Below are 56,225 nucleotides of genomic sequence, written 5' to 3' on the forward strand. Positions count from 1 at the left end.
GCCTGTCGACGGCGATCCTGTTCCTCGTCGCCGGCATGATGGTCGCCCGCCGCGGCTCCGCGCGCATCAGCGACTTCGGCGGCGTCCAGAAGGTCGCGCCGGTCCTGTCGGGCGTCCTGCTGGTCGGCGGCCTGTCGAGCCTGTCCCTGCCCGGCCTGGCGCCGTTCGTGTCGGAGTTCCTCGTGCTCGCCGGCACGTTCACGCGCTCCATCCCGGCGGCCGCGTTCGCGACGCTCGGCATGGTGCTCGCGGCGGTCTACATCCTGCTGATGTACCAGCGCACGATGACCGGCCCGGTCACCGAGCACACGGCGCTGCTGCCGGACCTGTCCCGGCGCGAGGTCGGCGCGCTGTCGCCCGCGATCGTGCTGATCATCGGTCTGGGCTTCGTCCCGCAGCCGCTGCTCTCGGTCATCGACCCGGCCGTCGAGCCCGTGCTGTCCACGGTGGGCATCGGCGACCCGCCGCAGCGCGCGCCCATCGACCTGACCCACGACGAGACGGAAGGAGCCCACGAATGAGCAGTGCGCTCTCCGTCCTGCCCGGTGCGCTCACCGCGGCGGCGCCCGACATCCCCGCGATCTCGCTGGACTACGGGCGGCTGTCGCCGATCATCGCGGTCGGCGCCCTGGCCATGATCGGCCTCGTCATCGAGATCGTCGTGCCGCGTCGTGCGCGGTTCCTCACCCAGGCCGTCGTCGCCGTCGCCGGCTCGCTCGTGGCGCTCGGACTGACGGTCTGGGTCTACTTGGACCTGCCGGCCGTCGACGAGTCGCGCTGGCCCGCCCTGGGCGGCACCGAGGCCGAGGGCTCGATCTCGGTCGACGGCCCCGGCGTGCTGACGTGGGCGATGCTGCTGCTGTTCGCGGCGCTGTCGTTCCTGCTGTTCGCCGAGCGCAGCTTCGACCGCGGCGTGAGCGCGTTCGTGGGCCGCGCCGCCGACGCCCCCGGCTCGGCCGGCGAGGTCGAGGCGCTGCGCGAGCGCCTCGAGCACACCGAGGTCTTCCCGCTCGCCTCGTTCGCGCTGGCCGGCATGATGCTGTTCTCGGTGTCGAACGACCTCATCACGATGTTCGTCGCCCTCGAGGTGCTGTCGCTGCCGCTGTACGTACTGTGCGGCGTCGCGCGCCGCCGTCGCCTGCTCAGCCAGGAGGCGGCCATGAAGTACTTCCTGCTGGGCGCCTTCTCGTCGGCGTTCTTCCTGTACGGCGCCGCGCTCGCGTACGGCTACGCGGGCAGCCTCAACCTCGGCGAGATCGACACCGCCGTGTCGGCGCGCTCGGACGAGACGCACCTGCTGCTCGCCGCGATCGGCCTGCTGCTCGTGGGCCTGCTGTTCAAGGTCGGCGCCGTGCCGTTCCACAACTGGACGCCCGACGTCTACCAGGGCGCGCCGACGCCGGTCACCGCGTTCATGGCCGCGGCCACGAAGGCGGCGGCGTTCATCGCGATGCTGCGCGTGCTGTTCGTCGCGTTCGGCGGGGCGTCGTGGGACTGGCGTCCCGTGCTGTGGGTCGTCGCGGTCGCCACGATGCTGGTCGGCGCGGTCGTATCGATCAGCCAGACCGACGTCAAGCGCATGCTGGCCTACTCGTCGATCGCGCACGCCGGCTTCATCACGGTCGGCCTGTCCGGCGCCTACCTCGGCACGCAGGACGGCGACACGATCACCTCGGTCTCGTCGGTGCTGTTCTACCTGCTCGTCTACGGCATCGGCACGATCGGCGCCTTCGCGATCGTGACGGTCGTGCGCGACTCGGCGGGCGAGACCCCGCACCTGTCCAAGTGGGCCGGCCTGGGCAAGGAGTCGCCGTTCCTGGCCGGCTCCTTCGCGCTGTTCATGCTCTCGTTCGCGGGCATCCCGCTGACTGCCGGCTTCATCGGCAAGTGGGCCGTCTTCAGCGCGGCCTGGGCCGGTGGCGCGTGGGTCCTGGTGGTCCTGGGCGTGCTGTTCAGCGCCCTCGCCGCGTACTTCTACGTCCGCGTCATCGTGCTGATGTTCTTCACCGAGCCGGTGGGGGACGGGCCGACGGTGGCCCTGGCCGGTGTGCCGACTACCGTGGTCATTGCCCTGGCCGCGATCGCGACCATCGCACTCGGTCTCGTGCCGGGTCCGATCCTCGATCTGGCCCAGCACGCCGGCGTCTTCGTGCGCTAGCGGGGGCGTGTCGATCTCGGAAGGGAAGTGAAGCGTGGCCAGCGTCGGCTCGTTCGCGGATTCTGCGCTGGAGCAGCGTGTCAACGCCGGCGTCCAGCAGGTCGAGGACCTGCTCGCGCGGTCGGTGCACAGCCCCGAGCCGCTCGTCGCGGAGGCGTCCTCGCACCTGCTCCAGGCCGGTGGCAAGCGCTTCCGCCCCCTGCTCACGGTGCTGTGCGCCGAGTTCGGTGACCCGTCGGCCGCCGAGATCGTGCCGGCCGCCGTGGTGGTCGAGCTGACCCACCTCGCGACGCTCTACCACGACGACGTCATGGACGAGGCCGCGATGCGTCGCGGCGCCCCGAGCGCCAATGCGCGCTGGGACAACTCGGTGGCGATCCTCGTGGGCGACTTCCTGTTCGCGCGCGCCTCGTCGCTCGTGGCCGACCTCGGGCCCGAGGCGGTCCGGATCCAGGCCGACACGTTCGCCCGGCTCGTCCACGGCCAGCTGCGCGAGACGCTCGGCCCCGGTCCCGAGGACGACCCGCTGCAGCACTACCTCTCGGTCGTCGCCGACAAGACGGGCTCGCTCATCGCCACGGCGGCGCGGCTCGGCGCGATGATGTCCGGCGCCGGCGAGGACGTCGAGGCGACCCTGCTCGAGTTCGGCGAGCGCATCGGCGCGGCGTTCCAGCTGGCCGACGACATCATCGACATCGCGAGCGACTCCGGCGACTCCGGCAAGGTCCCGGGCACCGACCTGCGCGAGGGCGTGCCGACCCTGCCGACGCTGCTCGTGCAGGCCGAGCCGGTCGAGGGCGACGAGCGGCTGCAGCAGCTGCTCTCGGGTCCGATCGCCGACGAGGACGACGTCCAGTGGGCGATCCGCGCGCTGCGCGAGCACCCCGCGATGGACCGTGCCCGCGCCTACGTGCGCGCCGAGGCCGATGCCGCCCGCGCCCTGCTCGACAAGCTGCCCCAGGGCCCGGCCCGCGACGCCCTCGACGACATCTGCACCCGCGCCACCGAGCGCCTGGGCTGACCCTCCTCGCTGAGTTTCACGTTCGGCCACGTCCGCGCGGCGTGTCGCCGGCCGAACGTGCAACTCAGCGGGTGGGGCGTCAGATCGCCGTGGACTCCGCCGCGCACTCGTCGACGGCCCGGCGGGCGCGCCGGCGCGTGTTCATCGCGTCGAACGTGAAGATGACCAGCGCGGCCCAGACGATGAGGAAGCCGATCCAGCGGGCCGTGCCCATCGTCTCGTCGAAGATCGTCAGGCCGAAGATGAACTGCAGGATCGGGCCGAGGTACTGCAGGATGCCGATCGTCGTGAGCGACAGCCGGACCGCCGCGGCGCCGAACATCAGCAGCGGGATCGCCGTGACGATGCCGGTGCCGATCAGCAGGACCGTGTTCAGGGCGCCCTCGTGCCCGAACGTCAGCGTCCCCTGCACACCCAAGAGCACCAGGTACGCGATCGCGAACGGGGTCAGGATCGTGGTCTCGACCGAGAGCGCCTCGATCGTGCCGAGGTTCGCGCGCTTCTTGAGGAAGCCGTAGGTCGCGAAGCTCGTCGCCAGCAGCAGCGCGACCCACGGGGGCCGGCCGTAGTCGACCGTCAGCACGACCACCGCGAGGATGCCGAGCGCGACGGCCACCCACTGCAGCCGGCGCAGGTTCTCGCCCAGCACGAAGACGCCGAGCAGCACCGTCATGAGGGGGTTGATGAAGTAGCCCAGGCTCGTCTCGATGACGTGACCGTTCGTGACGCCCCAGATGAAGCCGCCCCAGTTGAGCGTGATGACGACCGACGCGAAGGCCAGCGGGACCATGAGCCGCCGCTGGCGGACGATGTCGCGGAACGCGCCCCACTTGTGGGTGATCGTCAGCAGGCCGAGGCAGAACACGAACGTCCACACGATGCGGTGGGCGAGGACCTCGTACGCCGACGCCGGCTCGAGGAGCGGCCAGTACAGGGGGAAGAATCCCCAGCACAGATAGGCGGCCACGCCGAAGAGCAGGCCGGCCCTGGAGTCGGTGTTCTGGGTCGTCACGTGCTAACTCAACACCCACGAGGGCCCCATTCATCCCGAGGGGTGTCCTAAGTTCGTCCCGTGTCCCTGCGCACCCGCTTCCTGTCGCTGCTCGCGCTGCGCTGGCTCGCCACGGGCCTGCTCATGCCGGTCTCGCTGCTGCTGCCGCTCGAGCGCGGCCTGACGGTCGCCGAGGTCGGCCTGGCGATGGCGGCGCAGGGCGTCGTCGTGATCGTGCTGGAGGTGCCGAGTGGCGCCCTCTCGGACGCTTGGGGCCGTCGTCCCGTCTTCGTCGCGTCGGCGCTTCTGGCGATCACGGCGTACGCGGTGACGTTCCTGGCGCAGTCGCTCGCCGCGTTCGCCGTCGCGTGGGCGATCAGCGGCGTCTTCCGTGCGCTCGACAGCGGGCCGCTCGAGTCGTGGTTCGTCGACGCCGAGAACGCCCGCGGGGCGGCGCACGAGGTGCCGCGCGGGCTCGCGGCGGCCGGGGGCGTCATCAGCGCGTCGATCGCCGCGGGCTCGCTGGCGTCGGCCGGGCTGCTGTGGCTGGCGCCGTGGGGGACCGAGGCGACGCTCGCCGCGCCGTACCTCGTCGCGATCGGCGTCGTGCTCGTGCAGGTGCTGTGCGCCTGGCTGCTCATGGATCCGGTCCGCGCCGAGGCCGCGCCGACGCTCGGCGCATGGCGCGAGACGCTCGTGACGGGCGTCAAGGTCGCGTTCGGGCGACGGCTGCGGCTGCTGAGCGCCGCGATGGCGCTCGTCGGTGTCAGCGTCGCGGCGCTCGAGCTGATGATGCCGGTCCGGCTCGAGGAGTTCGCCGCGGATGCGTCCGACGCCGCCTCGACGCTCGGCGTGGTCTCCTCGGTGGCGTGGGGGCTGGCGGCTCTCGGCGCGGCCGTGACGACCCGTGCGCTGCGCCTGGTGGGTCCCGCGTTCTTGGCGCCCGTGCTCTTCGTCGTCGAGGGACTGGGCCTGCTGGCGATGGCCGCCGCGGGCGGGGTCGGCGTTCTCGTCGCGGGGTACTGGCTGTGCTACCTCGTGCACACGTCGTCAGGAGCGATGTACAACTCGCTCGTGCACGACCGGGTCTCGGACGCCCAGCGCGGCACGGCGCTGTCGGTCGCCTCGATGGCGTTCCTCGGCGCCGGCGCCGCGGGCGGAGTGACGCTCGGCGCGCTGGCGGACGAGGCGGGCGCCTCGGCGTCCCTCGTCGTCGGCGGCACGCTCATGGTGCTCGCCGCCCTCATGGTCGTGGGCGCGGTGCGCCCGCGTCAGCGGTAGTTGGTGAACTGACGGGTTTCTCTTGGTTCGCCACGGTTGCTCTGGTGAATGCGGGCTGACCTGCGCAAACGTCGCCACGGTCGTTTGGTGAGCGTTGGCGACGGCGATCACTTATCGGTTGTCTTGCGGACTATCTGCGGACTGCCGCCCAATGAAAAGTGCCCCCGCGCTGCTGGAACAGCCGAGGGCGTGGACCCGATCAGTAGGAGATCGAATCGTGAGCAAGCGTACTGCTACATCCACGTGCCCGGAATGGTGCACGAATCACAACCGAGGCCAGGCTGCGTCGCACCCTGATGACGAGATGCACTGGGTCGACATTGATGCGTCGGCGTTCACCGCCCTGGATCTGGGGCTCGAGCCGGTGCTCGGGCTCTACCAGTACCTCGACGAGGAACGACCGTCGCTGGCCTTCTGGGGGCTCGAGGTCCCCGCGGAGGCCGACGTGGACGCAACGCGCCTCCGTGGGTTGGCCGCCGCTCTCACGCGGGTGGCCGACAAGGTGGACGAGATCACGGGCGTCATGACCGTGGGACAGATCAATCTCGATTGGACGTCGGACGATCGCGGCGTGTCGTCGTGGGGGTCTGACCGATGACTGCGGCATGGATGGAGTACCCGACAGGTCCGACCATGCAGCAGCTGCAGGCGATGGTCCTCGTCATGGGCTACCAGCTCGTCTTTCACGATGGCGGCCCGAAGGGAGCGACGAGCTTCGACAACGCGACTGTCAGTGTCCGACGCAATCTGACCGAAGCCGAGGCGCGAGTGACCTACCTTCACGAGCTCGTCCACACGTTCCGCGGGCCGGCTCATCTTGCGGACGAGGAAGCCGAGGAAGAGCAGGTCGAACTGCTCACTTCGCGTCTGCTCATCCCTCGCATGGAGAACGGGCTGACCGACCATCTCGTGAGGCGCCGATTCAAGGTCGACGCGGAGTGCGTGGAGGCTCGGCGGCGGCCACTGCGAGAGGACCGTATCGCCTGACCTGGGGAATCTGTCCCGGCCGCACCTCGGGTGAGTAGGTCCCACTCACCCGAGGTGCGGCCACCTGTCGGAAATTTCTGACACGGATGGCCCGCACGGCACAAGAACTGCGACCCACGCCGCGGGCAACGTACCCGCGATGTCAGAGCGCGTCACCCTGCTGCGAGACTCCGATGCGTGACCGACCCGATCCTTGTCACGGTCTCCCAAGCCGCGGACCTGCTCGCCTCTCGATTGCGTCCGTCCGCAACCTTGAGGCCGCTGGCCATCTTGAGCTCAGGTACATCGGCAAGGGCACTCGCAACTACCGACTCACGTACGACTCGCTGCGCCGCTACGCAGACAGCCTCCCCGCGGATCCGGTGGCGTCATGACGACGACGCATGACGTCCGGACTGAACCGGCCCTCTATCGTGTTCGGGACGCCGCCTACATCCTGGCTGTCTCCGAGTGGGAGGTGCGACGTCTCGCCGAGATCGGGTCTCTTCGCCGCCGCTACATCGGGTCCGGGCGGAAGTACTACCGGATCACGGCCGACTCCGTCGAGTCGTATCTCGAGTCGCTCCCGAGCGAGCGGGAGGCGTAAGAGCCGTGGACGTCTGCCCCATCTGCGCCGCCGCGACGGACAACCTGACGAAGCACCTGCACTGGCATGGGCACGCGCTGGAGTACGAGGTGATCGACGGAGTCCCGGTCGACTCGTGGGGACGCGAGATCCGCGGACGCAGACGCATGCCTTGGTAGCGTACGAAGTGGCCCGAATGTGACCAAAGTTGCCCATATGGGGCTGAAGTTGTCTCACCCGCGCGCTACATTGGCGATGCCGGTGACAAGAGGTCCAGGGGATCTCTTCCCTTCTTGGGGATAGCCGGCACTACTTTTGCCCCCATGGCGCGAAGATTGACCGCTCCGTCGGCTTGATGCTCGTCTCATACCAAGTGCACGTCTTCTTGTTCAGTACGCGATGCGTTGCCCACAAGCCATAGTCAGCCACCTGTAGACCCCACGACGTGCCAGCGTCCCAGACGCACAGCACGATCTTGCGATCGATCTGATTGCAGACGTCGTCCAGAGCCTGTCGCGCCTGCGTGCGTCGTTCGGCGGTGCCGAACGACGCCGCTACGACGTACAGAGTGTCACCGGGGTTGCTCACCTCGGGCGCGACGTACTTGAGGTGCTGGAACCAGGCCAGCTTGTACAGGTACATCTGACCTCGCTCCTTCACGTAGTCGTAGGCGTTGGCCTTGAGCAGGAACGTGGAGTCGAAGCGGGGCGCCTGTGCCGCGATCACATTGAACATCTCGGTGCGCGTGCGGTTGCTGTCATTGACCGCATGGAACCCGCTGCGCATCGACAGGCCGCGGCGCTCGAGGTCCGCTCGCAGCCTGAGACCCTCGAAGAGGTGTGCCCCATGATCCGATCCGAAGGTTGCTGTTCCGAACCCGAAGTAGTCCGTGGCGCCCGACTTTCCGGCCGCGTCATAGTCCAGGTTTCCCGACTCGTCGGCATAAACAAAGATGTCAGCCACAGTGAGTACGCCCTGTCACGCCGCGCCACCCCGGTCGTCGCTCCCGACGCTCATCGCTTGAGACTCTGGGCCTCTGCGCAGCTCCGTGCTTCTCGGCGTGGTTGCTGCGCGTTCCATAGCGACACGAGTAACAGAACGACCTCCCTCAGGCATGGATGGAATCTATCTCCGAATGCGGCGAACGTCATGCGAGCCCGTGGTTGGCGATGTATGAACCATTCTGGTGCCGAGGGGACCTCTCTCGCATAGTGTCGGTGCATGTGCAGGCCCTTCGCTGTCACGATCGCGACCCTTGCGTTGCTCGCGGGCTGCGGAGGAAGCGAAGCGCCCTTCTCTGAGCGCGACCCCGAGGGATACAAGGCTTGCAGCATGTTTGCCGAGACCCACGCGAGCAAGGACATGGAGGTGAAGATTGGCGGCCTGCTGACTTCGGGCGAGCAAGCGAGGAAGGCCGGCACGAAGGCGATCCGTGAAAGCGCGGAGGCGGTGTTCGACGAGGACGCGATGGACGCGCTCAAGGGAACTGAGAACGAGGGTAACGACTTCCCGATGGTCGACGCCGACAAGCTGAAGAAGGCATGTTCGAACGAGGGATTCGAGTTCTAACGATCCTGATAGCCGCATCGCAGGTGCCCACGCTCGCCCTTTCCGGTGTGCCCCCAACGTCGCGCCATGGGCTGATCGGTAACCCTAGGCTTCCCGGGACGCCAGCTTGATCGCTTGCTCTCGGGGCAGCCGTCCGCAGTCTGCGCGTGACGCCGGACCCCTCCGGAGATAGATTCCATCCATGCCTGAGGGAGGTCGTTCTGTTACTCGTGGTCGCGACGACAAGCGCACCAGCCAGCGCGAGAAGGATGCTGGGTCGGTCGGCTCTTTTGAGCCGGACGTCGACGCAGAGGGACACGGTGACGGCGCATGAAGCGCGAGATCGCCGGCGCACCTCAGCAGGGTCCAGGCGAGCGATACAACCCCCCTCCGAAGCACGCCTGCGAAGAGTCCAACTGGCAACTGCCGTTGGACCGAGAGAACCGCCTCCACTTCCACGCCAGGGTCTACAAGCGTCGGATCGTGCACTTCTCGATCGAGCACCAGCATCGGTGGGACGGGGAGTGGAAGTGTGTCGCAAGGATCGACTCGAAGGACTCGATTCACCTGCACCTCTGGGACCGGTGGGGCACAGTATTGGTAGACCACAAAGTGATCACAGAAATTCCACCCTCGCCAGAGGGTCAGCAAGTGGTCCACAATGGGTTCGAGCCAGCGGGTCAACTGCTGGAAGCGAAGTGGGAAGAGCATCTGAGGAGGTGGTCCGAGTGAGTAACACGCTAGCCGCAGCGCGGAAAGACTTCCTGTCGCGCATGACCGAGCTCACGGTCAATGGGCCACTGCTCGAGCCGTACCACCAGCACGAGTATTTCCTGCCTGTCTACTACGAAACAACGCTAGGCGAGATCAGCGACGCGATCCCTAGCGACTGCGATCAGGTTGTCATTGCGATGCTGCTCGAGGGTTCGCACGTGCGTTTCAGCTTCATGGGGAGTGAGGTCGAGGGCGAGGGGTTCTCAGGCCCGCTGGCCCTCCTTGAGGCCCATGGACCGGCCCAGGTGGACGTGGGCGACGAGGACATGGCGGACTTCAGCATCGGCGAACTGTCCGAGATGCTTGAAGAGCAGTCCGACTACTTGTCCGCGATCGGCGACGACGGCCCGACCATGGACGAGTTCCTCACGGGGATGGTCGCGTTCCGAGCCCGCCGTCGAGCACGCAACCGAAACAAGATCGACTGATCCTGTCGGGTCCTGTCACTACGGTCACACGCTTATGCAGGCAGGCGTCCTGTGGCGCGGCCTCACTGTGCGCGCTTAGCATCGCGGCGGCACGAGCGAGGTTGTCTGCCGAACCGAATGCGAGCGTGGGGCCGCGCGTCGCTATCTACTAGTTGCAGACGTTTTGGTCGATCGAGCGCACCAGCAGCCGAGCGTCTAGGAAGCTGTCGACTCCGCCCAGTTCAGCGATCGTGTCGGCCTCGCGGTTCCAGTCGTCAGGCTGAGCTTGCGGGCTGGGCAGGTCGCGCTCGCAGACCGTCTCGACGATGAGGTCGAATTCCTGACGTCCGATGTCGACTCCGCGCTTCGTGACGTCGAGGTAAACAGCATCAGATAGACCGGCACGCGACGCCTCCGCTGAGGCGTCGGGCGGCAGTTCGGTTCCCGCCTCGCTGCAGCCAGCAGCGAACGCCAGCAGGCATGTCATGGCCACCACTCTCATAGCGCGGAATCTACCTTCGGTGATGGGCGATCGGCGGATGTTGTCGGAGATCGTGCGTAGGCTGCGGATCAAACATCGCTCGAGGAGGACTGTCCAGTGACCAGACTCATGATTGGATCGGGTGTCTCGGCCATCGAGGTGGACTTTCCAGATGATGCTTCCGCGACGAGCTTTGCGGAGCGGATGGCAGAACGTTTCGCCGAGCAGAAGGCAATCTGGATCAGCACGGCGACGACGAGCGACGAGGAGGACGTGCCCGCGTCCATCCTCATCCGTGTCCCGCCCTCGGCTCTGGTGTCGTTCGAACTTGATGCCCTGCCGCCCGAAGGCCTCGTCGGCCGCCTCACCGAGCTCGAAGGCGGCGGGCGCCCGCCGGCGGGTGCTGCATAAGCAAGCCCGCCGGCGAGTCGTCGTCGTTCAGGTGGTCCGGGTCATGTTGCGGAAGGTCGCAGCGTCCCGACCGAGATCCAGTCGGACCCGCGCCAGACCGCGCTCCACGCCGCGCTCGACGCCACGCTCGATCGCATCGGCCACCGATTGGGGCATGCTCGCCGTGAGGTCCCCGCTGAATCCGCCGTCCGCGAAGCCCTGCATGCCGAGGCGGCGCCCGGTCTCGGCCCAGATGTCGATCGACCGCGAACGCTTCGACGGGTGCAGCGGGATGTACGCCTCGCCGCCCGTCTCCGGCTCAGCCCACACACGCCACGCGCCGGCAGGAGCAATCTGCGCCACGTGGTTCTCCCGCAGGCCACCGTTCGCGAAGAAGTCCCACACGCCGCCGTCGGCGTTGTTGATCGTCTGACGGCCACTGCCGCCCTTGTTGTTGCCCGTGTTCACGCGGTGCGTCTCGATCGTGACTGTCGCTCGGTCGCCGTCCAGGTTCTCCAGCAGGTCTCGGACGTACCTGATGGTCCCCGTCGCCGCATCCTGTGCCCGCAGTCGCACCTCGGCATCGCTGCCGTCGAGCTTCCGACGCTTGCCGTCCACGTCGTCGATCAGCGGCGTCGCTCGATCCAAGGCAGCAAGGACCGTCTGCACCTGCTCCGGCGTCAGGTTGTAGCGACGGGTGATGTCGTCGATCTGCAGCGCGGTCGGCTGGTAGTCGAGCAACTTGAGCTCCGTGTACACGCCGACGGGAACGCCCGCGAGTGCGGCGGCAAGCTGCTGAGTCGTCTCAATCTGGCCTGATGTAGCCTCGGCGGCGTCTCGTGCCCTCTCGCCTGCGGTGCGCCACTTGGCAGAGTTCTCGTCGACATAGTCGCCCAAGTACGCATAGGCGTCAGCCAGGTCTCGGACGTCGACACCAAGGCGCTTGGCCTCCGCGGCGTACTCCGGACCAGTCAGTCCGCGCAGTTCGCCGAGGCGGCGATTCACCTCCTGCATGGCCATCCCGCTACCCATTGCCGCGTCTGTGATCGTGCGGAGCTCGATGCCTAGGGTCTTGGCGGCCTCGAGCCCGGTCATGTCCACCGCTCCGAAGGACGTGCCGAACAGGCCCTCCTTGAGGGGCTTGTTCAGATCCTCGATCGCCATCGCGCGCGCGGCCTCGGTCATCTTGCCGGTTGCCCTGTCGTACGTTGCGATCAGCGCCTCGACCTCAGCCGCAGCGTCAGCGTGAGCGTCGCCGAAGCCCTTCACGAGTCCGATCGCGCCGCCGATCGCCGACCCCCACGGGCCGCCGACCGCGAAACCGACAGCCATCCCGGACAGCGCATCTGTCGCGATCCCGGCCGTGCGGTCGAACTCGCCGATGTCGTCCGACAGGGTCGAGAGGCCGATGCCGGCTGCCAGAGCGCCGCCGCGGAACAGGAGCGCCTTCTTCCGGGACGTCTCGAAGCCGAGGCCCAGCTCCGAGAGGTTCGACTGGAGGCTCGCGTACGACGTGAGTGCCCGGGTCACGGCCCAGGTGCCGCCACCAACGGCGGCCGTCAGTCCGAGCGCGCCCAGGGTTGCGTCCTTCGCTGGCTGCGGCAGGTCGTTGTACACCTCGACCAGCGACGACAGCTGCTGGACCATGTCGCGCAGAGGTCCGTTTGCACCCTCACCCGTCCCGATCATCGCCGTCTCGAGCGCGCCCGTGAACTGCTCGAAGTCGCCCTTGAGGTTGTCCATCTTCGTGGCGGCGGTTTCCGCGGCGAAGCCCTGATCGTCGACGGCCTTGACCCACTTGTTGATGCCGGCCTCGCCCTCTCGGTACAGAACGTTGGCGGCGCGGATCGCGTCTGACCCGAACAGCGTCTCCATCGCGGCGGACCGCTGCTCGGACGACATGCCCTTGAACGCCGACTGGAGACGACCGGCGTAGTCGGCCAGCCCGACGAACTCGCCACTGCTGTCGTACGCGGACAACCCGAGATCCTTCATCAGCTCGGCGGCTTCCTTCGAAGACGGGTTGAGGCGCTGCAGCATCGTCTTGAACGAGGTGCCGGCATCACTGCCGAGGAGCCCGGACTGAGCGAACGCCGCGAGGCCGCCGGTCGTCTCCTCGATCGACAGTCCCGTGTCCGACGCGATGATTCCGGCCTGATTGAGGGCCTGCCCGAAGTCGGAGATCTCGCCGTTCGCCTTGCCAGCGGCCGCCGCGAGCAGATCCGCGATGCGTGGGACGTCCTTGCCCCGGAGGCCGAACTGATTCATGGCCTGCGAGGCGTACGCCGCGGCCTCGCCAACCTCGATGTTCCCGGCGGCGGCCATGTCGAGAGCACCCTGCAGGCCGCCTCCGAGGATCTCCTTGGCGGTGACACCGGCGCGGGCCATCTCCTCGATCGCGGCAGCAGACTCGGTCGCGTTGAACTTCGTCTTGGCGCCCATGTCGACCGCCATGTCCCGAAGGGCCGCGATGTTGTCACGGGCGTCCTGGCCGGTCGACTCGACTGCTGACATCGCCTCGTCGAAGTCAGCGAAGGACTTCACGATCAGACCGCCGGCCGCAGTGGCGGCGGCCCCCACGAGGCCGAAGCCGTTCCCGATCTCGTTGAGTGCCTGGCGCTTCTGCTCCGACTTCTCGAGCTCCCTCGTGAAGTTCCGGACTCCGACTTGCGCCTTGCCGATGCCCGACATGAACCCGTCCACGCGGGCTCCGATCCTGATCCACAGATCCCTGTTGGTCACGTGCCTTCTCCGTTCAACATGCTCGCCAAGCGAGCGTTCGCGTTGCGCGCGAGAGCTCCCGCGCGCTCAAGAGCAGGCAGTTCGAGGCGGTCGCCCTCCATGAGGAGGTTCAGGCTGGCGACAGTGATGGACAGCAACCCGGCCTCGAGCTCGGGATAGTTGTCGATCGCCCTGGCCAGTTCGCGGCCGGCGATCTGGATGTCGCCAGTTCGCAGCGTGGCCGACAGCCGCGTCAGGTCAACGATGAGCGTCATCTGACGGCTGACCTCGGCATGGGTAACCCGGGCGCTCATCGAGGGCCCTCCACGCCCACGGAGGGCCCAACGCGGTGGATCGGCGAAAAGTTTGAACCCGCCGCACTCTTTTCGCCCCTCACCCGCGGTCCAGAGGTGTGCCCCGCCGGGGCCCTCCCCCTGCCGTCGTGCGCGCGCATGCCTCAGATGCTCAGTTCGCTCGACGATTGCCCGCCGGCGCGGGCAGCGTTGCGGGCGACGGATCCCATCTGCTCGACCTCGCGCGGCATCGCGACACTGAACAGGAAGCCGCCAAGAATCCCTGACCGCAGGTCCGATCGTCGCGCGGCCTCGAGCTGTTGGATCTTGGCCGCGACGTCGGGACGCTTCTCGAGATACGCATCGAGGACTGGGCTCCAGCCTCCGCCGAGGAATCCACTCGAGGCGTGCTCGTAGGCCCGCCGTGCGATCGCACGCACCAGCACCTCGTCGTCGTTGATCTCGGCGCGCTCGAGCAGCCGGATGGCCTCGTTCGGATCCTCGATCCGGGACACCCTGTCATCGGCGTCGCGGGTGCTGATGGCGTCCGCTCCAGTCCGAGTGGGCGCCTCGCCGAAGAGAGAACGGATGGCGTCGGCACCGCTGGCCGACGGCGTGCCGAACAGCTCGCGGGTGAGGCTGCTCGCTGAGTCGGCCGCGGTGCGCTCCCATCGCTCGCGGATCTGCTCGACCTCGGCCTGGGTCGCCCAGTACAGCTGGGCGAGGCGGGTTGCGCGCCCCGCCGGCGAGAGCTCGGGGTCGGTGCGGATGCTCGCGATCTGCAGGTCGTACGCGCTTACGATCCTGCCGACCTGGTCGACTACTTCCTGGGGAATGTCCGGCATGGTGCTGCTCCTTCGTCAGGCCGCTCGCGCGGCTCGGAATTGTTCGAGGTCTTCTCGGCCGATCACCCAGCGGTCGCCCGTCCTCGTTGCGGTGAGGCGTCCCTCTCGGCACGCTTTCCCGACTGCTTCGCGGGTGATCCCTAGGTGTGATGCGGCCTGTCCTGTTGTGAACCACTTCGATCGTGCGTCGGGTTCCGGTGCCCTGTCGCCCTCGGTTCCTGATGCGGAACCAGCCCAGAGCAGGGCCGCGAGGCGAATGTCCTCGAGCACCGCTGATGCCTCCGGATCGAGGCCGCGCGTCCGCACTCGCAGCTCGCTCAGTCGGCCGTGGCGCTCGAGCAGGTTGGCGATTCGAGCGGGCACGACCACCGAGGGTTCGCCGACCTTGAGTAGGTACGACCGGCGGTTCGCCCGAGGTGCCCCATTGGTCACGGCTGCAGCACCTCGTACTCCGGCATCGATCGGACGATGTGGGTGGCTCCGTGGGCGTCCACGACGAGGACAGGGATACTCCGAGTGAAGGCTGCTCGGACTCCGGGGTTCGGTCGTGGCGCGCCCGAATCGTGGCGTGCCCGCGAACTGGAGGAACCGTACGGACCGGACTTCACTTCACCCACGGTCCGCCCTGATGGTCGGCCAGCCCCGCCCCTCTGGTGGCCGCTGTTCAGCTCGCGGACCATGCGCTTCCAGTTGGTCTTGGTCATGTGTTCCTCCTGGTGTCTTGACGTCGAGAGATGTGTGAGCAGCGAGAGCAGCACGGCTCGTGGGTTTCGATGCGCCTGAGTTGGCAGAAATACGCGCCGGTGCCGCAGTCATGACAGGAGGTGAGGCCCCGTCGCGGCGCAGGACGCGGTACGGGTGTGTCCCACGCGTCCCCCCTATAGAGGGGGGGACGCGGGGACGCACCCTGAACCACGCTCTGACCTGCGCGTTCCCCGTTTCGGGGGACGCGGGGGGACGCACTAGGGGACGCGGGGACGCACATCACGACTCACTCCCCTCGAACGGCTTGATGAGGCGAATGGGAGTGCCGTTGCTGACGTATCCCTCGACCTGGAGCAGGGCGATCGCATCGCGGATCGTGCGGGACTTGCCGGTGACGACGGCCTCGATCTGACGACCGCTCATGTCGCCCTTGTCGGCGAGCGCCTGGCAGATGTTCGCCATGACCCGAGTGGGGCGCATGGTCGTCTCGCTCTTGCTCTCCGGGGCCACGACCTCGACCTCGGTCATGCCCTCTACCTCGGTCGTCACGCGCAGGTCCGCGAACCAGAACATGCCGTCACGACCGGGCAGGCCGTGCTTGCGGAGCTGGCCGGGGCGATCCTTGGCGATCCGCACCGTCGTGATGCCGGTGAGCCCGATCCCGAGCGGCTTGCGGCTCTCGAGGACGAACGCTGCACCGTCGAGCCCATTGAGCTTGTGAACGCCGCCGAGCGCGTACCGGCCTCGGGACTCGGTCGACTTGACGACGTGGTCCAGGCAGACAACGGCCGGCCCGACGTCGGCGATCGGGCGCGGCAGGATGCGGCCGAACGTGGCGATGTCTTTATTGTTCAGCGGGTCCATCCCGTGCAACGTCATCGCCTCGGTTACGCCGTCGAGCACCACCAGCGACGGCTCTACGGTCGTCAGCAGCCCGCGCAGGTCATCAAGGTTGATCCCGGTCCCCAGCGCGACCGTGGGGCGCAGGTAGTGGAACCTCGCGCGGATCAGGTCCGGTCCCAGCTGCATCGCCAGCAGCCGGTTCACGATGCCGCCCTCGTCGTCCTCGAAGTCGACGTAGACGACATGACGATCGGCGGCGATCTCATCGAGGCACGCCGAGAGGGTCAACCACGTCTTGCCGGCCTCGGACTCCGCAGAGACGGTGTGGACCTTGCCGGGATAGAACAGGCCCACGCCGTCACTTCGGCGACCGACGGTAGGCACGGCAGGTCGCCACGAGCCGCTGAGTACCGCCGAGAGATCGACAGGTCGCCACGGCCGTGGGCTGACCGGCGTCGCGCCGATGAGGTGATCGGCCGCAGTCCACTGGTCGACGGTCATCGCGCACCGCCGGTCTCAGTGATGAGGACACGGCGGCCGTCTCGCTCGGCTGCAGCGATGACGTCGCGCGCGGTGCGTGCGCTCGTCGACCACCCGCGACGGGACCGCAGCCACGTTCCGCGCCCGCCCACGATCTCGCAGTAGTCGCCGCCGCCAAAGCCACGAATGAGGGCTTGGCCGCGCGGTGTGTCGAATTCGACCCTGATCAGCGAGCGCGCCTTCACACAGACCACCCCGCCGCCATCGCCCGTAGCCCCTCGCGCTCGGACTCCTCGGCGATGCGGACTGCCCGCAGTGCCGTCGGGTCGACGTGCTGCGTGATGGCCGTCTCGACGATGGCCCTCAGGGCGGTCGGAGCGATGGCGTCCACCTCGACCGAGTCGCCGGCGAACTTCGGGGCTCGCGTGTCCGTCGACTTCGTCGGACGGGTGGGGAGGTTGAACTCGTCGATCTGCGCGGGCGTGACCGCTATCCGCTGCATGTGGACCGAGACGCCTGGGGCGAATCTGTGCACCTTGTCCTGGAAGTCACGCCAAGCATCAGCGCCGGAGGGATCGTGGTCCCCAAGCTGGTACACGTAGGTCGTTTTGCCCAGGTCGTCGTTGGCGATGATCGACTGAGCGATCGAGTGCGTGAAGGTCTCTGACGAGTAGCCGCGGGTGATCGCGAGCTCGACGTCCCACTGGTACGTGATCGGGAGGATCACTCCGCTGATCGCGTCCTTCTCGGAGATCACGATGACCTCGGCAGCCTGGTTGTGCCAGAGAGACCGGCGGTACGACGCCGAGAGATCCACGAGCATCCGATCGACGCCAGTCCAGGTCTCCGGCCGGTGCACGACCCGTGACCCGTCCGCGATCCAGGAGTACGGGATCCGCCCCGACCGGCGCAGCTCCAAGAGCCGGCGTCCTACGGCCTGATAGCCAGCTTCGGTCTTCTCCACCGCGTCGGCGGAGACGACCCGGTAGAACACGCCGCGCAATGTGACCGGGTGCTCCGTGCGGACCGCGGCCACGATCGCATCGTCGAGCGCGTCCAGCTGTGCTCGAGTCCGGCGACGGCGCTTTACGGGGCTAGCCTCGTAAGTGGCCGTCATGCTGCCACCGCCCGAGGATCCACCAGCACGGCGCGGATCTCGTCGTCACGCCATCCGACGGCGCGCAATTCGGTCGCATGGCGCAGGATGCCGGCGGAACTCATGCCGAAGCTGGACGGGACGTGTGGACGGGCGGAAGTCCTCGTCGCCCTCCGCAGTTGGCGGCGTCGCGCCCGGTCAAGGCGTCGGCGGGCCGTCGCCGGATCGGGCAGATTCGCCTTGATCTGAGCCACGATCTCGAGTCGATCGGGCGGTACACTGAGGTTGGGACTGTTCATAAGGGTGGGTTCTCCTTGAACGAACGACGAAGCCCCGACCTGGTAGGAGGTCGGGGCTTCGTTTCTGTCTGAGGTCTGAGTCGTTAGGCCGGTCGATGGAGGATGTTGTGAACGGCTTCCTCGCCGGTGGGGTCGGGATGGTCGAGTACGTAGCGCCTGAAGAGTTCAGCGTCGGCCGTCACTGGATCTCGACGTGTCACAAGTTCGTTCACGAGTCGTCGCACGCGCGCGCCGCTGACGCACATGCCTGCCGCCGCGAATGCCTTCGCTGCCTCGCGCTGGAGCACCTTGGGGTGCAGGAACTCTCGCTCCGAGAAGTTCTCGATCTCCGCATTGGCCGGCGGGTTCGGCAGGGGAGGCCGAAGGGTCAACTGGCGGCCTTCGCAGCTTCGATCCACGCCTCGACGTCTGCCCGCGCGTAGAGGCGCCTCTTTCCTACGGAGAAACTCCGGGGCCCTCGGGAGGCATGAGCCCACCACCTGACTGTGGACGGTGACACGTGGACCAGTTCGGCGACGTCTTCGACGGTTAGGTACTCAGCCATTGCTCATGCTCCTGTTCTGGCACCCTGGTGAGGGCTACTCCGATCAACCATTTCCATACTGACTCAGAACGGGACCGTTTGCAAGGATTTGCCAAGGTGCGATTTCGGTGTAATGTCTTGGGCGTGAACGACGACCTAGCAGCCCGCGTTCGGGCGATCCGCGAGCAGCGGAGCCTGACCCAATCGAGCCTCGCGCGTGAAATGCAGCGAATGGGGTTTCCGTGGCGCCCGCAAACAGTGGTCAAGATTGAGGCTGGCGATCGAGGACTGAAGTTCGAGGAAGGTCTCGCGCTCTCCACGATTCTCTCGGTGGATCCGGGAATGCTTGCCGGTCTTGCTGGGTCACTATCGGATCCGGCTCTACGTGTACAGGACATGACGCGGGCCTTCCGCGTCAGCCTGAGTGAAGCGAATGAGTGCGCTTCGGCGATTGCGAAGGCCCGCGAGGGCCTCGACACGAGCCTGGAGCACATCATTCGTGGGTACAGGGACCTGGCGAAGCGGGAGGACGAGGCGAGGCATCTCGCTGCGCGCCACGCTGAGGCACGGAAACGTCTCGACGAAGTGCTCGCCGATCATGGGGACGAAGTGCCGAGCCACGTCGCCGGGTCAGCCGAGCTGTCGGAGCAGATGGTCACGCACACGTTGACTCAAATGCTGAGCGCGCTCGAGGAATGGCAACGTCGCTGGGACGAACTTCTGGATGGTCTTGGGATGCAGATACGAGAACTCGCGGTGAGGTTGAGTGATGGCCAGTAAGAGCATCGCGAAGCGCGACAACGGCAAGTGGCGGGCCCGCTACCGGGACGTCGCCGGCAAGGAACACGCGCGCCACTTCGACCGGAAGATCGACGCTCAGCAGTGGCTCGACGAAGTGACGGCCGCCATCGTCACGGGCCAGTACGTCGACCCGAAGGCCGGCCGCATCACCTTCGGCGCCTGGTTCGACCAGTGGGTGAGTGAACAGGTGTGGGAGGACGGGACGATCGAGACGACCGTGCTCGTGCGGAAGTCCCTCACGTTCGCCGACAAGCCGATCAGGACGGTGACCCAGTCGGACGTGAAGCGGTGGCTGAAGAGCCTCACCCTGCCGACTGCGACGCGGCCGAAGGGGCTTGCGCCGTCGACGATCAAGGTCCGCTTCAACTACGTGCGGATGGCGTTCATCGCGGCCCGCGTAGACAAGGTGATCGCCACCGACCCCACGGACCAGCTCGACTATCGGAAGGCGGTCAAGGCATCGGCCCGTACTGGTGAGGTTCGCCGAAGTGACATCCCGACGCCCGAGCAGGTCGCCGCGGCGCTCGAGAGCTCGTGGGGGCCGTTCCACGCCTTCATCGCGGTCTGTGCCTTCGGCGGCCTGCGCCTCGGCGAGGCAGCCGGACTGCGCGCCCGCGACGTGCGGTTCCTCGAGCGTCAGATTGACGTCGAGCAGCAGGTGCAGGGCCAGACGGTAGCGACGGCCCGCATCACGCCGCCCAAGTACGGGACGGTGCGCAGGGTGCACGTGTCGGCAGACCTCGTCGAGATCCTGGCCGCCCACGTCGCGAAGACGGGCGCCACCGACGACGACCTTCTCTTCTTGAACGACGGCGAGCCCTTCAATCGGAACTCGGCGGGCAACAAGTGGCGCACTGTCAGGAAGAACGCCGGCATCCCCGAGCGGTTCACCCTGCACTCACTGCGTCACTTTTTCGCGTCGGGCCTCATCGCGGCCGGGTGTGACGTCGCGACGGTCCAGAAGGCGCTCGGGCACTCGTCCCCGGCGATCACTCTCGACATCTACACGCACCTGTGGCCGGACAGCGAGGAGCGCGCTCGTGCTGCTGCCTCGGCCGTCTCGGCGGCCGTTCTTCGGCCTGGTGCGGACCCTGTGCGGACTGAGGGGGTGGTGACCCTGCGCTGACCTGCGCAGACTCCCCGCTCTCAGCGGTAGTTGGTGAACTGCACCGCGAAGTCGAGGTCGGCGCCCTTCACGAGCGCGATGACCTCCTGCAGGTCGTCGCGGGACTTGCTCGTGACGCGCAGCTCGTCGCCCTGGATCTGCACCTTGACGCCCTTGGGGCCCTCGTCGCGGATCAGCTTGCTGACCTTCTTGGCCTGCTCGGTGCTGATGCCCTCGCCGAACGTGCCGTTGATCTTGACGTCCTTGCCGGACTGGCGCGGGTCGCCGGCCTCGAAGGCCTTGAGGCTGATGCCGCGCTTGATGAGCTTGGTCTGGAAGACGTCCAGCACCGCGAGCGCGCGCTCCTCGGCGTTGGCGGTGATCTCCACGCCCCACTCGCCCTTCCACTCGATGGCGGCACCGGTGTTCTTGAAGTCGTATCGCGTCGCGATCTCCTTGGCCGCCTGGTTGAGGGCGTTGTCGGCCTCCTGGCGGTCGATCTTGCTCACGATGTCGAAGGAGGAATCGGCCATGGGCCCACCCTAGCGGCCCGCGACGGGTGCCCTGATTTCCGACTCCGGTGGGCGCTGGGGTAATCTTGCCGACTGTCGCGGCAGGTTGCCCGAGCGGCCAAAGGGAGCTGACTGTAAATCAGCCGGCATTGCCTTCAGAGGTTCGAATCCTCTACCTGCCACGTGACGCGAGGCCCCCGACCGATCCGGTCGGGGGCTTCGCACTCTTCCGGGTCAGCGCGTGCGTCCTGTCGGTGCGAGCCCCTATCGTCGAGGCATGGCCACGCCCGAACCCGACCGCCGTCCCGGCGAGGACTGGTCGCTGCGCGCGCTCTACGACCTCGTGCCCGACGCGTACGAGCTCGACCTGCTCGAGGAGTCGCGCCGCGCGCCGGTCACGCCGGTCGTGCCCGACTTCGCGGCCGCGCACGACGCGTTCGTCGCGTCCCTCGGGTTCGACGACGCGCCCGAGGGCGAGGACCCCGGCGCCCCGTCGGTCACGCAGGCGCAGTTCCTCGTCGAGCGCCTGCTCGGCGGCGAGGTCGTCGACGACCCGGCGCGCTGACGCCACGGGTACGGTGACGGCGTGGCAGAGACGTGGTTCGACCGGCGCACCCATGACTGGCGCCGGTGGACCCCGGCCGACCTGGTGGCCGCCAAGCAGGCGACCGGCCAGCGCGTCAGCCTCGTGATCCCGGCGCGGGACGAGGCCGCCACGATCGCCGACGTCGTCAGCCGCCTGCACCGCGAGTTCCTGCAGGCCGGCGGGCTCGCCGACGAGCTCGTCGTGATCGACGGCGGCTCCCGCGACCGGACCGCCCGGCTCGCCCGCGACGCCGGTGCCACCGTCCACGACCTCGCGGCGATCCGGCCCGACCTCGGCTCGCGCGCCGGCAAGGGCGAGGCGCTGTGGAAGTCGCAGTTCGTCACCACCGGCGACGTCCTCGTGTTCATCGACGGCGACCTGACCGAGTGGGACACGCACTTCGTCACGGGGCTGCTCGGGCCCCTCTTGACCAGCCCCGAGGTCGCGCTCGTCAAGGGCTTCTACGAGCGGCCACTGCGCGTGGGGGCGAGCGAGGAGCCGGCCGGCGGCGGCCGCGCCACCGAGCTCGTGGCGCGTCCCGTGCTCGCGCTCACCCGCCCCGACCTGACCCAGGTCGTCCAGCCGCTCGCGGGGGAGTGGGCCGTCCGCCGCGAGGTCTTCGCCACGCTGTCGGTCCCCACCGGCTACGGCGTCGACGTCGCGGCCCTCGTCGACGTGCACGACCGCCTCGGCATCGACGCGATCGCCCAGGTCGACCTCGGCCGGCGCGGCCACTCGCACCAGTCGCTGCGCGACCTCGGGGCCATGGCCGTGCAGGTCATGGCGGCCGTGCTGGGACGCTCCGGCAGCGGCGTGGACCAGCACGCCGTCCTGCGGCAGTTCGTCAACGGCGCCGACGGGCACCGTCCGGCGCTGCGCGACGTCGACCTGTCCGAGCGGCCCCCGGCGCGTGAGGTGGGCGCATGACGCTGCGACTGGGACGCCACTCGTTCCCCGACGACCGCACCCTCATGATGGCGATCGTCAACCGCACCCCCGACTCGTTCTTCGACAAGGGCGCCACGTGGGCCGAGGACTCCGCCTTCGACCGCGTCGCGCAGGTGGTCGACGAGGGCGCCGAGATCGTCGACATCGGCGGCATCAAGGCCGCGCCCGGCGCCGAGATCGACGCCGACGAGGAGAAGCGCCGCGTCGTCAGCTTCGTCGAGCGCGTCCGCGAGGCCTTCCCCGGCCTCGTCATCAGCGTCGACACGTGGCGTGCCGAGGTCGGTCGCGCGGTCTGCGAGGCCGGTGCCGACCTGCTCAACGACGCCTGGGGCGGGGCGGACCCCGGGCTCGCCGAGGTCGCGGCCGAGTTCGACGTCGCGCTCGTGTGCACGCACACCGGTGGGATCACGCCGCGCACGCGTCCGCACCGGATCGAGTACGACGACGTCATGGCCGACGCGATCGCCTCGACGGTGGCCCAGGCCGAGCGCGCCGTCTCGCTCGGGGTGGCGCCCGAGAGCGTCGTGATCGACCCGGCGCACGACTTCGGCAAGAACACGTTCCACTCGCTCGAGGTCACGCGGCGCCTCGGCGAGATGGTGGCGACCGGCTGGCCCGTCCTCGTGTCCCTGTCGAACAAGGACTTCGTAGGCGAGACGCTCGACCTGCCGGTGGGGGAGCGGCTGCTCGGCACGCTCGCCGCCACGGCCGTCGCGGCGACGGCCGGTGCCCGCATCTACCGCGTCCACCAGGTCCCCGAGACGCGTCAGGTCGTCGACATGGCCTGGACGATCGCGGGACGCCGCCCGCCCGCGCGCGCCATCCGGGGCCTGGCATGATCCGCCGCGTCGTCGTGGTGCCGCCCGTCCCGGCGCTGCTGCCGCACTACGTGAGCCTTCAAGACCCCGTGGCCGAGCTGCGGCGCTCCGCCACGAGCGTGGTGGCCGCGATGACGCGCGACGCGTCGTCGGTCGCCGTCGTCGGCGACGACCCGTTCGCCGAGCCCGTGGCCCGGGCGCTGCTCGACGCCGCCGACTTCGACGGTGACGTCCGCGACGACGCCGAGGTCCTGCTCGTCATGGCCAACGGCAGCGCCAAGCGGTCCGAGAAGGCTCCGGGCCACCTCGACGAGCGCGCGTTCGACCTCGACGACGCCGTCGACCTCGCGCTGCGCTCGGGCGACCCGCGCCGCCTCGCCGCGCTCGACACCACCCTCGCGGCCGAGCTCTGGACCTCGGGCCTGGAGTCCCTCAAGGCCGCGGGCGAGCGCCTCGACGGCAGCTGGACGGTCTCGGTGCCCTACGCCGACGCCCCCTGCGGCGTCCTGTGGTGGGTCGCCGCCTGGGTCCGCTCCTGACCTCCGGTCAGCGAGGTCTGTAGCGGCATCCACCTGTTCGGGGATGAACCAGCCCGATTCGGGTGGACAGCGCTACACATCTCGCGCGCCTGCGGCGCGGCCACGGACGTGGCCTACGCTGACGCCGTGGCCTACGACGCTCTCTTCGACACCGTCTTCGCCCGCATGGATCCCGAGAGGATCCACGAACGCGCCTTCGCGGCCATCCGCGCCGGCCGTCCCGTCACCGAGCGGCTCTTCCGCGTCGAGCCCAGCCCCGTCACCGTCATGGGCGTCGAGTTCCCGCACCGCTTCGGCCTGGCCGCCGGCTTCGACAAGAACGCGCGCGGGGTCCTGGGGCTCCTGGCACTCGGCTTCGGGCACGTCGAGATCGGCACGGTCACCGCGCGGCCGCAGCCCGGCAACGACCGGCCGCGCCTGTTCCGCCTCGTCGACGACCACGCGATCGTCAACCGGATGGGCTTCAACAACGACGGCGCCGCCGCGGTCGCCTCGCGCCTGCACCGGCTGCGCGCCACGGACGCGGGCCGCCGCGCGGTGATCGGCGTCAACATCGGCAAGACCAAGGTCGTCCCGGTCGAGCACGCGGCCCAGGACTACGTCGAGAGCGCCCGTCTGCTGGCGCCGTTCGCGGACTATCTCGTGGTCAACGTCTCCAGCCCCAACACGCCGGGACTGAGGGACCTGCAGGCGGTCGACTCGCTCGAGCCGATCCTGAGCGCCGTCAAGCGCGTCGCGGACGACAACCACGGCCGCCGCGTGCCGCTCGTGGTCAAGATCGCGCCGGACCTGGCCGACGAGGACGTCGACGCCGTGACGGACCTGGCGCTGTCCCTCGGCCTCGACGGCATCAGCGCCACCAACACGACGATCGCGCGCCCCGAGGTGCTGCGCACGGACCGCGCCACGATCGAGGCGGCCGGCGCGGGCGGCCTGTCCGGCCCGGTGCTGGCGGGGCGCGCGCTCGAGGTGCTGCGCCGGATCCGCGCGCGAGCCGGCGGCGGACTCGCGCTCGTCGGGGTCGGCGGGGTCACCACCGAGGCCGACGTGAGGGAGCGGATCGCGGCCGGCGCCGACCTCGTCCAGGCGTACACGGGCTTCATCTACGGCGGTCCCGCGTGGCCCTCCCGGCTCGCCCGAGTGGCCCGATAATTGACTGCGATTCCAAGGGACGGGAACAAGGGACCCACCCCGATTTGGGAACCCGGCACCTGACCCGGTATCTTTACTTGTCGGCTTGCCCCTTTAGCTCAGTCGGCAGAGCGTTTCCATGGTAAGGAAAAGGTCTACGGTTCGATTCCGTAAAGGGGCTCTGAGGAGCGAGGAGACTCGCTACTTACGTGGCGGGGTAGCTCAGGTGGTTAGAGCACACGGCTCATAATCGTGGTGTCGCGGGTTCGAGTCCCGCCCCCGCTACCAACACGGCAGCAAGACCAGCAACAAGCCCAGTTCTCATGGGCACGACCAGAAGAGGCACACTGTGGCCAGCAAGAGCTCCGACGTTCGTCCCAAGATCACCTTGGCCTGCACCGAGTGCAAGGAACGCAACTACATCACCAAGAAGAACCGGCGCAACGACCCCGACCGCCTCGAGGTCAACAAGTACTGCCCGCGCTGCAACACGCACCGCGCGCACCGCGAGACGCGCTGACGCCGACCAGGTCTTCGACGACCCCCGTGCCCCTCGGGCACGGGGGTCGTTCGCGTTGCGGGGGCCTGCGCGCGCCCTGCTAGCGTCACGGTCATGCTGCTGTCCGAGGTCACGACGCTGCGCCTGGGCGGTCCCGCGCGGTCCGTCGTCGAGGCGACCACCGAGGCCGAGCTGATCGACGCCGTGCGCGCCGCGGACGAGGCCGCCGAGCCCGTCCTGCTGGTCGGCGGCGGCAGCAACCTGGTGATCTCGGACGAGGGCTTCGACGGCACGGTCGTCCTGGTCCGCACGCGCGGCATCGACGTCTCGGCGGACGCCTGCAGCGGCGCGATGGTCACGGTCGCCGCGGGCGAGGGCTGGGACGACTTCGTCGCCTACGTCGTCGAGCACGACTGGGAGGGCGTCGAGGCGCTCTCGGGCATCCCCGGCTCGGTGGGCGCCACCCCGATCCAGAACGTCGGTGCGTACGGCCAGGAGGTCGCGGACACGATCGTGAGCGTCCGCACGTGGGACCGCCACGAGAAGCGCGTCCGCACGATCATGTTCACCGACCTGGGCTTCTCGTACCGGCACAGCCGCTTCAAGGACGAGCCCGACCGCTTCGTCGTGCTGACCGTCGCGTTCCAGCTGCGCTTCGCCGGCCGTCTCAGCGCCCCCGTGCGCTACGCCGAGCTCGCCCGCCGGCTGGGTGTCGAGGTGGGGGAGCGGGCCCCGCTCGAGGAGGTCCGCCGCACCGTGCTGGAGCTGCGCCGGGGCAAGGGCATGGTGCTCGACGCCGCCGATCACGACACGTGGAGCGCCGGCTCGTTCTTCACCAACCCGATCCTGACGGCCGAGGCCGCGGCGGCGCTGCCCGCCGAGGCGCCACGCTTCGAGCAGGCCGACGGCACCGTCAAGACCAGCGCGGCGTGGCTCATCGACCACGCCGGGTTCGAGAAGGGCCATCGCCGCGGCGCGGTCGGCCTGTCGACGAAGCACGTCCTGGCGCTCACCAACCGCGGCGACGGGACGGCCACGGAGCTGCTCGACCTCGCCCGCGAGGTGCGTGACGAGGTCGAGCGGACGTTCGGCGTCCGGTTGGTCAACGAGCCCGTGATCGTGGGCGCCGCGGGCCTGTAGGGCTCAGAGCAGCCCGAGCAGGGACAGCTCGTTCGACATCTCGTCGAAGTCGTTCGACGCCGACATGATGCCGGCGATCGCCAGGACGAAGACGAACGCGAGCACCAGCACGCTCAGGATCAGGATGACGGTGCTGATGATGCCCAGGATGCGTCCGGCCTGCGCCTCGCCGCGCCCGTCCCACACGCCGGGGTTGGCGTCGATCTCGGCGACGGCGCGGTTGCCCATGACCCACGCGAACGGGCCGAGGACCTGGCACACGACGAGGCCGAGGATGCCCAGCACGAGGACCAGCGTGGCCTTCGGGTGCTTGGGCAGGACCTGCCACTGACCGGGAGCGGCGCCGTACGGCTGCTGTCCGGCGTAGGGCTGCTGCGGGGGAGGCTGGGCGCCCCACGGCTGCTGCGGCGGCGGCTGGGCGCCGTAGGGCTGCTGCGGTGCGTCCTGCGGCTCACCGGACCCGGTGGAGCCGGTCGGTCCGGGCTGCTCGCCCGGCTGCTGCCCGGAGGGATCGCCGGGGTAGGGCGGCGGCTGGTTCTCGCTCATGGCGTCATCGTTCCACGATCGTCGGCCAGCCAGGCCTCGACACCCTGCAACGCCGCGGTGCGCAGCGCGTCGGGCGCGTGCGAGGCGCGCAGGGAGCGGCGGGCCAGCTCGGCCAGCTCCTCGTCGGTGAAGTCCTGCGCGGCCCGCAGGAGGGCGTACTGGCCCGCGAGGCGCGTGCCGAACAGCAGGGGGTCGTCGGCGCCCAGGGCCACGTCGACGCCGGCGGACAGCAGCTCGCGGACCGGCACCTCGTCGATCGTCGTGTAGACGCCCAGCGAGACGTTCGAGGCGGGACAGACCTCCAGCGCGATCCCCGCGGCGGCGATCCGGTCGAGCAGTCGCGGGTCCTCGACGGCGCGCACGCCGTGGCCGAGCCGGTGCGGCGACAGGTGGGTCAGGCACTCGAGCACGTGCGCCGGGCCGAGCAGCTCGCCCGCGTGCGGGGCCAGCACGAGGCCCGCTCGCTCGGCGATCGCGAACGCCGGGCCGAACGAGGCCGTGTTGCCGCGCCGCTCGTCGTTCGACAGGCCGAACCCGTGGACGCCGCGCCCCGCGTACTGCGCGGCGAGCCGGGCGAGGCTGCGCGCGTCGAGGGGGTGCCGCGTGCGGTTGGCCGCGACGATGACGCTCATGCCCAGTCCCGTCGAGGCCGAGGCGTCGCGCACGGCGTCGATCACGAGGTCGGTGAAGGCGGTGATGCCGCCGAACCGCGCGGCGTAGCCGGAGGGGTCCACCTGGATCTCGGTCCACACGGCCCCGTCGGCGCGATCGTCCTCGGCGGCCTCGCGCACGAGCCGGCGGACGTCGTCCTCGGTGCGCAGGACCGAGCGCGCCACGTCGTACAGGCGCTGGAACCGGAACCAGCCCTTCTCGTCGGCGGCCGACAGCTGCGGGGGCCACTCGTCCACGAGCGCCGGGGGCAGTCGCACGCCGTCGCGCTCCGCGAGCTCGATGAGGGTCGAGTGACGCATCGAGCCGGTGAAGTGCAGGTGCAGATGGGCCTTGGGAAGAGTCGTCAGCGGCCGCACGCCGCCATCGTGCCATGCCCGTGCGGGAGCGGCAGGCGCGGTGAGCGGGGACGCGAGTTTCGCTTTCCGCGACTCGTCGCCTACACTTGACGAAACCGGCGAAACTACCCTGATTCGTCATGCCCGGAATCGGGCGAAGGGCACTGGCGCAACTGGCAGCGCATCGGTCTCCAAAACCGAAGGTTGGGGGTTCAAGTCCCTCGTGCCCTGCAAGGTCGGTCCGCACCGCGGACCGACGAGGTACGACGAAGGAGCACCGTGAGCGAGAATCACGAACTGGCCGGGACCCGCGCCAAGCGCACGTCCCTGCTCACGTTCTACCGCCAGGTGGTCGCCGAGCTGCGCAAGGTCGTCTGGCCCACGCGTCCGCAGGTCGTCAACTACTTCCTCGTCGTGCTCGTCTTCGTCTTGATCATGATGGCGTTCGTCTCCGGCCTCGACTACGCCTTCGGCAAGGCCGCCTTCCGCATCTTCGCCTAACCCAAGGACTGAACTTCGTGACCTCCCCCTTCGACGAGACCGACGCGCCCGTGGACGAGACGTCCACCGACGAGGTGTCGGCCGACGAGACCCCCGCCGACGACGTCGCCGCGGGCGAGTCCGACGCGCCCGAGGAGACCTCGGCCGCCGACGAGACCGCCACCGACGAGGCGGACGACGCGGAGCAGGAGGCGGCGGACCCGCTGCAGGAGTTCCGCGACCGCCTGTGGAGCCAGCCCGGCGACTGGTACGTGATCCACACGTACGCCGGCATGGAGAAGCGCGTCCAGCAGAACCTCGAGAACCGCAAGGTCGCGCTCAACGCCGAGGACTACATCCACGAGATCGTCGTGCCGACCGAGGAGGTCGCCGAGATCAAGAACGGCCAGCGCAAGCTCGTCAAGCGCACCGTGCTGCCGGGCTACGTGCTCGTGCGCATGGACCTGACCGACGACTCGTGGGGCGTCGTGCGCCACACGCCGTCGGTGACGGGCTTCGTCGGCAACGCGCACCAGCCGGTGCCGCTGAGCCTGAGCGAGGTCGAGAAGATGCTCGCCCCCGCCGTCGAGGCCGAGGTCGCCGCCGAGGCCACCGAGACCGCCGAGAAGGCCCAGGCCGCCGCGGCGCCCAAGGTGGAGTTCAGCGACTTCGCCGCCGGCGACTCCGTGCTGGTCATCGACGGCCCGTTCGCCACGCTCCACGCGACCATCACCGAGATCAACCTCGAGGGCCAGAAGGTCAAGGGCCTCGTCGAGATCTTCGGTCGCGAGACGTCGGTCGAGCTGCCGTTCGACTACATCCAGAAGGTTTGATCGCCCAGCGATCAATTCGGCCCGGCCGTCGCGCCTGAACGAGCGACGGACCGGCCCACCACGAAACACCACCACAAGAAGGACCCGAAATGCCTCCCAAGAAGAAGGTCGCAGCTGTCGTCAAGGTGCAGCTGCAGGCCGGCCAGGCCAACCCGGCGCCGCCCGTCGGCACCGCGCTCGGCCCGCACGGCGTCAACATCATGGACTTCTGCAAGGCGTACAACGCCCAGACCGAGTCCATGCGCGGCAACGTCGTCCCCGTCGAGATCACGATCTACGAGGATCGCTCGTTCACCTTCATCACGAAGACGCCGCCCGCGGCCGAGCTGATCAAGAAGGCCGCCGGTCTCGCCAAGGGCTCGTCGGTCCCGCACAAGGACAAGGTCGGCAAGCTCACGCGCGACCAGGTCCGCGAGATCGCCCAGACGAAGATGCCCGACATCAACGCCAACGACATCGACGGCGCCATGAAGATCGTCGAGGGAACCGCCCGCTCCATGGGCGTCACCATCGACGGCTGACACGTCACCCGGCGATCGCCCGATCGCCACTCCCCGTGGGAGGGCCAGCTGGGCCCGTACCACTCCTGGTAGCAACAGAAAGAGACACCAGTCATGCCACAGCACAGCAAGGCGTACCGCGCCGTCGCCGAGAAGATCGACCGCGACGCGCTGTACACGCCGCTCCAGGCCACCAAGCTGGCCAAGGAGTCCGGCTCCAAGAACTACGACTCGACCGTCGACGCCGTCGTGCGTCTCGGCGTCGATCCCCGTAAGGCCGACCAGATGGTGCGCGGCACCGTCAACCTGCCGCACGGTACCGGCAAGACCGCCCGGGTCCTGGTCTTCGCCACCGGCGCCAACGCCGATGCCGCTCGTGAGGCCGGCGCCGACTTCGTCGGTGCCGACGAGCTCGTCGACAAGATCAACGAGGGCTGGCTCGACTTCGACGCCGTCGTCGCGACGCCCGACATGATGGGCAAGGTCGGCCGCCTCGGCCGCGTCCTGGGTCCGCGCAACCTCATGCCGAACCCCAAGACGGGCACCGTCACCACCGACGTGGCCAAGGCCGTCGGCGACATCAAGGGCGGCAAGATCGAGTTCCGCGTGGATCGTCACGCCAACGTGCACTTCGTGATCGGCAAGGCGTCGTTCAGCGCCGAGCAGCTCGCCGAGAACTACGGCACCGCGATCGAGGAGATCCTGCGTCTCAAGCCGTCCAGCTCCAAGGGCCGCTACATCAAGAAGGCGACGATCTCCACGACCACGGGTCCGGGCATCCCGGTCGACCCGTCGCGGACGCGCAACTTCGCCGCGGACGACGAGGCCTGAGTCACCGCTCTCGCAGCACCACGCACGACGCCGCTCCCCGCTGGGGGAGCGGCGTCGTCGTCGTTGGAGGCTCGGTCGGTGTCGGGTCCGCTGGGTAGGCTTCGGCCATGAGGAAGTCCCTGGGTGTCCTGCTCGCCACGGCCGTGCTCTCGCTGGCCTCCGCCTGTGGCGGGTCCGGGCCGGACCAGCGCCCGGCCGCCGACCGCGCGAGCGCCGATTCGAGCGAGGCGGCGGCCGTCGCCGACCGACCGGCTGCGGATGCGCCGCTCACGCGCGAGAACTTCGTCGAGCGCCTCGGCGACGCCCAGCTGGAGGCGGGCAGCACCCACCTGGAGATGTCCACGGCGGCCGCGGGCACCGACGTCGCGATGACCGGCGACGTGCGCCTGGGCGAGAAGGTCGAGGACTCCGCCAGCCGCATCTCGATGGACCTGGGCATGATGCAGCTCGACGTGCGCCTCGTCGACGGGGTCATGTACCTCAAGATGGGCGAGATGAGCGGCGGCAAGTACGTCAAGGTCGACCTCACCGACCCCGACAACCCGCTCGCGCAGCAGTACGGCTCGCTCACGGGCCAGATCGACCCGTCCGAGCAGCTCGAGACGTTCCGCACCGCGTTGGTCGACTTCGACAACCTCGGCGACGGCGGCACGGTCGACGGCGTCGAGACCACGAAGCTGCGCCTCGTCCTCGACACCTCGAAGGCGCTGGGCAAGCAGGCCGCGCAGGCCGAGCGCCTCGGCACCAAGGTGCCCGAGAAGATGGAGTACGTCCTGCTCGTCGGGCGCGACGACGACCTGCTGCGCCGCATGACGATGGACCTCGCGGGCACCGCCACCACGATCGACTGGAGCCGCTGGGGCGAGCCCGTCGAGGTCGAGGCGCCCAGGAAGTCCGAGATCACCGACCTGGACAGCCTCGGCCCGAAGCTGGGCGCGGGCGGCGCGCTGCGGGGCTGATCGGTCCCGATTTGGAGGAACGGCCGGCGTCCGCCTAGACTGGACGAGCCGAAGACCGCCGGTGGTGTCTCCCACGAGTCACCCGAAGCGCCCGACAGGGCGGCCCGCGCAGGTGCAGATCAGGGTTTCGACCTTGCGTTCTCATGAGCGTCCTGTGCCTGTGGCACGGGACGCTTTCTCGTGCAGGTGGTCCTCGCATGACAGTGAAGGAGACCCATGGCACGCCCGGACAAGGCAGCAGCCGTCGCCGATCTCGCGGACAGCTTCCGCGAGGCCAACGGCGCGGTGCTCACCGAGTACCGCGGCCTCAACGTCAAGCAGCTGCAGGATCTGCGGCGCGCGCTTGGCGATGCCGCGAGCTATGCCGTCGCCAAGAACACGCTGACCAAGATCGCCGCCCGGGACGCCGGCATCGAGCTCGACGAGTCGATGCTGACCGGCCCCACCGCGATCGCCTTCATCACGGGCGATCCGGTCGACGCGGCGAAGGGTCTGCGCGACTTCGCGAAGGCTAACCCCGCTCTCGTCCTGAAGGGTGGCTTCCTCGAGGGGAAGACGCTCTCCGCCGACGAGATCAACAAGCTGGCCGACCTCGAGTCGCGCGAGGTCCTCCTCGCGATGCTCGCGGGTGGCCTCAAGGCCAACCTGGCCAAGGCCGCGGGGCTGTTCAACGCCCCGCTGTCGCAGGCGGCCCGCACCATCGCGGCGCTGCAGGCGAAGGCCGAAGCCGATCCGTCGGTCCTGGCTGCGGGCGCTCCCGCCGCCGAGACCGCCGAGCAGGCACCCGCCGAGGAGGCCCCCGCGGCCGACTCGGCCACCGAGAACGTCGAGACCGACGTCACCGAGGGCTGAACCGCCCGATTCCCATCGGGACCCCCTCGGGGTCTCATTGCAGAAAGGACGCCAATCATGGCGAAGCTGAGCACCGACGAGCTGTTGGATGCCTTCAAGGAGATGACGCTGATCGAGCTCTCCGAGTTCGTGAAGCAGTTCGAGGAGACCTTCGAGGTCACCGCCGCCGCTCCGGTGGCCGTTGCCGCTGCGGGCGCGCCCGCCGCCGGTGGCGACGCCGGTGGCGCCGCTGAGGAGAAGGACGAGTTCGACGTCGTCCTCGAGTCGGCCGGCGACAAGAAGATCCAGGTCATCAAGGAGGTCCGCGGCCTCACGAGCCTGGGCCTGAAGGAGGCCAAGGACCTCGTCGAGGGCGCCCCCAAGGCCGTCCTCGAGGGTGTCAACAAGGAGACCGCCGACAAGGCCAAGGAGGCCCTCGAGGCCGCCGGCGCCACGATCACCCTCAAGTGATCTTCGGCTGACTGCTCGTACGAAGGCGCTCGTCCCCTCGGGGGCGGGCGCCTTCGTCGTCCCTGCGATCCGGGCGTTTTTCACGGGTCGTGGGAGGGGGAAACGACCGATCGTTCCTGATCGAGACGACGTTGTCAAGGTCCGGGGTTGATATCGGTGTGTCGATCGGGTTACCATGGACGTTCGCGCCCACTTTGTCATGCCCTCGACTCGTCCTGCCCCTGCAATTGCAGGACTTGACAGGGTTTGCGAAGCGTGCGCGGCGCACGACGCACCGTCGTGCGGACAGCGTTTTCGCGCGGTGTGAGCCGCGCAACGACAACTGAAGAGTACAGAACCGCCACGTTCACCGCATGCGAGTTCCTTCGGAAGGACTTCTCTTGGCCGCCTCGCGTACCGCCGCACCCACGAACAACACTTCGCGCATCTCGTTCGCGAAGATCGCCGAACCGCTCGAGGTTCCCGAGCTCCTCTCCCTGCAGACCGACAGCTTCGACTGGCTGATCGGCAGCGACGCGTGGCGTGAGCGCGTCGAGTCGGAGCTGGCCGCCGGCCGCACGGATGTCTCGACCAAGTCCGGCCTGGAGGAGATCTTCGAGGAGATCAGCCCCATCGAGGACTTCTCCGAGACGATGAGCCTCTCGTTCCGCGACCACCGCTTCGAGCCCGCGAAGTACTCGGTCGAGGACTGCAAGGACCGCGACGTCACGTACGCCGCGCCGCTGTTCGTCACCGCCGAGTTCATGAACAACGAGACCGGCGAGATCAAGAGCCAGACCGTCTTCATGGGCGAGTTCCCGCTCATGACCGACAAGGGCACCTTCATCATCAACGGCACCGAGCGTGTCGTCGTGTCCCAGCTGGTCCGCTCCCCGGGCGTCTACTTCGAGCGCACGCCCGACAAGACCTCGGACAAGGACATCTTCACCGCGCGCGTCATCCCGTCGCGTGGCGCCTGGCTCGAGTTCGAGATCGACAAGCGCGACATGGTCGGCGTCCGTCTCGACCGCAAGCGCAAGCAGTCCGTCACGATGCTGCTCAAGGCCCTGGGCTTCTCGGAGGAGAAGATCCTCGAGACCTTCGGCCAGTACGAGTCGGTCCGCCTGACGATGGAGAAGGACTCCGTCCGCTCCGAGCTCGTCCGCGAGGACCTCGAGAAGAAGGCGCGCGACGCCGGCGTGACGCAGGAGATGGTCGACGCCGAGGTGACGCGTCGCTCGCTCATCGACATCTACCGCAAGCTGCGTCCGGGCGAGCCGCCGTCGGTCGAGGCCGCGCAGACCCTGCTCGAGAACTACTACTTCAACCCGAAGCGGTACGACACGGCCAAGGTCGGTCGCCACAAGATCAACAAGAAGATCGGCTCGGACGCCGCGTTCGACCAGCAGACGCTGACGCTCGACGACATCGTCGGCACGATCCGCTACGTCGTCGCCCTGCACGACGGCGCGACCGAGCTCGAGACCGCGGCCGGCACCGTGCCGGTCGAGGCCGACGACATCGACCACTTCGGCAACCGCCGCATGCGCACCGTGGGCGAGCTGATCCAGAACCAGCTCCGCACCGGCCTGGCGCGCATGGAGCGTGTCGTGCGCGAGCGGATGACGACCCAGGACGTCGAGGCGATCACGCCGCAGACCCTGATCAACATCCGGCCGATCACGGCGGCGCTGAAGGAGTTCTTCGGCACCAGCCAGCTGTCGCAGTTCATGGACCAGAACAACCCGCTCGCGGGCCTGACGCACAAGCGTCGTCTGTCGGCCCTCGGCCCGGGTGGTCTGTCGCGTGAGCGCGCGGGCTACGAGGTCCGTGACGTCCACCCGTCGCACTACGGCCGCATGTGCCCCATCGAGACCCCCGAGGGCCCGAACATCGGCCTGATCGGCTCGCTGGCCTCCTTCGGTCGCATCAACGCGTTCGGCTTCGTCGAGACGCCGTACCGCCGCGTCGTCGACGGCAAGGTCACCGACCAGATCGACTACCTGACCGCGACCGACGAGGACCGCTTCATCGTCGCGCAGGCCAACTCGATGCTCAACGAGGACGGCTCGTTCGCCGAGGACTTCGTGCTGGTCCGCCAGCGCGGCGGCGAGGCCGAGCTCCGCCCGGCCGCCGAGGTCGACTACATGGACGTCTCGCCGCGCCAGATGGTGTCGGTCGCGACGGCGCTCATCCCGTTCCTCGAGCATGACGACGCCAACCGCGCGCTCATGGGCGCCAACATGCAGCGTCAGGCCGTCCCGCTGATCCGCAACGACGCCCCGCTCGTCGGCACCGGCATGGAGTACCGCGCCGCCGTCGACGCCGGTGACGTGACCGTCGCCAAGAAGGCCGGCGTCGTCAAGGAGGTCTCGGCCGACTCGGTCGAGATCATGGAGGACGAGGGCACGTACACCACGTACCGCCTGGCCAAGTTCCGTCGCTCGAACCAGGGCACCTGCACGAACCAGCGCCCGCTGGTGCGTCAGGGCCAGCGCGTCGAGGTCGGCACCCCGCTGGCCGACGGCCCGTGCACCGAGCACGGCGAGATGGCGCTGGGCACCAACCTGCTCGTCGCCTTCATGCCGTGGCAGGGCCACAACTACGAGGACGCGATCATCCTGTCCCAGCGCGTCGTCCAGGACGACCTGCTGACCTCGATCCACATCGAGGAGCACGAGGTCGACGCCCGCGACACGAAGCTGGGCCCGGAGGAGATCACGCGCGACGTCCCGAACGTCAGCGAGGAGACCCTCGCCAACCTCGACGAGCGCGGCATCATCCGCATCGGCGCCGAGGTCGGCAACGGCGACATCCTCGTCGGCAAGGTCACGCCCAAGGGCGAGACCGAGCTGACCCCCGAGGAGCGCCTGCTTCGTGCGATCTTCGGCGAGAAGGCGCGCGAGGTGCGCGACACGTCGCTCAAGGTCCCGCACGGCGAGTCCGGCACGGTCATCGGCGTGCGCGTCTTCGACGCGTCCGAGGGTGACGAGCTCAGCCCCGGCGTGAACCAGCTGGTCCGCGTCTACGTGGCGCAGAAGCGCAAGATCAGCCACGGCGACAAGCTGGCCGGCCGTCACGGCAACAAGGGCGTCATCGCCAAGATCCTGCCCATCGAGGACATGCCGTTCCTCGAGGACGGCACGCCGGTCGACATCGTGCTGAACCCGCTGGGCGTGCCCGGCCGCATGAACGTCGGTCAGGTCCTGGAGACCCACCTCGGGTGGATCGCCAAGGCCGGCTGGGAGGTCCCGGCCGACACCCAGGCGGAGTGGGCCGAGCGCCTGCGCCGCATCGGTGCCGACCAGGCTCCCGCGAACACCAACGTCGCCACGCCGGTGTTCGACGGTGCCCGCGAGGACGAGATCTCGGGTCTGCTGAGCTCGACGCGCCCCAACCGCGACGGCGACCGCATGGTCGGCCCCGACGGCAAGGCGCACCTGTTCGACGGCCGCACCGGCGAGCAGTTCCCCGACCCGATCAGCGTCGGCTACATGTACATGCTGAAGCTGCACCACCTGGTCGACGACAAGATCCACGCTCGCTCGACGGGCCCGTACTCGATGATCACCCAGCAGCCGCTCGGCGGTAAGGCCCAGTTCGGTGGCCAGCGCTTCGGTGAGATGGAGGTCTGGGCGCTCGAGGCCTACGGCGCCGCGTACGCGCTGCAGGAGCTGCTGACGATCAAGTCCGACGACATCGTGGGCCGCGTGAAGGTGTACGAGGCCATCGTCAAGGGCGAGAACGTCCCCGAGCCGGGCATCCCGGAGTCGTTCAAGGTTCTCGTCAAGGAGATGCAGTCGCTGTGTCTCAACGTCGAAGTGCTCTCGGCCGACGGCACCGCCGTCGAGATGAAGGACTCCGAGGAGGAGTTCTTCCGCGCCGCCGAGGAGCTCGGTATCGACCTGTCCCGCCGCGAGCCGTCGTCCGTCGACGAGCTCTGAGCCCGGACTCCACAGAATTTCGAAAGGGAAAGAAGACACCGTGCTCGACGTGAACTTCTTCGATCAGCTCAAGATCGGCCTCGCGACCGCTGACGACATCCGCAACTGGTCGTTCGGCGAGGTCAAGAAGCCTGAGACGATCAACTACCGCACGCTCAAGCCCGAGCGTGACGGTCTCTTCTGCGAGAAGATCTTCGGTCCCACCCGGGACTGGGAGTGCTACTGCGGCAAGTACAAGCGCGTGCGCTTCAAGGGCATCATCTGCGAGCGCTGCGGCGTGGAGGTGACGCGCTCGAAGGTCCGCCGTGAGCGGATGGGCCACATCGAGCTCGCCGCCCCGGTCACGCACATCTGGTACTTCAAGGGCGTGCCCAGCCGTCTGGGCTACCTGCTGGACCTGGCCCCGAAGGACCTCGAGAAGGTCATCTATTTCGCGGCGTACATGATCACCTCGGTCGACGAGGATGCTCGCACCCGCGACCTGCCGAGCCTCGAGGCGAAGATCCGCCAGGAGATCGAGCAGATCGAGAACCGCAAGAACGACGCGATCAACACCCGGGCCCTCAAGCTCGAGGAGGACGTCGCGGCGCTCGAGGCCGAGGACGCCAAGGCGGCCGAGCTGCGCAAGGTCCGCGACGCGGCCGAGCGCGAGATGGGCCAGCTGCGCGACCGTCACGATCGCGAGATCGCTCGCATCGAGGCCGTGTGGGACCGCTTCAAGAACCTCAAGGTCCAGGACCTCGAGGGCGACGAGCTGCTGTTCCGCGAGATGCAGTACCGCTTCGGCAAGTACTTCGAGGGCTACATGGGCGCCGCGGCGATCCAGAAGCGCCTGCAGGACTTCGACCTCGAGGCCGAGGCCGAGTCGCTGCGCGAGATCATCGCGACGGGCAAGGGTCAGCGCAAGACGCGCTCGCTCAAGCGCCTCAAGGTCGTCTCGGCCTTCATGGGCAGCGAGAACAGCCCGGCCGGCATGGTGCTGGACGCGGTCCCGGTGATCCCGCCGGAGCTGCGCCCGATGGTCCAGCTCGACGGTGGCCGCTTCGCGACCTCCGACCTCAACGACCTGTACCGCCGCGTGATCAACCGCAACAACCGCCTCAAGCGACTGCTCGACCTCGGCGCGCCCGAGATCATCGTCAACAACGAGAAGCGGATGCTGCAGGAGGCCGTCGACTCGCTGTTCGACAACGGCCGTCGTGGCCGTCCCGTCACGGGTCCGGGCAACCGCCCGCTGAAGTCGATCTCCGACATGCTCAAGGGCAAGCAGGGTCGCTTCCGCCAGAACCTGCTCGGCAAGCGCGTCGACTACTCGGGCCGTTCGGTCATCGTCGTCGGCCCGCAGCTCAAGCTGCACCAGTGCGGTCTGCCCAAGCAGATGGCGCTGGAGCTGTTCAAGCCGTTCGTGATGAAGCGCCTGGTCGACCTGAACCACGCGCAGAACATCAAGAGCGCCAAGCGCATGGTCGAGCGTGCCCGCCCGGTCGTGTGGGACGTGCTCGAGGAGGTCATCACCGAGCACCCCGTGCTGCTGAACCGCGCCCCCACGCTGCACCGTCTGGGCATCCAGGCGTTCGAGCCGCAGCTCATCGAGGGCAAGGCCATCCAGATCCACCCGCTCGTGTGCTCGGCCTTCAACGCCGACTTCGACGGTGACCAGATGGCCGTGCACCTGCCGCTGAGCGCGGAGGCGCAGGCCGAGGCCCGCATCCTGATGCTGTCGACGAACAACATCCTCAAGCCGTCGGACGGCCGACCGGTCACCATGCCCACCCAGGACATGATCATCGGTCTGTACTTCCTGACGCTCGAGCGCGACGGCCACCCGGGCGAGGGTCGTGCCTTCAGCTCGGCCGCCGAGGCGACGATGGCGTTCGAGCGTGGCGAGATCACGCTGCAGAGCAAGATCAAGATCCGCCTGGGCGACGAGGTCCGCGAGACCACGCTCGGCCGCGCGATCTTCAACGACGCCCTGCCGGCGGACTACCCGTTCGTCAACTTCCAGGTCGGCAAGAAGGAGCTCGGCGTCATCGTCAACGACCTCGCCGAGCGCTACAGCAAGGTCGACGTGGCGGTGGCCCTGGACAACCTCAAGGACACCGGCTTCCACTGGGCGACGCGCTCGGGTGTGACCATCTCCATGGACGACGTCGTGTCGCCCGAGGAGAAGCAGCAGATCCTCGAGAAGTACGAGGCTCAGGCCGCCAAGGTCCAGCAGCAGTTCGACCGCGGTCTCATCACCGAGGACGAGCGTCGCCAGGAGCTCATCGAGATCTGGACCCAGGCCACGGCCGAGGTCGCCGGCTCGATGGAGGAGCTGTTCAAGGCCAGCGGGGACAACCCGATCTGGATGATGGTCAACTCCGGCGCCCGCGGCAACATGATGCAGCTGCGTCAGATCGCCGCCATGCGAGGCCTGGTCGCCAACCCGAAGGGCGAGATCATCCCGCGCCCGATCAAGGCGAACTACCGTGAGGGCCTGTCGGTCGTCGAGTACTTCATCGCGACGCACGGCGCTCGCAAGGGCCTGGCGGACACGGCTCTGCGTACGGCCGACTCGGGTTACCTGACCCGTCGTCTGGTCGACGTCAGCCAGGATGTCATCATCCGCGAGGAGGACTGCGGCACCGAGCGTGGCCTGCCCAAGGTCATCGCGACGCGCCTCGACGACGGCACGCTGGTCGCCGCCGAGAACGTCGAGACCTCGGCCTACGCCCGCAACGCGGCGGTGGACATCGTCCACCCCGAGACGGGCGAGGTGCTGGTCGGTGCGGGCGAGGACCTCGGCGACGTCGAGATCACGCAGCTCATCGCCGCCGGCGTCGAGACGATCAAGGTCCGTACGGTCCTGACGTGTGACGCGCAGACCGGCACGTGCGCCAAGTGCTACGGCCGCTCGCTGGCGACCGGCAAGCTCGTCGACATCGGCGAGGCCGTCGGCACCATCGCGGCCCAGTCGATCGGTGAGCCCGGCACGCAGCTGACGATGCGTACCTTCCACACCGGTGGTGTGGCCGGTGACGACATCACGCACGGTCTGCCGCGCGTCGTCGAGCTCTTCGAGGCCCGTCAGCCCAAGGGCAAGGCGCCCATCACCGAGGCCGCCGGTCGCATCACGATCGACGACTCGGACAAGGGCCGCAAGCTCGTCGTCACCCCCGACGACGGCGCCGAGCCGATGGAGTACCCGGTCACGAAGCGTGCCCGTCTGCTCATCAAGGACGGCGACCGCGTCGAGGTCGGCCAGCAGCTCACGCACGGTACGCCCGATCCGCAGGAGGTCCTGCGCATCCTGGGTGTCCGCAAGGCGCAGGAGCACCTCGTGGACGAGGTCCAGGAGGTCTACCGCAGCCAGGGCGTGGCGATCCACGACAAGCACATCGAGATCATCGTGCGCCAGATGCTCCGTCGCGTGACGGTCATCGAGCAGGGCGACTCGAACCTCATCCCCGGTGACCTCGCGGATCGCGCGGTCTTCGAGGAGGAGAACCGCCGCGTCGTGGCCGAGGGCGGCACGCCCGCCTCGGGCCGTCCGGTGCTCATGGGCATCACGAAGGCCTCGCTGGCCGTCGAGTCCTGGCTGTCGGCCGCCTCCTTCCAGGAGACGACCCGCGTCCTCACCGAGGCCGCGATCCAGGGCAAGTCGGACTCGCTGCGCGGTCTGAAGGAGAACATCATCATCGGCAAGCTGATCCCGGCCGGCACCGGCCTGGAGCGGTACCGCAACATCCGGGTCGAGCCGACCGAGGAGGCGCGTCAGAACGCCTACGCGGTCAGCGGCTACGACAGCTTCGACTACCAGTTCGGAGCCTCGGACGCCGCGCCGGTGGCGTTGGACGACTACGACTTCAGCTTCGACAACTGAGTCACCGCGAAGGGGCCCTGCCGATCCGGCAGGGCCCCTTCGTCATGCCCGGCGATCGAGTGCCGGCGAGCGCAGCGAGACGGTGTATCGAGATCACCGAGACAGCAACGTGATCTCGATACACCCGCTCGTTCCTCGCGGGCACTCGATCACCGGGTGGCTCGCCGGCACTTCGATCACGGGGTGGTCAGCGCAGGTGGTGGCCCATGGGCCGCTCGACGCGGCGGCTGACCGGCTCGGGGCCGCGGTCCCACACGTCGGGGTGCGGCTCCTGCGAGTGGTAGGTGTCCTCGCGCGGGTCGCGGAACATCCAGGTCAGCCTCGGCTCGAACAGCGGGCGGAACACCGTGGCCACGGGCTTGGTCATCAGCACGTTCGCCACGATGACGGCCACGATGCAGCAGCCCAGCACGGCGGTGGCGCCATACGGCTCGATGCGGTCCCACAGCCGGAAGTGCCGGTCCAGCCACAGGATGACGAAGCCGTGCAGCAGGTAGCAGTAGAAGGTGCGCCCGCCCAGTGCGGTCGTCCACGAGCGCGCCCGTGGCACGAGCGACAGTGCGGCGAGCGTGAGCACGAACGCGATCGCCAGCAGCACGGCACGCACGACGATGCCCTCGACCGGCCCGGCGCCGAGCTCGTCGTAGCGGGCCTTCCACAGCAGCCACGTCGTGGGCCACCGGTCGGTCCAGTCCCGCGCGTACAGCTGGCACAGCACGAACGTGCCCACGAGCAGCGCGACCGAGGCGATGCGCAGCCGGACGTCGCCCAGGCGCAGGAACATGCTGCGGTCGAAGTGCAGGCCGATGACGTAGAACGGCAGCAGCCCCAGCACCTTCGGCAGCGCGAGAACGTTGGGGATCTCGATCAGGCCGGCCAGCAGGGAGATGGCGATGGCGGTGGTGATCGGGTACTTCAGCGCGCGCCAGATCGGCGTGGTGATGCGCCAGATGAACAGCGCCGCCAGGAACCAGCCGAGCCACTGCGGGGACAGGATCATGAGGTGCTCGGGCTCGCCGTCGTAGTGCCGCGTGATGAGCTGCAGGCCGGTCTCGACCAGCAGGTACGGCACGATGAGCGTCGACACGATGCGCCGGATCTGGCGGAAGTCGCCGACGTAGTGCCGGGCCGTGTAGCCGGAGATCAGCACGAAGAACGGCATGTGGAACGCGTAGATCCACGTGTACACGCCGCGGGCGGAGTCCATGACGACCAGCTCGGTCAGGGAGTGGCCGATGACCACGAGCAGCATGACCCAGTAGCGGGCGTTGTCGAGGTAGGCGACGCGCTCCGCGGGGGCCGCCGTGCTGACGGGCAGGGGATCGAGACGACTCATCGCCTCGACTGTAACGGCCCGCGGAGGTTTCAGCCCCCGGGCGGCGGGGTGGGCGTCGTGGTGGTCGCCGAGGTCGGCGTGATGAACAGCGACAGGTAGTTCCCGCGGGCCGAGAGCGTGTGGACCGTGCGCACCGTCGTGCCGTCCGCGCCGGGGCCCCACGTCGTCACGATGACCTCGTTGAGGTCGGCGATGACGTCCCGCTTGAGGGAGCCCTCCGCCACACGGGTGCCGGTGAAGGCCTCGCTGATCTCGGTGGCGATCGAGGCGCGCAGCGTGGTCATGGTGGCGAACTCGGGCCGGCGCGCCGACAGCAGGACGGTCGCGCTCGAGGGCGCGGTGTAGCCGTCGATGGCGGGGGAGCCGGGGGCGGCGTCCTCGTCCATCTTGGGCCAGATCCAGCCGGTCTTCTCGGTCGTGGACTCGACGTCCTCGGGATCGGGGAGGTCCTCGGGAGTGCGGTCCTCCTGGCCCTCGCGCGGGTCGCCGACGTAGGCGACGCGCAGGGTCATGACGGGCTGCGTGAGCGACGCCAGGTTCCCCGTGCGCGTGGGGACGCGGCCGGGGTCGAGGTCCAGCTGGACGCGCAGCTCGCGGCCGCCCGGCGTGGTGCCGGTGATGTCGAGGGAGCAGCCGGTGACGCGGCGATCGCGGGCGCGGCAGTAGGCCGACAGGTCATCGGTGACGACGTCGGCGTCGGGGAACAGCACGTCGAGCTCGGCGAGCAGGCGGCGCACGACCAGCGTGGGGTCGCCGTCGATCCGCATGAGCGAGATGAACGTGTCGGGCCGCGGCGGCTCCTCGAGGTCCTCGAAGCTGTCGCCCTCGGGGCGGGTGCTGACGGTCGGCTCGGTCGTGGGCGTCGGCGTGGGCTCGGTGCCCTGCTCCTCCGCCTCCTCGAGCGCCTTCTCGGCCTGGACGGCCTCGAGCTCGGGCTTGTACGCGTCGATGAGCCGCTCGCTGCGGAACCGCACGAGCGGGCCCAGCTGCGAGGCGCCGTCGGGGACGATCAGGCCGTAGGCGATGGGGCTCGCGGGACCGCTCTCGTGCACGTCGATCTCGGGCGGCGTGGCGGTGCGGTCGGCGCTCTGGGTCGGGCCGGCGGTGGTGCAGCCGGTCAACGTCATGAGCAGTGTCGCGGCCACGGCGGCGGTCAAACGGCGCATCGATCCCCTCGGTCCGGTGTGAGGCCCCAAGGGTAGCCGGTGGCGTCGTATCGTTCTGAGCATGTTCGCTCCCAGCCACCCCGAGGGCATCTTCACGTACGGGGCGCCGGGGCTGAAGTTCGGGCCCGGGGCGCGCCACGAGATCGCGCACGACCTGGGGCGGTTCGCGCCGCGTCGCGTCCTCGTCGTGACGGACCCGGGCGTCGCCGCCACGGGGTCCCCGCAGGAGGTCGCCGACCAGATCACCGCCTCGGGCGTCGAGGCCGTCGTGTTCGACGGCGCCCGCGTCGAGCCGACCGACGCCAGCCTCGTCCGGGCGATCGAGTTCGCCCGCGCGAACGGGCCGTTCGACGTGGTGATCGCGATCGGCGGGGGCAGCAGCATCGACACGGCCAAGGCGGTCAACCTGCTGCTGACCAACGACGGCGAGCTGATGGACTACGTCAACGTCCCCGTGGGACGGGGGCAGGCGCCGGCGAAGCCGTTGCTGCCGCTCATCGCCGTCCCCACCACGACGGGCACGGGCAGCGAGAGCACCACGATCTGCGTGCTGGACGTCGTGGACCAGCACGTCAAGACCGGCATCTCGCACGCCGCCCTGCGCCCGACCTACGCGGTCGTCGATCCCGAGCTGACGATCTCGCAGCCGGCGGGCGTCACCGCGGCGTCGGGCCTGGACATCCTGTGCCACGCCCTCGAGAGCTACACGGCCCGGCCGTACACGTCCTACGAGGCGAAGCAGCCGTCCGAGCGCGTCCCGTACTGCGGCGCCAACCCCATCGCCGACCTGTGGTCCGAGAAGGCACTGACCCTCATGAGCACGGCCTTCCGCACGGCCGTGCGGCGCGGCGACGACGTGGGTGCGCGCGAGCAGATGGCGATGGCCGCGACGTTCGCGGGCCTGGGCTTCGGCAACGCCGGCGTCCACATCCCGCACGCGAACGCGTACCCGATCGCCGGCCAGGTGGGCGACTTCCACCCGGCCGGCTACCCCGAGCCGGACGGCACGACCGGGCACGGGCTGGTGCCGCACGGGATGGCGGTGTCCCAGACCGCGCCGGCGGCGTTCCGGTTCACCTTCGAGGCCGCCCCCGAGCGTCACGTGCGCGCGGCGCAGCTGCTCGACCCGACCGCCGAGATGACGGACGACCCGGCCGAGCTGCTGCCCACCGTGCTGACCTCGGTCATGCGCGACGTCGGCGTCCCGTCGGGCCTGGCCGAGCTCGGCTTCGGGCAGCACGACCTGGCGTCGCTCGCCGAGGGCACGCTCAAGCAGCAGCGCCTGCTCGCGACCGCCCCGCGCGAGGTGACCGAGGACGACGTCGTGGCGATCCTGGCCGACTCCGTCGAGCTGTGGTGACGGTCCGGCCGTGACGGCACGCACCACCGCGACCGACCGGGTGTTCGCCCTGCTGCGCGAGCGCATCGTCGGTGGTGAGCTTCCCGCCGGCTCGCAGCACTCCATCTACCGGCTCGCCGACCAGCTCGAGGTCTCGCGCACGCCCGTCCGCGAGGCGGTGCTGCGCCTGGCCGACCTGGGCCTAGTCGAGATCGAGCGCAATCGCGGTGTCCGGGTCCGCGGCGTCACGGTCGCCGACGTGCGCGAGGTCTTCGAGCTCAGGCTGCTCCTCGAGGTCCCCACCGCCGCCGCGGCCGCCACCCGGGCGGACGAGGCCGTCCGCACGGCGATCGCCGCGAACGTCGCCGCGACGCGCGAGCACGGCGCCGAGGGTGACGAGGCGGGATTCACCGCGGTGGACCGTGACTTCCACGCCCTCGTCGCCGAGACCTCGGGCAACCAGCGCCTGCGTGACGAGGTGGCGCGCCTCCGGGACTCGATCCAGGCGCGGGGCGTGTCCACGTTCGGCCGGTCGCGCCCGCTGTCCGAGGTCGCCGGCGAGCACGCCGCCGTCGCGGACGCGATCGCGCGCCGGTCGCCCGCCGAGGCCGCCGCGCGCATGGCCGACCACCTCGAGCGCACGGCCACCCTGCTCATGGGGCAGGTGGCGGCCACGGGGGAGGACGTCGACCCGGACTGGGCGCGCGACGTCCGTGCGGCCCTGCGCCTCTCGACGGAGTAGCATGCTACTGACCGTCCCGGATGGAGGAGCCCCGTGACCACTCCCGTGATCGACCCGCCCGCCGGCGCGACCGGCGATGTCGTCGCCGCGCTGCGCCGTGCCGGCGTCACCGACGTCGACGACTCTTCCCTGGCCCGCGCGCTCTACAGCTCGGACGCGTCCCTCTACCGCGTGGAGCCCACCGTCGTGGTGCGGCCGCGCGACCACGACGAGGTCCACGCCGTCGTCGAGGCCTGTCGCGAGACCGGCACGCCCCTGACCTCTCGCGGCGCCGGCACCTCGATCGCCGGCAACGCCGTCGGCACCGGCGTGGTCCTGGACTTCTCCCGGCACATGAACCGGATCCTCGCCGTCGACGAGGCCACCGCCACGGCCGAGGTCCAGCCCGGCGTCGTGCACGCCGCACTGCAGCGCGCCGCCGCGCCCCTGGGGCTGCGCTACGGCCCCGACCCGTCGACGCACACGCGCTGCACGGTCGGCGGCATGATCGGCAACAACGCGTGCGGGAACCGCGCCCTCGGCTACGGCCGCAGCGCCGACAACGTCGCGGCGCTCGACCTGCTGACGATGACGGGGGAGCGGATCCAGGTCGGCCGCGACGTGGCCGTCGCGTCCGAGCGGCTCGAGCGGCTGCGCGGGCTCGTGGGCGACCACCTGGCCACGGTGCGCACCGAGTTCGGCCGCTTCGGCCGGCAGGTCTCGGGCTACAGCCTCGAGCACCTGCTGCCCGAGCGGGGGTTCGACGTCGCCTCGTTCATGGCGGGCACCGAGGGAACGCTGGCCGTCATGCTCGGCGCCACCGTCGACCTCGTGCGCGACGCGCCCGTCCGGCACCTGCTGCTGCTGTCGTTCCCGTCGATGGCCGAGGCCGCCGACCACGTCCCGGCGATCCTGCCGTTCGGCCCGATCGCGTGCGAGGGCCTCGGCGGCCGCATCGTCGAGGTCTACCGGGCGGCCAACGGCCCGTCCTCGGTCCCCGCGATGCCCGAGGGCGACGGCTTCCTCTACGTCGAGCTCGCCGGCGACGACCCGGCCGAGCTGCGCGCCCAGGCCGACGAGGTCGTCCGCGCGGCCGGCGCGCTGGGCCACCGCCACGTGACCTCGCCGATCGAGCAGTCGGTGCTGTGGCGGATCCGCGAGGAGGGCGCGGGCCTGGCCTCGCGCGTCTGGGACCGCCCCGCGCTGGCCGGCTGGGAGGACGCCGCCGTCCCGCCCGAGCGGCTGGGGGAGTACCTGCGCGGCTTCGAGGCGCTGCTGGAGGAGCACGACCTGCACGGCACGCCCTTCGGCCACTTCGGCGACGGCTGCGTCCACGTGCGCATCGACTTCCCGATCGACGCACCCGGCGGCCGGGACGGGTTCCGGTCGTTCCTGACCGACGCCGCCCACCTGGCGGCGTCGCACGGCGGCTCGTTCTCCGGCGAGCACGGCGACGGCCGCGCGCGCTCGGAGCTGCTGCCGATCATGTACTCGCCCGAGGCGATCGCCCTGTTCGAGCAGGTCAAGCACGTCTTCGACCCCGACGACCTGCTCAACCCCGGCGTCCTGGTGCGCCCGCGTCCGCTCGACGCGGACCTGCGGACCCTCGGCGCGGGCTGGCCCGCCGGCCTCCCGGCGACCCGCAAGGGCCTCAGGCTGCTGCACGACGACGGCGACTTCGGCGCCGCGGTCCACCGGTGCACCGGCGTCGGCAAGTGCCTCGCGGCCCCCGCCGCGGGCGTCATGTGCCCGTCCTTCCAGGCGACGCGCAACGAGAAGGACTCGACGCGCGGCCGCTCGCGCGTGCTGCAGGAGATGGTCGACGGCCGCTCGGTGAACGGCGGCTGGTCGAGCCCCGAGGTGCACGAGGCACTGGACCTGTGCCTGTCGTGCAAGGGGTGCCTGGGCGACTGCCCCACGGGCGTCGACATGGCCAGCTACAAGTCCGAGGTCCTGCACCAGACGTACAAGGGACGGCGCCGCCCGCGCAGCCACTACATCCTGGGCCGCCTGCCGATGTGGGCGCGGCTGGGCGCTCCGCTGGCCCGCCTCACGAACGTCGCGATGCGCGTGCCGGGCATCGCACACGTCGCGCGCTGGGTCGCCGGCATCGACCAGCGGCGCAGCATCCCGGCGTTCGCGCCGCGCACGTTCTCCAAGGAGATGGCCCGCCGCGAGCCCGTCACGGGCGGCGACCCCGTGCTCGTGTGGGCCGACTCGTTCACCGAGTACTTCTCCACCGACGCCGGCCGCGCGGCCGTGCGACTCCTGGAGCGCGCGGGCTACGAGGTGCGGTTACTCGAGCGCCAGCAGTGCTGCGGCCTGACATGGATCAGCACGGGCCAGCTCGACCACGCCGCGAGGCTCGCGGGCGCCGCGGTCGAGCAGCTGCACCCGTTCGTGGAGCAGGGCATCCCCGTCGTCGGGCTCGAGCCCTCGTGCCTGGCCGTCCTGCGCACCGACGCCGTCGAGCTCGTCGACGACCCGCGCGCCGCCGAGGTCGCGCGGGGCGTGTTCACCCTGGCCGAGCTGCTGCGCGACCGCGAGGAGCTCGAGGTCCCGGACCTCAGCGGCCGGACGCTCGTCGTGCAGCCGCACTGCCACCAGTCCTCGGTCATGGGCTTCGAGGCGGACCTGCAGCTGCTGTCGCGCACGGGCGCCACGGTGCAGCGGGTCGGCGGCTGCTGCGGCCTGGCGGGCAACTTCGGCGTCGAGAAGGGGCACTACGAGGTCTCCGTGGCGGTCTCGGAGCTGCAGCTCATGCCGGCCGTCCGCGACGCGGGGCCGGACGCGATCGTGGTGGCCGACGGCTTCAGCTGCCGCACGCAGCTGGACGACCTCGCCGGGGTGCGCGCCGTCCACCTCGCGCAGCTGCTGCTCGGCGAGGACTGAGCACGGCAGGATGACGCCATGGAAGACCCGCTGATCCTGCTCGGCCGCGAGATGGCCGGGGTGGCGTCCCTCGTCGGCCGCCTCGAGGGCGACGAGCCCGTGCCGGCGTGCCCGGACTGGACCACCGCCGAGCTGGTGAGGCACCTGGGGTCGGTCCACCGCTGGGCGGCGGCGATCGTCCTGTCCGGGCAGCGGATCCCCGAGGAGCCGGCCGCGCGGGCGACCGAGCCGCTCGACGAGTGGTACGCGGGCACCGCGACCGCGCTCATCGCGGCGCTGCAGGCCGTCGACCCCGACGAGCCGACGCCGAACTTCGCCGGCATCGACGAGGTCGCCGCGTTCTGGCCGCGCCGCCAGCTGCACGAGACGTGCGTGCACCGCGTCGACCTGGCCCAGGCGCTCGACCTGCCCGAGATCGTCTGGGACGTCGACCCGCAGGTCGCCACGGACGGGATCTCCGAGGCGATCCGCGTGTTCGGCCGTCGCATGACCCAGCGTGGGCGCCGTCCCCACGTGCACGCGCCGATCCGTCTCGTGGCCACCGATGTCGAGCGCTCCTGGATCGTCGCCCCGGACGAGGACGACCCGGCCGGACCCCCGCGCCTCGTGCAGCGCGAGGTCGACGTCGAGGGCGAGGCCGTCGGCACGGCGACCGACCTCTACCTCGCGCTGTGGGGCCGTGTCCCGGCCGCGGCCGTCGCCCCGGCCGGCGCCGCGGAGGCCTTCTTCGCCGGCCCGCGCGTCCCCTGAGGAGGGGGCGTCGCCGCCCGGCGGAGGCGATTTGTCCCGACGTGGTGCGCTCGGGTAACATGGGGAGCCGTGCCCGATGTGAGTCGGCGCGACGTTCGAACGGACAAGGGCCCCTGGCCCGATGATCCGTGACCACGGTGGCCGGATGCCGGCGTGGTGGAGATCGAGGAAGACCCGCGAGGCGGCATGCGCGCCCGCGATTGCAACGGGAGACCCTCCCAGGAAGAGGCATAGTGCCCACCATCAACCAGCTCGTCCGCAAGGGCCGCCAGAGCAAGGTCGTCAAGACCAACACGCCGGCCCTCAAGGGCTCGCCCCAGCGCCGTGGCGTGTGCACCCGCGTGTACACCACGACCCCGAAGAAGCCGAACTCCGCGCTGCGGAAGGTCGCCCGTGTGCGCCTGTCCAGCGGCACCGAGGTCACCGCGTACATCCCCGGTGAGGGCCACAACCTGCAGGAGCACTCGATCGTGCTCGTGCGCGGCGGTCGTGTGAAGGACCTCCCGGGCGTTCGCTACAAGATCATCCGCGGCTCCCTCGACACCCAGGGCGTCAAGGGCCGCAAGCAGGCTCGCAGCCGTTACGGCGCGAAGAAGGAGAAGAGCTGATGCCTCGCAAGGGTCCCGCTCCGAAGCGTGCCATCGAGACCGATCCGGTCTACGGCAGCCAGCTGGTCACCCAGCTGATCAACAAGGTGCTGTTCGACGGCAAGAAGCAGGTCGCTCAGCGCATCGTCTACGCCGCCCTCGAGGGCACGCGCGAGAAGACCGGCACCGATCCGGTCATCACGCTCAAGCGCGCGCTGGACAACGTCAAGCCCAGCCTCGAGGTCAAGAGCCGCCGCGTCGGCGGTGCGACCTACCAGGTCCCGATCGACGTCCGTCCCGGCCGTCAGACCACCCTCGCGCTGCGCTGGCTCGTCAAGTACAGCTCCGAGCGTCGCGAGAAGACCATGGCCGAGCGTCTCCAGAACGAGCTGCTCGACGCCAGCAACGGCCTCGGTGCCAGCGTGAAGAAGCGCGAGGACACCCACAAGATGGCCGAAGCCAACAAGGCGTTCGCCCACTACCGCTGGTGATCGTGGGCGCGGGGCTCCACGCCCCGCGCTCCCTCACCGTTCCACATCTCTGCGAAGGCTGATCCTCACGTGGCAACCGACATCACCACCGACCTGACGAAGGTCCGCAACATCGGCATCATGGCGCACATCGATGCCGGCAAGACCACCACCACCGAGCGCATCCTGTTCTACACCGGCATCACGTACAAGATCGGTGAGGTCCACGAGGGCGGCGCCACCATGGACTGGATGGAGCAGGAGCAGGAGCGCGGCATCACCATCACGTCCGCCGCGACGACCTGCTGGTGGAAGAAGCACCAGATCAACATCATCGACACGCCCGGTCACGTCGACTTCACCGTCGAGGTCGAGCGCTCGCTGCGCGTCCTCGACGGCGCGGTCGCCGTGTTCGACGGCGTCGCCGGCGTCGAGCCGCAGTCCGAGACCGTGTGGCGTCAGGCCGACAAGTACGGCGTCCCGCGCATGTGCTTCGTCAACAAGCTCGACCGCACCGGCGCGTCCTTCGACTTCTGCGTCAAGACGATCCGCGAGCGCCTCGGCGCGACGGCCCTCGTGATGCAGCTGCCGATCGGCGCCGAGTCCGACTTCCTGGGCGTCGTCGACCTGGTCGAGATGCGCGCGCTCACGTGGCGCGGGGAGACGGCCGTGGGCGAGGACTACACGGTCGAGGAGATCCCGGCCGACATGGCCGACGCCGCCGCCGAGGGTCGCGAGAACCTGCTCGAGACGCTGGCCGACGTCGACGACGAGATCGCCATGGCGTACCTCGAGGGTGAGGAGATCTCGGTCGAGGACCTCAAGGCCGCGATCCGTCGCGCCACCCTGGCCGCCAAGCTCAACCCGGTCCTGTGCGGCACGGCGTTCAAGAACAAGGGCGTCCAGCCCCTGCTCGACGCCGTCGTCGACTACCTGCCCAGCCCCGTCGACGTGGGCGCGGTCAAGGGTCACGACGCCAAGGACGAGTCCATCGAGGACACGCGCGAGCCTTCCGAGGACGCGCCGTTCGCCGGCCTGGCGTTCAAGATCGCCGCTGACCCGCACCTGGGCAAGCTGACGTTCGTCCGCGTCTACTCCGGTCGCCTCGAGGCGGGCACGCAGGTGCTCAACGTCACGAAGGGCCGCAAGGAGCGGATCGGCAAGATCTACCAGATGCACGCGAACAAGCGTGAGGAGATCGCCTCGGTCGGCGCCGGCCAGATCGTCGCCGTCATGGGCCTGAAGGACACCACCACCGGCGAGACGCTCGCGGACGCCTCGGCGCCCATCGTGCTCGAGTCGATGACGTTCCCGGACCCGGTGATCGAGGTCGCGATCGAGCCCAAGACCAAGGGCGACCAGGAGAAGCTCGGCGTCGCGATCCAGCGTCTCGCCGAGGAGGACCCGACGTTCCAGGTCCACACCGACGAGGAGACCGGTCAGACGATCATCGCCGGCATGGGCGAGCTCCACCTCGACATCCTGGTCGACCGCATGAAGCGCGAGTTCCGCGTCGAGGCCAACGTCGGCAAGCCGCAGGTCGCGTACCGCGAGACGATCCGCCGCAAGGTCGAGGGCGTCTCCTACACGCACAAGAAGCAGACCGGTGGCTCGGGCCAGTTCGCCAAGGTCGTCATCGGCATCGAGCCCAACAGCCCGGCTGCCGGTGGCGAGGGCGGCTACGAGTTCGTCAACGAGGTCACGGGCGGCCGCGTGCCGCGCGAGTACATCCCCTCGGTCGACGCCGGTGCCCAGGACGCCATGCAGTTCGGTGTCATCGCCGGGTACCCGATGGTCGACGTCAAGGTCACGCTCGAGGACGGCGCCTACCACGACGTCGACTCCTCCGAGCTCGCGTTCAAGCTCGCCGGCTCGATGGCGTTCAAGGAGGCTGCGCGCAAGGCCGACCCGGTCCTGCTCGAGCCGATGTTCGCCGTCGAGGTCACGACGCCCGAGGACTACATGGGCGACGTGATCGGCGACCTCAACTCCCGACGTGGACAGGTCCAGTCCATGGAGGAGGGCTACGGCGGCGCCAAGATGATCAAGGCGCTCGTGCCGCTGTCCGAGATGTTCGGGTACGTGGGCGACCTGCGGTCCAAGACCTCGGGACGCGCGTCGTACTCGATGCAGTTCGACTCCTACGCCGAGGTCCCCAAGGCCGTGGCCGAAGAGATCGTCAAGAAGGCCCGGGGCGAGTGAGCTTCGGCCCCATCGCATAGGGTGGCCTGAGGTTCGCTCCTACGCGTTCCACACGGCGTTTCAGTCAACACAAGCTAGAGAAACCAAACCAGGAGGGCCCAAGTGGCTAAGGCGAAGTTCGAGCGGACCAAGCCGCACATGAACATCGGCACCATCGGTCACATCGACCATGGCAAGACGACGCTGACCGCGGCGATCACCAAGGTGCTGCACGACAAGTACCCGGATCTGAACGAGGACTACGCGTTCGATCAGATCGACAAGGCTCCCGAGGAGCGCCAGCGCGGCATCACGATCTCGATCTCGCACGTCGAGTACCAGACCGAGAACCGCCACTACGCGCACGTCGACTGCCCCGGCCACGCCGACTACGTCAAGAACATGATCACCGGCGCGGCTCAGATGGACGGCGCGATCCTCGTGGTCGCCGCCACCGACGGCCCGATGCCGCAGACGCGTGAGCACGTGCTGCTCGCCCGCCAGGTCGGCGTGCCGGCCATGGTCGTGGCGCTCAACAAGTGCGACATGGTCGACGACGAGGAGATCCTGGAGCTCGTCGAGCTCGAGGTCCGTGAGCTGCTCAACGAGCAGGACTTCGACGGCGACAACGTCCCCGTCGTCAAGGTCGCGGCCCACCCGGCCCTGACCGGCGACGCCAAGTGGGGCGAGTCGATCCTCGAGCTCATGAACGCGGTCGACGAGTACATCCCGCTGCCCCCGCGTGAGACGGACAAGCCGTTCCTCATGCCGGTCGAGGACGTCTTCACGATCACCGGTCGTGGCACCGTCATCACCGGCCGCATCGAGCGCGGCGTCGTCAAGGTCAACGACACGGTCGACATCGTCGGCATCCGTGAGACCAAGCAGACGACGACCGTCACGGGCATCGAGATGTTCCGCAAGCTCCTCGACGAGGGCCAGGCGGGCGAGAACGTCGGCCTGCTGCTGCGTGGCACGAAGCGCGAGGACGTCGAGCGCGGCATGGTCGTGATCGCGCCCGGCTCGACCACCCCGCACACGGAGTTCGAGGGCCAGGTCTACATCCTGTCCAAGGAGGAGGGTGGCCGTCACACGCCGTTCTTCAACAACTACCGTCCGCAGTTCTACTTCCGCACCACGGACGTCACCGGCGTCGTCACGCTGCCCGAGGGCACCGAGATGGTCATGCCCGGCGACAACACCGAGATGTCGGTCGTGCTGATCCAGCCGATCGCCATGGAGGAGGGCCTGCGCTTCGCCATCCGCGAGGGCGGCCGCACCGTCGGCGCCGGCCGTGTCACCAAGATCAACAAGTGAGCTTGCTGATCTGACACGCACTGCGTGAGGAACCCCCGGGACTTCGGTCCCGGGGGTTCTTTCGTTCCCCGGTAGCCTGCGGGCATGGGGCACGACCACGCACACGGCGCCGGGGTCCGACACCGCGGCAAGCTGCTCGCGGTGCTCGGCCTCACCCTCGGTGTCCTGGTGGTCCAGGTGGTCGTGGGGCTGCTGACCGGTTCGCTCGCGCTGCTCGCCGACGCGGGCCACATGCTGAGCGACTCGTTCGGCCTGGTGCTGGCGCTGGCCGCGATCTCGGTCGCTCAGCGGCCCGGGGGACCGCGGCAGACCTACGGCGTCCACCGCACCGAGGTGCTCGCCGCCGGCATCAACGGCCTCGTGCTGCTGGGCATCTGCGTGGCGATCGTCGTCGGTGCGCTCCGCCGGCTCGACGACCCGCCGGCGATCGAGGGCGGGTGGGTCCTTGCGGCCGGCGTGGTGGGGCTCGTCGTCAACGTGGTCGGCCTGGTCGTGCTCCGGTCGGGGGCGCAGGAGAGCCTCAACGTCCGCGGTGCCTACCTCGAGGTGCTGGGGGACGCGCTCGGCTCGGTCGCCGTCATCGCGTCCGCCGTCGTGATCCTGCTGACCGGCTGGCACGCGGCCGACCCGGTCGCCTCCCTGCTGATCGCGGCGCTCGTCGTGCCGCGCGCGGTGTCGCTGCTGCGGGACGTCGCGGAGGTGCTGCTGGAGTCGAGCCCCCGCGACGTCGACCTGGCCGAGGTGCGCGGCCACATCCTCGGGGTGCAGGGCGTCGTCGACGTCCACGACCTGCATGTGTGGACCATCACGAGCGGCATGCCGGTCATGAGCGCCCATGTCGTGGTGGACGAGTCCGTCACGGACATGGCCGACGCGCACCACGTGCTCGACCACCTGTGCTCGTGCCTGAGCCATCACTTCGACGTCGCCCACTCGACCTTCCAGATCGAGCCCGCGGGGCACGTCGAGACCCGCTGCCACGCGAGCGGCTGAGCGCCGACGGGGGCGGGGTGTCGGACGGCACACGAGAACGGTTCGGACCCGATTTGTGTTGGAGCCCCGGCGTCTGTCAGAATGGTCAGGTTGCCCCGGCATGTTCGCGGTGGCTCATGCGGTCAGGAATCTCACGCCTGGCTCAACGCAGGGGCCGGACCCGAGACCATGTTGTCCGGCCAGTCGCACCCGCAATCGTGAGGCGGAGCCGGTCCAACCACCTAACTCGAGAAGTGTGCGAACTTGCGTGCGTCCAGCACTGCGACACGCCCGACCTCGGGATACGGAACAAGGGGGCATGCTGTCCCCGAACCCGGGGCCCAGCGAACGAAGACGAACGTAAAGGACGAGCGAGAGCATGGCGGGACAGAAGATCCGTATCCGGCTCAAGGCCTACGACCACGAGGTCATCGATTCGTCGGCGAAGAAGATCGTCGACACGGTGACCCGCACCGGTGCCAGGGTCGCCGGCCCCGTGCCGCTGCCGACGGAGAAGAACGTGTATGTAGTCATCCGTTCGCCGCACAAGTACAAGGACAGCCGCGAGCACTTCGAGATGCGCACCCACAAGCGGCTCATCGACATCATCGACCCCACGCCGAAGACCGTCGACTCGCTCATGCGACTCGACCTGCCGGCCGGTGTCGACATCGAGATCAAGCTCTGAGGGAGGAACGCACACCATGAGCAGCACTCTCACCGCGCGCGGCCTCCTCGGTCGCAAGCTCGGCATGACCCAGGTCTGGGACGAGAACAACCGGGTCGTCCCGGTGACCGTCCTCGAGGCCTCGACGAACATCGTCACCCAGATCCGCACCCGCGAGACGGACGGCTACAGCGCCGTCCAGCTCGGCTTCGGCGAGATCGACGGCCGCAAGCTCACCAAGCCGCAGGCCGGCCACTTCGCGAAGGCCGGCGTCACGCCGCGCCGCCACGTCGTGGAGATCCGCACCGAGGCCGTCGCCGACTACACCGTGGGCCAGGAGATCTCGCCCGAGATCTTCGCCGCCGGTGACAAGGTCGACGTGACCGCCACCAGCAAGGGCAAGGGCTTCGCCGGCGTCATGAAGCGTCACGGCTTCGCCGGCGTCTCCGCCTCGCACGGCGCGCACCGCAACCACCGCAAGCCCGGCTCGATCGGTGGCTGCGCCACGCCCGGTCGCGTCTTCAAGGGCCTGCGCATGGCGGGCCACATGGGCACGGACACCGTGACCACCCAGAACCTCACCGTCCACGCGGTCGACACCGAGCGCGGCCTGATCCTGGTCAAGGGCGCCGTGCCCGGGGCCAAGGGCGCCCTCGTGGTCATCCGCTCCGCTGCGAAGGGAGCCTGACCGACATGGCACAGACGATTGACGTCGACCTGCCCGTCGACATCTTCAACGCCCGCGTCAGCATTCCGCTGATGCACCAGGTCGTCACCGCCCAGCTGGCCGCCGCCCGTCAGGGCACGCACGACACCAAGTCGCGCGGCGAGGTCGCCGGCGGTGGCAAGAAGCCGTACCGCCAGAAGGGCACCGGTCGCGCTCGCCAGGGCTCGATCCGCGCTCCCCAGTACGCCGGCGGTGGCGTCGTGCACGGCCCCACGCCGCGCTCGTACGAGCAGCGCACGCCCAAGAAGATGAAGGCCGCCGCCCTGCGTGGCGCCCTCACGGACCGCGCCCGCAGCGGCCGCCTGCACGTCGTCGACGCGCTCGTGACCGGTGACGCCCCGTCCACCAAGACGGCGCTCGCCGCGGT

At 69.2% G+C, this 56,225-nt stretch carries 58 protein-coding genes and 4 tRNA genes (2 of these 62 only partly in view); 45 read left to right on the plus strand and 17 right to left on the minus strand.

Annotated elements, in window-relative coordinates:
• The 3 genes in view from AB3M81_RS01850 to AB3M81_RS01860 are tightly spaced (at most 34 nt apart) and all read left to right on the plus strand, a layout consistent with a single transcriptional unit that may run on beyond the window.
• Positions 1-521, plus strand: partial view of an NADH-quinone oxidoreductase subunit M gene (locus tag AB3M81_RS01850; protein WP_412902207.1) — the 3' end only. It extends 1,018 nt beyond the left edge of the window; only the last 521 of its 1,539 coding nucleotides appear in the window; the start codon falls outside the window, past its left edge; the stop codon is at positions 519-521.
• Entirely contained in the window at positions 518-2,158 is a 1,641-nt protein-coding gene (nuoN, locus tag AB3M81_RS01855; RefSeq protein WP_412902208.1) for an NADH-quinone oxidoreductase subunit NuoN, read from the plus strand. Before AB3M81_RS01850 ends, nuoN begins: the two co-directional genes overlap by 4 nt.
• A 34-nt stretch (positions 2,159-2,192) precedes the next feature.
• A complete protein-coding gene (locus AB3M81_RS01860; RefSeq protein WP_412902209.1) occupies positions 2,193-3,179 on the plus strand; it encodes a polyprenyl synthetase family protein in 987 nt (328 codons plus the stop codon).
• A gap of 79 nt (positions 3,180-3,258) precedes the next feature.
• On the opposite strand, the gene rarD is transcribed toward AB3M81_RS01860, so the two are convergent.
• Positions 3,259-4,191 carry an EamA family transporter RarD gene (gene rarD / locus AB3M81_RS01865; RefSeq protein WP_412902210.1) on the minus strand — a complete coding sequence of 311 codons (933 nt, stop codon included), beginning with the start codon at positions 4,189-4,191 and terminating at the stop codon, positions 3,259-3,261.
• A gap of 60 nt (positions 4,192-4,251) precedes the next feature.
• Here rarD and AB3M81_RS01870 point away from each other — a divergent pair, with 60 nt between their 5' ends.
• The 4 genes from AB3M81_RS01870 to AB3M81_RS01885 all read left to right on the plus strand — a co-directional run bounded on the left by AB3M81_RS01870 (position 4,252) and on the right by AB3M81_RS01885 (position 7,024).
• A complete protein-coding gene (locus AB3M81_RS01870) occupies positions 4,252-5,451 on the plus strand; it encodes an MFS transporter (RefSeq protein WP_412902211.1) in 1,200 nt (399 codons plus the stop codon).
• Positions 5,452-5,602: 151 nt separating this feature from the next.
• Positions 5,603-6,049, plus strand: coding sequence for a DUF6907 domain-containing protein (locus AB3M81_RS01875; protein ID WP_412902557.1), 447 nt, complete (start codon positions 5,603-5,605; stop codon positions 6,047-6,049).
• 35 nt (positions 6,050-6,084) lie between these two features.
• Positions 6,085-6,438 carry a hypothetical protein gene (locus AB3M81_RS01880; RefSeq protein WP_412902212.1) on the plus strand — a complete coding sequence of 118 codons (354 nt, stop codon included), beginning with the start codon at positions 6,085-6,087 and terminating at the stop codon, positions 6,436-6,438.
• A gap of 370 nt (positions 6,439-6,808) precedes the next feature.
• On the plus strand, positions 6,809-7,024 hold the full coding sequence (locus tag AB3M81_RS01885; protein WP_412902213.1) for a hypothetical protein: 216 nt from the start codon (positions 6,809-6,811) through the stop codon (positions 7,022-7,024).
• A 288-nt stretch (positions 7,025-7,312) separates the two neighbouring features.
• Here AB3M81_RS01885 and AB3M81_RS01890 read toward each other — a convergent pair whose 3' ends face one another.
• Entirely contained in the window at positions 7,313-7,966 is a 654-nt protein-coding gene (locus AB3M81_RS01890; RefSeq protein WP_412902214.1) for a DUF3800 domain-containing protein, read from the minus strand.
• 258 nt (positions 7,967-8,224) lie between these two features.
• Here AB3M81_RS01890 and AB3M81_RS01895 point away from each other — a divergent pair, with 258 nt between their 5' ends.
• From AB3M81_RS01895 to AB3M81_RS01905, 3 genes are all read left to right on the plus strand, one after another.
• Positions 8,225-8,572: a hypothetical protein gene (locus AB3M81_RS01895; protein ID WP_412902215.1), complete on the plus strand. Its 348-nt coding sequence runs from the start codon at positions 8,225-8,227 to the stop codon at positions 8,570-8,572.
• A gap of 309 nt (positions 8,573-8,881) precedes the next feature.
• Complete coding sequence (locus tag AB3M81_RS01900; protein WP_412902216.1) at positions 8,882-9,283, plus strand: DUF7718 family protein; 402 nt, start codon at positions 8,882-8,884, stop codon at positions 9,281-9,283.
• A 41-nt stretch (positions 9,284-9,324) separates the two neighbouring features.
• On the plus strand, positions 9,325-9,753 hold the full coding sequence (locus AB3M81_RS01905) for a hypothetical protein (protein WP_412902217.1): 429 nt from the start codon (positions 9,325-9,327) through the stop codon (positions 9,751-9,753).
• A gap of 148 nt (positions 9,754-9,901) precedes the next feature.
• Here AB3M81_RS01905 and AB3M81_RS01910 read toward each other — a convergent pair whose 3' ends face one another.
• On the minus strand, positions 9,902-10,219 hold the full coding sequence (locus AB3M81_RS01910; protein WP_412902218.1) for a hypothetical protein: 318 nt from the start codon (positions 10,217-10,219) through the stop codon (positions 9,902-9,904).
• Between the two features lie 111 nt (positions 10,220-10,330).
• Between AB3M81_RS01910 and AB3M81_RS01915 the strand changes: the two genes are divergently transcribed.
• Positions 10,331-10,624, plus strand: coding sequence for a hypothetical protein (locus AB3M81_RS01915; protein ID WP_412902219.1), 294 nt, complete (start codon positions 10,331-10,333; stop codon positions 10,622-10,624).
• Between the two features lie 27 nt (positions 10,625-10,651).
• On the opposite strand, the gene AB3M81_RS01920 is transcribed toward AB3M81_RS01915, so the two are convergent.
• From AB3M81_RS01920 to AB3M81_RS01960, 9 genes are all read right to left on the minus strand, one after another.
• On the minus strand, positions 10,652-13,345 hold the full coding sequence (locus tag AB3M81_RS01920) for a phage tail tape measure protein (RefSeq protein WP_412902220.1): 2,694 nt from the start codon (positions 13,343-13,345) through the stop codon (positions 10,652-10,654).
• Positions 13,342-13,638 (minus strand): hypothetical protein, encoded by a 297-nt coding sequence (locus tag AB3M81_RS01925; RefSeq protein ID WP_412902221.1) that lies wholly within the window; start codon positions 13,636-13,638, stop codon positions 13,342-13,344. Before AB3M81_RS01925 ends, AB3M81_RS01920 begins: the two co-directional genes overlap by 4 nt.
• A 143-nt stretch (positions 13,639-13,781) precedes the next feature.
• A complete protein-coding gene (locus AB3M81_RS01930; RefSeq protein WP_412902222.1) occupies positions 13,782-14,462 on the minus strand; it encodes a hypothetical protein in 681 nt (226 codons plus the stop codon).
• Between the two features lie 15 nt (positions 14,463-14,477).
• On the minus strand, positions 14,478-14,894 hold the full coding sequence (locus AB3M81_RS01935; RefSeq protein WP_412902223.1) for a helix-turn-helix domain-containing protein: 417 nt from the start codon (positions 14,892-14,894) through the stop codon (positions 14,478-14,480).
• A gap of 552 nt (positions 14,895-15,446) precedes the next feature.
• Positions 15,447-16,364, minus strand: a complete 918-nt coding sequence (locus AB3M81_RS01940) for an AAA family ATPase (protein WP_412902224.1) — start codon at positions 16,362-16,364, stop codon at positions 15,447-15,449.
• A 367-nt stretch (positions 16,365-16,731) separates the two neighbouring features.
• Entirely contained in the window at positions 16,732-17,607 is an 876-nt protein-coding gene (locus AB3M81_RS01945) for a hypothetical protein (RefSeq protein ID WP_412902225.1), read from the minus strand.
• The gene (locus AB3M81_RS01950; protein ID WP_412902226.1) at positions 17,604-17,840 is read right to left on the minus strand and encodes a hypothetical protein; all 237 of its coding nucleotides are present in this window, start codon (positions 17,838-17,840) and stop codon (positions 17,604-17,606) included. Before AB3M81_RS01950 ends, AB3M81_RS01945 begins: the two co-directional genes overlap by 4 nt.
• A 128-nt stretch (positions 17,841-17,968) precedes the next feature.
• The gene (locus AB3M81_RS01955) at positions 17,969-18,283 is read right to left on the minus strand and encodes a hypothetical protein (RefSeq protein ID WP_412902227.1); all 315 of its coding nucleotides are present in this window, start codon (positions 18,281-18,283) and stop codon (positions 17,969-17,971) included.
• Entirely contained in the window at positions 18,253-18,429 is a 177-nt protein-coding gene (locus AB3M81_RS01960; RefSeq protein WP_412902228.1) for a helix-turn-helix transcriptional regulator, read from the minus strand. The genes AB3M81_RS01955 and AB3M81_RS01960 overlap by 31 nt, the downstream gene beginning before the upstream one ends.
• Before the next feature lie 123 nt (positions 18,430-18,552).
• Here AB3M81_RS01960 and AB3M81_RS01965 point away from each other — a divergent pair, with 123 nt between their 5' ends.
• Together AB3M81_RS01965 and AB3M81_RS01970 are read left to right on the plus strand one after the other, a co-directional pair.
• Positions 18,553-19,188 carry a helix-turn-helix transcriptional regulator gene (locus AB3M81_RS01965; protein WP_412902229.1) on the plus strand — a complete coding sequence of 212 codons (636 nt, stop codon included), beginning with the start codon at positions 18,553-18,555 and terminating at the stop codon, positions 19,186-19,188.
• Entirely contained in the window at positions 19,178-20,335 is a 1,158-nt protein-coding gene (locus tag AB3M81_RS01970; protein ID WP_412902230.1) for a tyrosine-type recombinase/integrase, read from the plus strand. Before AB3M81_RS01965 ends, AB3M81_RS01970 begins: the two co-directional genes overlap by 11 nt.
• A 20-nt stretch (positions 20,336-20,355) precedes the next feature.
• Here AB3M81_RS01970 and AB3M81_RS01975 read toward each other — a convergent pair whose 3' ends face one another.
• Entirely contained in the window at positions 20,356-20,847 is a 492-nt protein-coding gene (locus tag AB3M81_RS01975) for a YajQ family cyclic di-GMP-binding protein (protein ID WP_412902231.1), read from the minus strand.
• Between the two features lie 79 nt (positions 20,848-20,926).
• Here AB3M81_RS01975 and AB3M81_RS01980 point away from each other — a divergent pair.
• The 10 genes from AB3M81_RS01980 (at position 20,927) to AB3M81_RS02025 (ending at position 26,487) form a co-directional block, all read left to right on the plus strand.
• Positions 20,927-21,008 (plus strand) — tRNA-Tyr (locus AB3M81_RS01980).
• A gap of 95 nt (positions 21,009-21,103) precedes the next feature.
• Positions 21,104-21,391: a hypothetical protein gene (locus tag AB3M81_RS01985; RefSeq protein WP_412902232.1), complete on the plus strand. Its 288-nt coding sequence runs from the start codon at positions 21,104-21,106 to the stop codon at positions 21,389-21,391.
• Positions 21,392-21,412: 21 nt separating this feature from the next.
• Positions 21,413-22,339: a glucosyl-3-phosphoglycerate synthase gene (locus AB3M81_RS01990; protein WP_412902233.1), complete on the plus strand. Its 927-nt coding sequence runs from the start codon at positions 21,413-21,415 to the stop codon at positions 22,337-22,339.
• Complete coding sequence (folP, locus tag AB3M81_RS01995; protein WP_412902234.1) at positions 22,336-23,199, plus strand: dihydropteroate synthase; 864 nt, start codon at positions 22,336-22,338, stop codon at positions 23,197-23,199. Before AB3M81_RS01990 ends, folP begins: the two co-directional genes overlap by 4 nt.
• Positions 23,196-23,717: a class III extradiol ring-cleavage dioxygenase family protein gene (locus AB3M81_RS02000; RefSeq protein ID WP_412902235.1), complete on the plus strand. Its 522-nt coding sequence runs from the start codon at positions 23,196-23,198 to the stop codon at positions 23,715-23,717. Before folP ends, AB3M81_RS02000 begins: the two co-directional genes overlap by 4 nt.
• A gap of 126 nt (positions 23,718-23,843) precedes the next feature.
• Positions 23,844-24,869, plus strand: a complete 1,026-nt coding sequence (locus AB3M81_RS02005; protein WP_412902236.1) for a quinone-dependent dihydroorotate dehydrogenase — start codon at positions 23,844-23,846, stop codon at positions 24,867-24,869.
• A gap of 87 nt (positions 24,870-24,956) precedes the next feature.
• A tRNA-Thr gene (locus AB3M81_RS02010) sits at positions 24,957-25,029 on the plus strand.
• A 30-nt stretch (positions 25,030-25,059) separates the two neighbouring features.
• A tRNA-Met gene (locus AB3M81_RS02015) sits at positions 25,060-25,136 on the plus strand.
• 61 nt (positions 25,137-25,197) lie between these two features.
• Entirely contained in the window at positions 25,198-25,368 is a 171-nt protein-coding gene (rpmG, locus tag AB3M81_RS02020; protein WP_412902237.1) for a 50S ribosomal protein L33, read from the plus strand.
• Between the two features lie 93 nt (positions 25,369-25,461).
• Positions 25,462-26,487, plus strand: coding sequence for a UDP-N-acetylmuramate dehydrogenase (locus tag AB3M81_RS02025; RefSeq protein WP_412902238.1), 1,026 nt, complete (start codon positions 25,462-25,464; stop codon positions 26,485-26,487).
• 3 nt (positions 26,488-26,490) lie between these two features.
• Here AB3M81_RS02025 and AB3M81_RS02030 read toward each other — a convergent pair whose 3' ends face one another.
• Positions 26,491-27,033, minus strand: a complete 543-nt coding sequence (locus AB3M81_RS02030) for a DUF4190 domain-containing protein (RefSeq protein WP_412902239.1) — start codon at positions 27,031-27,033, stop codon at positions 26,491-26,493.
• A complete protein-coding gene (locus AB3M81_RS02035) occupies positions 27,030-28,061 on the minus strand; it encodes an adenosine deaminase (RefSeq protein ID WP_412902240.1) in 1,032 nt (343 codons plus the stop codon). Before AB3M81_RS02035 ends, AB3M81_RS02030 begins: the two co-directional genes overlap by 4 nt.
• 137 nt (positions 28,062-28,198) lie before the next feature.
• On the opposite strand from AB3M81_RS02035, the gene AB3M81_RS02040 reads away from it, so the two are divergent.
• The 10 genes from AB3M81_RS02040 to AB3M81_RS02085 all read left to right on the plus strand — a co-directional run bounded on the left by AB3M81_RS02040 (position 28,199) and on the right by AB3M81_RS02085 (position 40,733).
• Positions 28,199-28,271 (plus strand) — tRNA-Trp (locus tag AB3M81_RS02040).
• 48 nt (positions 28,272-28,319) lie between these two features.
• A complete protein-coding gene (gene secE, locus AB3M81_RS02045; protein WP_412902241.1) occupies positions 28,320-28,541 on the plus strand; it encodes a preprotein translocase subunit SecE in 222 nt (73 codons plus the stop codon).
• A gap of 17 nt (positions 28,542-28,558) precedes the next feature.
• The gene (gene nusG, locus AB3M81_RS02050) at positions 28,559-29,353 is read left to right on the plus strand and encodes a transcription termination/antitermination protein NusG (RefSeq protein ID WP_412902242.1); all 795 of its coding nucleotides are present in this window, start codon (positions 28,559-28,561) and stop codon (positions 29,351-29,353) included.
• 89 nt (positions 29,354-29,442) lie between these two features.
• A complete protein-coding gene (gene rplK / locus AB3M81_RS02055) occupies positions 29,443-29,874 on the plus strand; it encodes a 50S ribosomal protein L11 (protein ID WP_412902243.1) in 432 nt (143 codons plus the stop codon).
• Positions 29,875-29,967: 93 nt separating this feature from the next.
• Positions 29,968-30,684: a 50S ribosomal protein L1 gene (rplA, locus tag AB3M81_RS02060; RefSeq protein ID WP_412902244.1), complete on the plus strand. Its 717-nt coding sequence runs from the start codon at positions 29,968-29,970 to the stop codon at positions 30,682-30,684.
• A gap of 107 nt (positions 30,685-30,791) precedes the next feature.
• Positions 30,792-31,643: an SCO4651 family lipoprotein gene (locus tag AB3M81_RS02065; protein ID WP_412902245.1), complete on the plus strand. Its 852-nt coding sequence runs from the start codon at positions 30,792-30,794 to the stop codon at positions 31,641-31,643.
• A 216-nt stretch (positions 31,644-31,859) separates the two neighbouring features.
• Entirely contained in the window at positions 31,860-32,495 is a 636-nt protein-coding gene (gene rplJ / locus AB3M81_RS02070; protein WP_412902246.1) for a 50S ribosomal protein L10, read from the plus strand.
• A 57-nt stretch (positions 32,496-32,552) separates the two neighbouring features.
• Complete coding sequence (rplL, locus tag AB3M81_RS02075) at positions 32,553-32,945, plus strand: 50S ribosomal protein L7/L12 (RefSeq protein WP_412902247.1); 393 nt, start codon at positions 32,553-32,555, stop codon at positions 32,943-32,945.
• A gap of 380 nt (positions 32,946-33,325) precedes the next feature.
• The gene (gene rpoB / locus AB3M81_RS02080) at positions 33,326-36,868 is read left to right on the plus strand and encodes a DNA-directed RNA polymerase subunit beta (RefSeq protein WP_412902248.1); all 3,543 of its coding nucleotides are present in this window, start codon (positions 33,326-33,328) and stop codon (positions 36,866-36,868) included.
• Positions 36,869-36,908: 40 nt separating this feature from the next.
• The gene (locus AB3M81_RS02085) at positions 36,909-40,733 is read left to right on the plus strand and encodes a DNA-directed RNA polymerase subunit beta' (protein ID WP_412902249.1); all 3,825 of its coding nucleotides are present in this window, start codon (positions 36,909-36,911) and stop codon (positions 40,731-40,733) included.
• Positions 40,734-40,920: 187 nt separating this feature from the next.
• Here the strand turns inward: AB3M81_RS02085 and AB3M81_RS02090 are convergent, their stop codons facing one another.
• The gene (locus AB3M81_RS02090) at positions 40,921-42,069 is read right to left on the minus strand and encodes an acyltransferase family protein (RefSeq protein ID WP_412902250.1); all 1,149 of its coding nucleotides are present in this window, start codon (positions 42,067-42,069) and stop codon (positions 40,921-40,923) included.
• A gap of 29 nt (positions 42,070-42,098) precedes the next feature.
• Positions 42,099-43,235: a hypothetical protein gene (locus AB3M81_RS02095; protein ID WP_412902251.1), complete on the minus strand. Its 1,137-nt coding sequence runs from the start codon at positions 43,233-43,235 to the stop codon at positions 42,099-42,101.
• A gap of 61 nt (positions 43,236-43,296) precedes the next feature.
• On the opposite strand from AB3M81_RS02095, the gene AB3M81_RS02100 reads away from it, so the two are divergent.
• The 12 genes from AB3M81_RS02100 to rplD form a co-directional block, all read left to right on the plus strand.
• On the plus strand, positions 43,297-44,595 hold the full coding sequence (locus AB3M81_RS02100; protein WP_412902252.1) for a hydroxyacid-oxoacid transhydrogenase: 1,299 nt from the start codon (positions 43,297-43,299) through the stop codon (positions 44,593-44,595).
• Positions 44,596-44,605: 10 nt separating this feature from the next.
• The gene (locus AB3M81_RS02105; RefSeq protein ID WP_412902253.1) at positions 44,606-45,316 is read left to right on the plus strand and encodes a GntR family transcriptional regulator; all 711 of its coding nucleotides are present in this window, start codon (positions 44,606-44,608) and stop codon (positions 45,314-45,316) included.
• A 33-nt stretch (positions 45,317-45,349) separates the two neighbouring features.
• On the plus strand, positions 45,350-48,187 hold the full coding sequence (locus tag AB3M81_RS02110; protein ID WP_412902254.1) for an FAD-binding and (Fe-S)-binding domain-containing protein: 2,838 nt from the start codon (positions 45,350-45,352) through the stop codon (positions 48,185-48,187).
• A gap of 18 nt (positions 48,188-48,205) precedes the next feature.
• Positions 48,206-48,937 carry a maleylpyruvate isomerase family mycothiol-dependent enzyme gene (locus AB3M81_RS02115; RefSeq protein WP_412902255.1) on the plus strand — a complete coding sequence of 244 codons (732 nt, stop codon included), beginning with the start codon at positions 48,206-48,208 and terminating at the stop codon, positions 48,935-48,937.
• Positions 48,938-49,170: 233 nt separating this feature from the next.
• The gene (rpsL, locus tag AB3M81_RS02120; protein WP_019143662.1) at positions 49,171-49,545 is read left to right on the plus strand and encodes a 30S ribosomal protein S12; all 375 of its coding nucleotides are present in this window, start codon (positions 49,171-49,173) and stop codon (positions 49,543-49,545) included.
• Positions 49,545-50,015: a 30S ribosomal protein S7 gene (rpsG, locus tag AB3M81_RS02125; RefSeq protein WP_412902256.1), complete on the plus strand. Its 471-nt coding sequence runs from the start codon at positions 49,545-49,547 to the stop codon at positions 50,013-50,015. Before rpsL ends, rpsG begins: the two co-directional genes overlap by 1 nt.
• Positions 50,016-50,084: 69 nt before the next feature.
• A complete protein-coding gene (fusA, locus tag AB3M81_RS02130; protein ID WP_412902257.1) occupies positions 50,085-52,196 on the plus strand; it encodes an elongation factor G in 2,112 nt (703 codons plus the stop codon).
• Between the two features lie 102 nt (positions 52,197-52,298).
• The gene (gene tuf / locus AB3M81_RS02135) at positions 52,299-53,492 is read left to right on the plus strand and encodes an elongation factor Tu (protein WP_412902258.1); all 1,194 of its coding nucleotides are present in this window, start codon (positions 52,299-52,301) and stop codon (positions 53,490-53,492) included.
• A gap of 84 nt (positions 53,493-53,576) precedes the next feature.
• Positions 53,577-54,485 (plus strand): cation diffusion facilitator family transporter, encoded by a 909-nt coding sequence (locus tag AB3M81_RS02140; RefSeq protein WP_412902259.1) that lies wholly within the window; start codon positions 53,577-53,579, stop codon positions 54,483-54,485.
• 358 nt (positions 54,486-54,843) lie between these two features.
• The gene (rpsJ, locus tag AB3M81_RS02145; protein WP_412902260.1) at positions 54,844-55,152 is read left to right on the plus strand and encodes a 30S ribosomal protein S10; all 309 of its coding nucleotides are present in this window, start codon (positions 54,844-54,846) and stop codon (positions 55,150-55,152) included.
• Positions 55,153-55,168: 16 nt separating this feature from the next.
• On the plus strand, positions 55,169-55,819 hold the full coding sequence (rplC, locus tag AB3M81_RS02150; protein WP_412902261.1) for a 50S ribosomal protein L3: 651 nt from the start codon (positions 55,169-55,171) through the stop codon (positions 55,817-55,819).
• Between the two features lie 5 nt (positions 55,820-55,824).
• Positions 55,825-56,225 carry the 5' end (the start) of a 50S ribosomal protein L4, sunset domain variant gene (rplD, locus tag AB3M81_RS02155; protein WP_412902262.1) on the plus strand. The gene runs 508 nt beyond the window's last position, so 401 of the gene's 909 nt are visible here — the first part of the coding sequence; it begins with the start codon at positions 55,825-55,827; the stop codon falls past the right edge of the window.

Source organism: Aeromicrobium jepli (assembly GCF_047246605.1).
Classification (GTDB): domain Bacteria; phylum Actinomycetota; class Actinomycetes; order Propionibacteriales; family Nocardioidaceae; genus Aeromicrobium.

Coding starts and splice junctions, on each gene's coding strand:
- nuoN (WP_412902208.1), top strand. CDS start 518: ATGAGCAGTGCGCTCTCCGTCCTGCCCGGTGCGCTCACCGCGGCGGCG.
- AB3M81_RS01875 (WP_412902557.1), top strand. CDS start 5,603: ATGAAAAGTGCCCCCGCGCTGCTGGAACAGCCGAGGGCGTGGACCCGA.
- AB3M81_RS01880 (WP_412902212.1), top strand. CDS start 6,085: ATGCAGCAGCTGCAGGCGATGGTCCTCGTCATGGGCTACCAGCTCGTC.
- AB3M81_RS01885 (WP_412902213.1), top strand. CDS start 6,809: ATGACGACGACGCATGACGTCCGGACTGAACCGGCCCTCTATCGTGTT.
- AB3M81_RS01895 (WP_412902215.1), top strand. CDS start 8,225: ATGTGCAGGCCCTTCGCTGTCACGATCGCGACCCTTGCGTTGCTCGCG.
- AB3M81_RS01900 (WP_412902216.1), top strand. CDS start 8,882: ATGAAGCGCGAGATCGCCGGCGCACCTCAGCAGGGTCCAGGCGAGCGA.
- AB3M81_RS01905 (WP_412902217.1), top strand. CDS start 9,325: ATGACCGAGCTCACGGTCAATGGGCCACTGCTCGAGCCGTACCACCAG.
- AB3M81_RS01910 (WP_412902218.1), bottom strand. CDS start 10,219: ATGACATGCCTGCTGGCGTTCGCTGCTGGCTGCAGCGAGGCGGGAACC.
- AB3M81_RS01925 (WP_412902221.1), bottom strand. CDS start 13,638: ATGAGCGCCCGGGTTACCCATGCCGAGGTCAGCCGTCAGATGACGCTC.
- AB3M81_RS01930 (WP_412902222.1), bottom strand. CDS start 14,462: ATGCCGGACATTCCCCAGGAAGTAGTCGACCAGGTCGGCAGGATCGTA.
- AB3M81_RS01945 (WP_412902225.1), bottom strand. CDS start 17,607: ATGACGGCCACTTACGAGGCTAGCCCCGTAAAGCGCCGTCGCCGGACT.
- AB3M81_RS01960 (WP_412902228.1), bottom strand. CDS start 18,429: ATGGCTGAGTACCTAACCGTCGAAGACGTCGCCGAACTGGTCCACGTG.
- AB3M81_RS01970 (WP_412902230.1), top strand. CDS start 19,178: ATGGCCAGTAAGAGCATCGCGAAGCGCGACAACGGCAAGTGGCGGGCC.
- AB3M81_RS01975 (WP_412902231.1), bottom strand. CDS start 20,847: ATGGCCGATTCCTCCTTCGACATCGTGAGCAAGATCGACCGCCAGGAG.
- AB3M81_RS01985 (WP_412902232.1), top strand. CDS start 21,104: ATGGCCACGCCCGAACCCGACCGCCGTCCCGGCGAGGACTGGTCGCTG.
- folP (WP_412902234.1), top strand. CDS start 22,336: ATGACGCTGCGACTGGGACGCCACTCGTTCCCCGACGACCGCACCCTC.
- AB3M81_RS02000 (WP_412902235.1), top strand. CDS start 23,196: ATGATCCGCCGCGTCGTCGTGGTGCCGCCCGTCCCGGCGCTGCTGCCG.
- AB3M81_RS02025 (WP_412902238.1), top strand. CDS start 25,462: ATGCTGCTGTCCGAGGTCACGACGCTGCGCCTGGGCGGTCCCGCGCGG.
- AB3M81_RS02030 (WP_412902239.1), bottom strand. CDS start 27,033: ATGAGCGAGAACCAGCCGCCGCCCTACCCCGGCGATCCCTCCGGGCAG.
- rplK (WP_412902243.1), top strand. CDS start 29,443: ATGCCTCCCAAGAAGAAGGTCGCAGCTGTCGTCAAGGTGCAGCTGCAG.
- rplA (WP_412902244.1), top strand. CDS start 29,968: ATGCCACAGCACAGCAAGGCGTACCGCGCCGTCGCCGAGAAGATCGAC.
- AB3M81_RS02065 (WP_412902245.1), top strand. CDS start 30,792: ATGAGGAAGTCCCTGGGTGTCCTGCTCGCCACGGCCGTGCTCTCGCTG.
- rplJ (WP_412902246.1), top strand. CDS start 31,860: ATGGCACGCCCGGACAAGGCAGCAGCCGTCGCCGATCTCGCGGACAGC.
- rplL (WP_412902247.1), top strand. CDS start 32,553: ATGGCGAAGCTGAGCACCGACGAGCTGTTGGATGCCTTCAAGGAGATG.
- AB3M81_RS02090 (WP_412902250.1), bottom strand. CDS start 42,069: ATGAGTCGTCTCGATCCCCTGCCCGTCAGCACGGCGGCCCCCGCGGAG.
- AB3M81_RS02095 (WP_412902251.1), bottom strand. CDS start 43,235: ATGCGCCGTTTGACCGCCGCCGTGGCCGCGACACTGCTCATGACGTTG.
- AB3M81_RS02100 (WP_412902252.1), top strand. CDS start 43,297: ATGTTCGCTCCCAGCCACCCCGAGGGCATCTTCACGTACGGGGCGCCG.
- AB3M81_RS02115 (WP_412902255.1), top strand. CDS start 48,206: ATGGAAGACCCGCTGATCCTGCTCGGCCGCGAGATGGCCGGGGTGGCG.
- rpsG (WP_412902256.1), top strand. CDS start 49,545: ATGCCTCGCAAGGGTCCCGCTCCGAAGCGTGCCATCGAGACCGATCCG.
- AB3M81_RS02140 (WP_412902259.1), top strand. CDS start 53,577: ATGGGGCACGACCACGCACACGGCGCCGGGGTCCGACACCGCGGCAAG.
- rpsJ (WP_412902260.1), top strand. CDS start 54,844: ATGGCGGGACAGAAGATCCGTATCCGGCTCAAGGCCTACGACCACGAG.
- rplC (WP_412902261.1), top strand. CDS start 55,169: ATGAGCAGCACTCTCACCGCGCGCGGCCTCCTCGGTCGCAAGCTCGGC.